Source organism: Thalassospiraceae bacterium LMO-JJ14 (genome assembly GCA_021555105.2).
Classification (GTDB): Bacteria; Pseudomonadota; Alphaproteobacteria; order Rhodospirillales; family Casp-alpha2; genus UBA4479.
On the sequence record CP134604.1, the window covers coordinates 1,784,017 to 1,840,066 of the forward strand.

Below are 56,050 nucleotides of genomic sequence, written 5' to 3' on the forward strand. Positions count from 1 at the left end.
TTCACGGTTCAGATCGCGGATCGTCACCGAGCCGTCGATCTGGAAGCTGCCATCGGCTTGTGCGGTGACCCCGGTGACTTCCACATCGTGCTCGTCATCGATATCGCCGACGATTTCCTCGATGATGTCCTCCAGCGTCACGACCCCCATGTTGGAGCCGTATTCATCGATGACCAGCGCGAAATGTTCGCGGCGGTGGCGAAACGCCTGTAACTGATCGAGCAAAAGGGTCTGTTCCGGAATGAACCAGGGCGGCGTGGAAATTGCCATGATGTCGACATCCTTGGCGTTGCCGCCGAGACGCATCATTTCGCGGAGCAGGGCCTTGGCATGCAGAACGGCGACGATGTTTTCAGGATCGTCCTTCCACAGCGGAATCCGCGTGTACGGGCTTTCGAGCACCTGAGAGACAATTTCCTCGGACGGCAATTCAACGTCGATCGCAACCACGTTGCGGCGGTGCGTCATGATCTCCTCGACCTGCACTTCGGTCAGTTCCAGAACCGAGCGCAGCATGTCGCGTTCCTGCTTCACCGACGGCTCGTCGCCGTCATGCAGTTCGATGGCGCCGCGCAGTTCCTCTTCCGCGGCTTCACGGCTTTCCGCTGCATTGGGGCCGGCGCCGACCAGGATCAGCACCTGGCGGACAATGGCGTTGATGCCCAGTGTGATCGGGGCCAGCACGGCGACCACCGGCTTGATGATCGGGGCAACCACCAGCGCCATGCTGTTGGCGTTGCGGATGGCATAGGTCTTCGGCAGGATTTCGGAAAAAATCAGAATCAGGGCGGTCATGACAATGGTTGCGAAGACAACGCCGTTGTCGCCGAACAATTGGATCAGAAGGCTGGTCGCCAGCGCCGAAGCGAGAATGTTGACCAGGTTATTTCCGAGAAGGATCGCACCGATCAGGCGTTCCTTGTCTTCGTGCAAGGCATTGACGATCGACGCGCGCTTGTCGCCGCTCTGCTCCATTTGATGCATCACATGCTTCGATACGGCTGTCAGCGCGGTTTCCGCGCCGGAGAAAAATCCCGACAGGATCAGAAGCACAAATATTGCGAGGCCGATTTCCAACATCGTAAATCCTTACATAAATCGAATAGGTTCCCCGGGCGCACCGCACCCGCTCACCAGTCTCATGCGTTGTATCATGACCTAACGGGCGTCGTTGATAAAAGTATCCAGTACTTCGCCGACGCTAACGGGATCGACGTCGTTTGCGACAAACGAATGACCGATGCCATGGGCCAGGATAAACGTCAGCTTCCCGTCATGGGTTTTCTTGTCGCGCCCCATGTGTTGCAGCAGGACATCCGATGTCCAGTTGCCGCCGGCCAGTCCCTTGATATCGGTCGGCAAGCCGACGCTGTCCAGATGATCCTTCAGCAGATCGCGCTCGGTCTCGTTGATCAGGGCAAGACGGACCGAAAGGTCGAGCGCCATGACCATGCCGATGGCGACGGCCTCGCCGTGTTTCAGCTTGTCTTCGAAGCCGACCTGCGCTTCGAGCGCATGCGCAAAGGTGTGGCCGAGGTTGAGCAAAGCGCGCAACCCGGCTTCGCGTTCGTCCGCGGCAACGATTTCCGCCTTGTTCGTGCACGACCGCAGGATCGCTTCGCGCCGCGCCACGGGATCGCCGTCGAGCACTTTTTGTCCGTTCTCCTGCAGCCAGTCGAAGAACCCGCGGTCATTGATGACGCCGTATTTGACGACTTCGGCATAGCCGCACAGGCGTTCGCGCATCGGCAGGGTATCCAGCGTCAGGGTATCGGCGATGACGGCGCGGGGCTGGTGAAAGGCGCCGATCAGATTCTTGCCGTAACGGGTATCGAGGCCGGTCTTGCCGCCGACGGAACTGTCGACCTGGGCCAGCAGGGACGTCGGCACCTGTACGAAATCGATGCCGCGCAGCACGACGGCGGCGGCAAACCCGGTCAGGTCGCCGACGACACCGCCGCCAAGCGCGATCAGCGTGGTTTTCCGGTCGATGTTGTGTTCAAGCAGATCATCGAGCAGTTGGCCCAGGTGCGTCATGCTTTTTGTGTGCTCTCCCGGCGGCAGCACGATGTCGCGGGTCTTGATGCCGGCTTTATTCAGCGATGTACGAAGCGGCGTCAGCCAGTCGCGGGCAACGTTCTCGTCGGTGACGATGACGGCGCGGGGTGCGCGCAGGATGTCCTTGAGGATATCGCCGGCCCGTGAAATACCGCCGTCACCGATAAAGATGTCGTAACTCCGCTCGCCCATGGGGACATGCAGGGTCTCGATGCCTTCGCTGGCCAGTGTCACAGCCGGGGTCATGGCGTATGTTCCGCTTCGCTGCCGTCGCGCAGCGCCGTGATGATTTTCTCCAAGGTGATTTCCAGACCTTCGTTTGCGGTATCGATGGTGATATCGGCTTCGGCATAGATCGGGTAGCGCTTGTCCGCAAGTTCCTTGAGGGTGGCGAGCGGATCGGCGTTGCTCAGAAGCGGCCGGTTTTTCGAGCGTTTCGTTCGTTGATGCAAGACTTCGGGATCGGCACGCAGCCAGATCGAGGTGGCGTTCGCTTTTATCTCTTCACGGGTTTCCGGGTCCATGAAAGCACCACCGCCGGTCGCGATGATGCACGGCTCGCCGTGCAGCAGCCGCTGGATCACGCGGCGCTCGCAATCGCGAAACGCCGGTTCGCCGTAAACCTCGAAAATGTCACGGACTTCACAGCCCGCAGCCTCCTCGACTTCACTGTCGGAATCGCGAAACGGCAAACGGAACGATTCGGCCATCCGGCGTCCGATGCAGGATTTCCCGGCGCCCATCAGTCCGACAAGCACGAGCGGACGATTGATCTCAGGCAGATCATCGTCGTTCGCGGCTTCGCTTGTTGGCTCTATAGCCATGAAATCATTCACTTTTCCGAACATTAGCGGCTAAATACAGTCGACACCGGCCGGGTCTGCCCGTTGAAAGGTCAGGGGCCTGCCGATAGACTGACGCAGCAATGGCAAAAATTTGCCACAGTCCTAGGCGAGCATCAATTGCAGTGTCGTTTGTTTCAATGTTTTCAAAATTCTTGCCGCGCATGCATAAACGGCGAGTTGGTAGAGCAGGTAACGGTTTTTCATGGGTAAACTGACGGTCTTCATTCTGATTTTGCTGTTACTCGGCGCGGGTGGCGGAGCGGCATTCCTGGCGACGTGGGAGATCCCGGCACCGGTCAGTAACGTCGAAAAGGTATTGCCGAATGACAAGTTCCCGCGTTGATCGCTGGGCTGTTCTGTGTGTGGCCCTGCTTGCAGCACCGCAGGCGCTGGCCGATGAGATCCCCCGGGAAACAGTCCCAGAACTGGTTCAGGAAATATCCCAGGCGCCGGTAACAGGGGCGCCGGTGGATCTGAGTAAGCCGCCCGCCGACACGCCGGTGCCGCTTGGCCAGATGGAAACCCAACCGGAAGTTCAGCCGCAGCCCGAGACCAGCACGCCTCGGCGTCTGGTGCCGTCCCGGCAGGCCGAACCGGCACCGGCGCAGATGCAAAAACCGCAAAACCTTCTCGGTGCATCGGGCAAATCCGGCATCGAAGTCGATGGGCTGGGGAAGATCGACAACGAATCCGCCGGTGTGCTCACCCGCCAGGACGGCGGGTTCGGGGGCGAAATGTGGAAGGGGCTGACACGGACCCAAGCCGTATCGCTCGTCAATGCCATCCCGCTGCGCAGCGGTTCGGCGGCATTGCGTGAAATTACATCCCTGCTGCTGTTGAGCCGGGCCAGGGCGCCGGTTGCCGTCGGTGAGGACGCGCCGAGCCTTCTGGCGGCGCGGGCAAAGGTGCTGATCGATATGGGCGATGTCGATAATGCCGAGCTACTTTTGGCCGCCGCCCCCCGTCAGGGCCGGCCGGCGGGCCTCGATGTGGTCGACGCCAAGGTGCAGATCATCCGCTACAACAACGCCCGGGCCTGTGGTCTTGCGCGTAACAGTCCCGGCGCCGCCAATGACGATTTCTGGCAGCGCCTGCTGGTCTATTGCGATGCGCTGGACGGCAAGGCGGACAGCGTCAATTTCGGCCTGTCGCTGCTCAGGGAAATTGCCGGTGACGATCCGTCGCTGGTTCTGCTGGCGGACTCGGTGATCAGCCAGAAACCGATCATTCTCGAAAGCATCGAGCGGCCGACGCCGGTGCATATCGCGCTCAGCCGTGCCGCCAAGGTCCAACTGCCGGCAAGCGTCGTTGAAACCGACGATCCGCTTGTCCTGCACAGTCTTGCCATGGCGCCGAACCTGATCATCGGCGGCAGGATCGAGGCGGCGGAACGCGCCGTGCCGATGGGCGCCTTGTCTTCAGCGGAACTGCGCCGGTTGTATCAGCAGGTCTCGTTTGTCGAACCCGACCTCGCCAATGCGCTAACCCGTGCCCAGGAAATCGGCGGCGCGGCGGCGCGTGCGCTTTTGTATCAGGCGGCGGCGAAACAGAACATTCCCTCGGCGCGCGCCGAAATCATCCTCAGCGCCCTGACGCTGGCGCGCGAGGAAGGACGCTATCAGGCGGCGGTGGAAGCGTTCCGCCCGCTGATGGACCGTCTGCCGCCGAGCCCGGAAATGGTCTGGTTCGCATTGACGGGCGTGCGGGCTTATCTGGTGCTGGGCGATGCGACCGGGACCGAGCGCTGGCTGGCGCTGCTTCGCGCCAGCGCCACGGTGCGCGAGGAATCTTCGCGGGCCCTGGCGCGGGTCCGGCCACTGGCGCGTCTTTTGGGTGTCGGCGACAAGTCGATACCGCTGGATAGCGTGATTTCCGCGTGGCGCAGCACGTTGGACGATACGCCGGAAGTCTCGTCTTACCGCGCGCTGGTCAACGGCATGTTCATGGCGCTCGGCGAGGACTTGCCGTCGACGTCATGGGACGGGATCGAGGCCGGTGTTGCGAAAAACCAGCTGATGCCGTCACCCGTGGTTTGGTTCATGTTCCGTGACAGTCTGCGGGCCTTGAAACCGAGCGCGGACAGGATGGACGCACCTGGGCTTGCCGGTGCCGCCGCCATGGCCAACCGGGGCAAGGCAAAGGTGGCCGATGTACCGCCGGGTGCGGCGAAGGCGGCGATCTATGCGCTGCAGTCCATGGGCAACGGCGTTCCCGGCGATCAGGGCATTGCCGTGGTTTATGAAGTCGTAGCGGCATTTCGTGCGCTCGGGTTCGAACGGACGGCCCGCAAGCTCGCGGTGGAAACGCTTCTGGCGGCCGGTCTCTGATCGTCCCTGAAAGGCGCGGCATGGCCGAACTCAGATTTCAGTGGATCGAGAACTTCCTCAACATGATGCGCTCGACGCGCAATGCGTCCGTGAACACGCTTTCGGCTTACCGGGGTGATTTGAGTGAGTTCGCGCATTTTGTCGGGCGGCGCCAGACAACGCCCGAGCGCGCCAGCGCCGATCACGTCCGGGCCTATCTGCGCGCCATCAATGAAAAGGGTCTGGCGGCATCGACGGCGGCGCGGCGGTTATCGGCGCTGAAACGGTTTTTCCGCTTCGTCATCGAAATGGGCTTTCGCGAGGACGATCCGACTTCGAGCCTGGACGGGCCGAAGCTCGGCCAGCGGTTGCCGAAATACCTGAGCGAGGCGGAAGTCGACGCGCTTCTGGAAGCCGCCCGGCGGCGCCCGGGCGCGGACGGGCTCAGGCTGCTGGCGCTGATGGAAGTGCTTTATGCGACCGGGCTTCGGGTCAGTGAGTTGGTGGGGCTGCCGGTATCCGCGTTTCTCAGGGAAAGCCCGGTGCTGATCGTCAGCGGCAAGGGCGGCAAGGAACGCATGGTGCCGCTGGGCGAGCCGGCGCAGGACGCGGTGCGCGATTATCTGGCCGTGCGCGACAGCTTCATGCCGAAAGGCCGGCTCAGGACGCGGGCCGAACGCTATCTTTTCGTCTCGCGCGGCAAGGAGGGTCACCTGACGCGGGCCCGCTTCGGCCAGCAGGTCAAGGAACTGGCGACGGAAGCCGGGCTCGACCGCAGGCGCGTCTCGCCGCACGTCTTGCGCCATTCGTTCGCCAGTCATTTGCTGGCCAACGGCGCGGATTTGCGGGCGCTTCAGCAGATGCTGGGGCACGCCGACATCTCGACGACGCAGATCTATACCCATGTTATGGAGGAGCGCCTGCGCCAACTGGTCGAAACCAGCCACCCGATGGCCGGATTGTGACAATATGACGCCGCTCAGCTAATACCGTCCGGCGCGTTGACAGGGGCCGGTCTGGACTCTATCTCTTTGGCAACCGTTTGAGGGCCGCTGCTCGTGCGGCCCACCTTATCAGCGCTCGGCGCACCCGGAGCCTATTTATGCTGCAAAATCTTGCCAAACGCCTGTTCGGCTCGGCCAATGACAGGTACGTCAAAACACTGCAAGGCACGGTCGATGCCGTCAATGCCGAAGAGCCCACCCTTGAAGCCCTTTCCGACGATGAGCTGAAGGCCCGCACCGATTGGTTACGCGGGCGTCTGGCAGATGGTGAAAGCCTCGACGATCTGCTGGTCGATGCCTTTGCAACGGTCCGCGAAGCGGCGAAAAGAAGCCTCGGCCAGCGCCATTTCGATGTGCAGCTGCTGGGCGGCATGGTCCTGCACAAGGGCATGATCTCGGAAATGAAGACGGGGGAAGGTAAAACCCTTGTCGCCACGCTTGCCGTGTATCTGAACGCGCTTTCCGGCGAGGGCGTGCATGTCGTCACGGTGAACGATTATCTGGCCGAGCGCGATGCCGGCTGGATGGGGCAGGTCTATACCTTCCTGGGCCTCAGCGTCGGCGTCATCAAGCACGGCATGAACGATGACGAGCGCCGCGCGGCTTATGCCTGCGACGTGACCTATGCGACCAACAACGAGCTCGGTTTCGATTATTTGCGCGACAACATGAAATTCACCCTCGACGACATGGTGCAGCGGCCGTTCAATTTCGCCATCGTCGATGAAGTCGACAGCATCCTGATCGACGAGGCGCGGACGCCGCTGATCATTTCCGGCCCGACGGAAGACCTCGGCGATCTGTACGCCACGGTCGACAAGCTGATCCCGAATCTTTCCGAAGACGATTTCGAAAAAGACGAGAAGGCCCGCTCGGCGACCTTTACCGAAAGCGGCATCGAAAATATGGAGACCCTGATGCGCGACGCCGGGCTTCTCGAGGAAGGCTCGCTGTTCGATATCCAGAACGTCAATCTGGTGCATCACGCCAACCAGGCGCTGCGCGCGCATGTTTTGTTCGAGCGCGATGTGGATTACATCGTCAAGGACAACCACGTCGTCATCATCGATGAATTCACGGGCCGCATGCAGGAAGGCCGGCGTTATTCCGAAGGGCTGCACCAGGCGCTCGAAGCCAAGGAAAACGTCACCATCCAGAACGAAAACCAGACCCTGGCCTCGATTACGTTCCAGAACTATTTCCGCGCCTATCCGAAGCTGGCCGGCATGACCGGTACGGCGATGACGGAAGCCGGCGAATTCGCCGAGATCTACAAGCTCGAGGTCGTTGAAATTCCGACCAACGTGACGGTCGCCCGCGTCGATCACGATGACGAGGTGTATCGCACCGTTGACGAGAAATACGCCGCCATCGTCGAGCAGATCAAGGATTGCCATGAACGCAAGCAGCCGGTGCTGGTGGGGACGGTTTCCATCGAAAAGTCGGAACAGCTCGCCGCTGCGCTGAAGAGCGCGAAAATTCCGCACCACGTGCTCAATGCCCGCTACCATGAACAGGAAGCGTTTATCATCGCCCAGGCCGGCCGGCCCGGCGGCGTGACGATCGCCACCAACATGGCGGGCCGCGGCACCGACATTCAGTTGGGCGGCAACCTGGAAATGCGCCTGGCGCAGGACATCGACGCCGAACCCGGCTCCGACAAATACGAAGCCGCGGCAACCAAGATCAAAGAAGAAATCCAGCGCGACCGCGACATCGTTCTGCAAGCCGGCGGGCTGTTCGTGCTCGGCACCGAACGCCATGAAAGCCGCCGCATCGATAACCAGTTGCGCGGCCGTTCCGGCCGTCAGGGCGACCCGGGGACGTCGAAGTTCTATCTGTCCCTGCAGGACGACCTGATGCGCATCTTCGGTTCCGAGCGGATCGACAGCATGCTGCAGAAACTCGGCCTCGAGCAGGGCGAGGCGATTGTCCACCCGTGGGTCAACAAGGCGCTCGAAAAGGCACAGTCGAAGGTCGAGGCCCGGAACTTCGAAATCCGCAAGAACCTGCTCAAATTCGATGACGTGATGAATGACCAGCGCAAGGTGATCTATGAACAGCGCCGCGAATTGATGGCTGCCGAACAGGTTGCCGACGACATCGTCGACATGCGCCAGCAGGTCGTCGCCGACATGGTTTCCGCGGCAATTCCCGAAAAAGCCTATACCGATCAGTGGAACGTCGATTTTCTGCACGAGGAAGTGCTGCGTGTCTTCGGCGTCAACCTGCCGGTCAAGGAATGGGCCAAGGAAGAAGGCATCGCCGATCAGGAAATCCGCGAACGCCTGACCGACATCACCGACCGGATGATGGCCGAAAAGGCCGCCAATATCGGCCCCGACGTCATGCGCATGGTGGAAAAGAGCCTTTTGCTGCAATTGCTGGATCAGAGCTGGAAAGAGCACCTGCTGACCCTCGACCATTTGCGTCAGGGGATCGGCCTCAGGGCTTATGCGCAGCGCGATCCGCTCAACGAATATAAGCGCGAAGCGTTCGACCTGTTCGAGGAAATGCTCGAAGGTCTGCGCGACCGCGTGACGACCGTGCTCGCCCAGGTGCAGTTCCAGACGGCCCCGGACGAAGATGACTTCCAGCGTCCGGATCAGGAAATGCACGAAACCCGTACCGATCCCGCCTTGCAGGCAGGCGAGGGCGGCGAGGCCGGTGAGCAGGCAGGTGAGGGGGATTCCGCTACCCCGCTCAACAGCCGTCAGGCCGCCAGCGAAGTCAATCCGGACGACCCGGACACCTGGGGCCGGGTGCCGCGCAACGCGCCGTGCCCGTGCGGATCGGGCAAGAAGTACAAGCACTGCCACGGCAAGGTGACCTGAGCGCCTGACGCTTCCGTCCCGTCCCGGACAATACCCCCGCGTCGTCGCCCTGAACTTGATTCAGGGCCCATGAAAACCGACACGTGTGTCGTGAGAGAGCATGGATCCTGAAACAAGTTCAGGATGACGGTTGGTGTGGAGCTTAAAGCCCCGTCGAGCCCATATCGATGAATTTCTTGCGCCGCCGGGTACGCAGTTCGGTACCGGAAACCTTGGTCAGCTCATCGAAATGCTTTTCAATGGCGTCCGCGGTGCGGGTCATCATGGCCAGCGGGTCGCGGTGTGCACCGCCGAGCGGTTCCGAGATCACCTGATCGATGACGCCCAGCTTCAGCAGATCCTGCGACGTCAGTTTGAGCGCCTCGGCGGCGTCCGCGGCCTTGTCGGAATCGCGCCACAGGATCGAGGCGCAGCCTTCCGGTGAAATCACCGAATAAATCGCATGTTCCAGCATCAAAACCTTGTCGGCGACGGCCAGTGCGATGGCGCCGCCGGAGCCGCCCTCGCCGATGATCACGCTGACGAACGGCGCGCGGACGGAAATGCAGGTTTCGATGGATCTGGCAATGGCTTCCGCCTGACCGCGGGCTTCGGCGTCAACGCCGGGATAGGCGCCGGGCGTGTCGACAAGGGTAATCAGCGGCAGATGGAAGCGGTCGGCGAGCTGCATCAGGCGCTGCGCCTTGCGATAGCCCTCGGGCCGGGCCATGCCGAAATTATGGCGGATACGGGATTCCGTGCTGTCACCCTTTTCGTTGCCGATGACGACCACGGAACGGCCCCTGAAACGGCCGATACCGCCGACGATGGCGTTGTCTTCGGCAAACGCGCGGTCGCCGGCAAGCGGCGTGAAGTCGTCGATCAGGGCGTCGATATAGGCCAGTGCGTGCGGGCGTTTCTGGTGGCGCGCGACCTGCGCTTTCTGCCACGGGGTGAGCTTGTTGTAGGTCTGCGTCAGCAGGCGCTGCACCTTGTCCTGCAGGCGGCTGACCTCGTCGGCAATATTTACCTCGCCCTCGCTCGACAGGTGGCGAAGCTCCTCGATCTTGCTTTCAAGATCGGCGATTGGTTTTTCGAAATCCAGATAAGCCTGCATGCCTACGTGAATACCATCTACAAACGCGCTTGGCGAGACACCCTAGCGAATTTTCATATTATAAGGATCGGCGGAAATTACTTGCCGGCCAGTTTCGCGGCCATATCGACCAGGACCTTGGCCTGCTTGATCGAGGCATAGTCGATCAGCTTGCCGTCCAGCGCCACCGCGCCGCGGCCTTCCTTCTCGGCAATAGCCATGGCTTCGAGAATCCGTTCGGCCTGCTGGACGTCCTCGGCCGACGGGCTGAAAACCGTATTCGCCAGCTCGATCTGCGACGGGTGGATCGCCCATTTGCCCTCGCAGCCGAGCACGGCGGCGCGTTTGGCCTGTGCGATATAGCCGTCCGGGTCCTTGAAATCGCCGAACGGACCGTCAATCGGGCGCAGACCGTTGGCGCGCGCGGCGACGACCATTTGCGTGATCGGATAATGCCACATGTCGCCCCAGTAAATCTCGCGCTCGCCGTTTTCCAGCGGATCGCTCAGCACATAGTAATCCTTGTTCGGGCCGCCGATGGCGGTGGTACGGGCCTTGGTCGAGGCGGCATAATCGGCGACGCCGAAGTGCAGGGATTCGTTGCGCGGCGAGGCGGCGGCGATCTCAAACACATTCTGCATGCCGAGCGCGGTTTCGATGATCATCTCGAAGCCGATGCGGTTCTTGAAGCCCTTGGCCGTTTCGATCTGCGTCACCAGCATGTCGATGGCATAGATATCGGCGGCGGTGCCGGCCTTGGGGATCATGATCAGGTCCAGCTTGTCGCCGGCGCCTTCGACCACTTCGATCACGTCGCGGTAGCAATAGTGCGTATCCAGTCCGTTGATGCGGAGCGACACGGTCTTGCCCGACCAGTCCTGATCGTTCAGGGCTTCGATGATGTTCTTGCGCGCCTGCGGCTTGTCATCGGGGGCCACGGCATCCTCGAGATCGAGAAAAACCATATCGGCAGCGCTTTCGCAGGCCTTTTGCAGGAATTTCGTGCTGGAACCCGGAACGGCAAGTTCGGAACGGTTAAGACGCGCCGGCGCCTGATCGACAATCGTGAAACTCATAATCACACCCTCTGGCAAATGTTAGCAGGTGCAACATGCCGGGGTGGCGGCGGCCTTGCAAGCATTAGCAGCCGCCATGTGTATAAAAAAGGCCGGTCCTTCTGACCGGCCAGTGGAGAGTGTACGGTGAGTTACACCACCTCAAGAGAACCTGGTGAATTCGGGCGCATGCAATCGCCTTTTGTTCAGGCGAAAGACTGATTGCCCGAGCGCTGCATCGTCGTCTGGGTTTGTATCTGGTCCTGCATTTGCGTGGAAACGCTGTCGTCCGCATCCTGGGTCTGGATTTTCGCCATAAGATGCTTCTTGCGGTTCAGTTCGCGCTGCACCTGATCTTGATAGATCAGTTTCTTGGCGCGCCTGCGGCGGTTTAGTTCGGCCGTTTCACGCAGGGCGACGTAGATGCAGACACTGACGCCAACAACAAACGCGCATCCGAGGGCGGTTAACTTGATGAATTCGGGATCAGCAAAGAATTCCATGACAGCTCCAAAAAATCCTGATTTGCACATTTCAACAACGATGACTGGAAGCCACTATCGGGGATCAACATTTCAGGGATTTTTCCGCAGGGATTCATTTGTTTTCACTTTGTTACAACGTGTTAAAAAGGGACCACGGCTTCGCCACGCTTGCCCCGCCGGGGCCGGGTGTGGTTTATCGCCGGAAACCGGCCCGCTTGCGGGCCTTGCATGCGCCATTAGCAGGAGAATGTTATGTCTATCCGAACCCTTGCCGCCGGTTTTCTGACGGGCCTGTTTCTTGTCTTGCCGTCATTGCCGGGCCAGGCGGCGGACGATCCCGTCATCGCCACCGTCAACGGTGCCAAAATTCTCCGCTCCGACATTGAAAAAGCGCATGAAAACCTGCCGCAGGAATACAAGGCAGTGCCGATGGCACAGATTTATCCGATGCTGTTGACGAGTCTGATCGATTCCAAGCTTGTCGCCACGGATGCGCTGGCCCGAAAATTGGACGAGGAAGCGGATTTCAAAAAGACCCTGGCGATCGTGCGCGAGCAGATTCTTGAACGTTATGCCGTGCGCAAGGAAATCGAAGCCGCCGTCAGCGATGAAAAACTGCGTGCCAGGTACGAAGCGTCGGTTGCCAAGGGTGCCGAGGAAGTCCGTGCCCGGCATATTCTTCTGAAAACTGCCGACGAGGCGGTTGCCGTGATCAAGACGCTGGACGACGGCGCCGATTTCGCGGAGGTCGCGAAGCAAAAATCGACCGGGCCTTCGGGGCCGCGCGGCGGCGATCTGGGGTTCTTCGGCAAGGGGCAGATGGTGCCTGAATTCGAAGCCGCCGCCTTTGCTCTGGACGCCGGCAGCCATTCGCGCGAGCCGGTGAAAACCCAGTTCGGGTTCCATGTCATCAAGGTCGAGGAAAAACGCGCTGCCGCGCCGCCGAGCTTTGAAGACAGCATCGAGGAACTGCGCGCCAGTGCCGCCCAGGAAGCGGGCTCGGCCTATGTCGAGCGCCTGCGCGCCAAGGCCAAGATCGAACGTTTCGCCATTGACGGCAGCAAACCCTGATTTCGGAGCATTGAACATGATCGCGCGTTCGCCATTGGCGCCCGATGCCTTTCCGGACCTGCCGGCCATCGACGGTGTGGAAATCGCAGCGGCTGAAACCGGATTGAAATACAAGGGTCGTCCCGACCTTTTGCTGATGAAATTCGCCGACGGCACACAGGTTGCCGGCGTTTTTACGCGTTCGCTGTGTCCGTCGGCGCCGGTCGACTGGTGCCGCCAGCATCTGGAGGGCGGCGAGGCCCGTGGCGTCGTCGTCAACGCCGGTAACGCCAACGCCTTCACCGGCAGTGCCGGGGCCGAGGCCTGCGAAGCCGTCGTCGCCGCCGCCGCCGATGTGCTGACGTGCCGCCCGAGCCGGGTGTTCGCGGCGTCCACCGGTGTCATCGGCGAGGTTCTGCCGGCGGAAAAACTAACACCGCATATCCTTGCCATGGCCGAGGAAATGTCGCCTGCGCGCTGGGCCGATGCGGCGCAGGCGATCATGACGACGGATACATTCCCCAAGGGGGCGACCAGGCGTGTCGATATTGACGGGACCACGGTCCGCATCAATGGCATCGCCAAGGGCTCGGGCATGATCGCGCCGGACATGGCGACGATGCTGGCGTTCATCGCCACCGATGCGGCATTGCCGTCGGCCGTGCTGCAGGCGTGTTTGTCGGAAGCGACGGAAAACAGCTTCAACCGCGCGACCGTCGATAGCGATACCTCAACCAGCGATACGGTGCTTGCGTTCGCGACCGGCGCCGCCGGCAACGCGGAAATCAGCGATGCCGATGATCCCGCCCTTGATGCCTTCCGCGTCGCGCTCGAAGACCTGTGTATCGATCTCGCCAAGCAGGTGGTCCGTGACGGCGAGGGGGCGTCGAAGTTCATCACCGTCAACGTTAAAGGCGCCGAGAACGATGCGGCGGCGAAGCGGATCGCGCTGTCGATCGCCAATTCACCGCTGGTCAAGACGGCCATCGCCGGCGAGGACGCGAACTGGGGCCGTGTCGTCATGGCGGTCGGCAAGGCCGGTGAAAAGGCCGAACGCGACAAGCTCGCGATCAGCATGGGCGGGACCGTCATCGCCCGCGACGGCGCCGCCGTCGACGGTTACGACGAAGCGCCGGTGGCGGCGCACATGAAGGGTCAGGAAATCGATATCGACGTCGATCTGGCGATCGGTGACGGGGCGGCGACGGTCTGGACCTGCGACCTCACGCACGGCTACATCTCGATCAATGCCGACTACAGGTCCTGACTCTGGCCATGACGGGGGCTGCTGGGGCGCGCCCTTTGCCGGCGCGGGCGGGGGGCTGAAAACCGTGCTGGTGGCGGCTGCGGCCCTGATCGACGCCGACGGGCGGGTGCTCATCGCCAAACGTCCGGAAGGCAAATCGATGGCCGGCTTGTGGGAGTTTCCGGGCGGCAAGGTCGCCGACGGCGAACTGCCGGAAACCGCCCTGGTCCGCGAACTGGCCGAAGAACTGGACCTCGACATTACCGAGTCCTGCCTGGCGCCGTTTACCTTCGCCAGCCACGTCTATGAGGATTTCCATCTGCTGATGCCGCTGTATCTGTGCCGCATCTGGAAAGGCCAGCCGAAACCCCTCGAAGGCCAGGAATTGAAGTGGGTGCAGCCGATCCGGCTGGGGGATTATCCGATGCCGCCGGCCGACAAGCCGCTGGTGGCGCTGCTCAGGGATTATCTCTGATCCGGCCCGCCGTTTCGCTCTGCATCTCTGCCGCCATCCCTGCCAGGGTCCAGAAAGCAATTAATGATGCCTGACGCTCTGGATTCCGGCTTTCGCCGGAATGACAAAGGGTAATGTTGTCCGTTACCCCGGCGCAGGCCGGGGGCCAGCGCATAAGCGCCGGTGGCCCATCCGGGAAAAGGGTATTGGAGGGGGCAGCTTAAAGCCCCGCCACAGCCTTTTTCATTTCATCGACCGCATCGTCGAAAAACGCATCCATTTGCGCGCGCATCTGCGGCGACAGGGCGATCAGCTTCGAGCGCGCGTCATTGGGGTTTTCCTTTTCGACGATCAGCCCGCGTGTCAGCGCGGTGTCGATGTACTTGGATGCCGTCAGCGGGCTTTTGACGCCGGTGATGGCGGCAATTGCGTCGGTCTTGCGGACCGGTTCACTGACGCGCCACAAGTGCGTCAGCAAATCCCAGTAAGCGGCCGAGTAAAATTCCGTGTCCCCCGCGAACAGATTGATCCAGCCGCTGCCGACCTTGTCGGTGAAGACCAGATAGGCACGCCGTTGCTGATCGCTATAGGTCAGGGGCACGGGATTCCTCCATGGGAAACAATGTTAAAAATTACAGTTATATATATAGCTTCTTTGCTGCAAATGTCCATTCCCATTATCATATTGAAAATAAAAGATAAAAAGTTTGATACATTTAAATACATTTATTTTTAACAACAATATTGACTATAAAAATAAAGATAATTAAGCTCCTCTCATCGCCGCGGAGGAAACGGCGGCGACGTAACAGGAGGACGAATGATGAAAACCGAATTGATGACGACCAATACCAAGAAGACCACGAAATTGCGCCGGCCGATGGCCATGGCCATGGCGGCGGTGCTGAGCCTCGGCCTGCTGAGCGGCTGTGTCACCGACCAGGGCAACAAGCAGACCATGGGCACCTTGCTCGGTGCGGGCCTCGGTGGTTTCGCCGGATCCAAGGTCGGCGGCGGCAAGGGCCAGCTTGCGGCAACCGCGGCGGGCGTATTGCTCGGCGGGTTCCTCGGCAACTCGATGGGTCAATCCCTCGACCGTGCCGACCAGGCGTACCTGAACCGGGCGCAGACCCAGGCCATGGAGGCCCCGGTCGGGCAGACGATTTCCTGGTCGAACCCGGAAAGCGGCAATTCCGGCCATGTCACGCCGACCCGTGTCGGCCGCGACACGCAGACCGGCGCTTATTGCCGGGAATACCAGACCGAAGTCATCGTCGGTGGCGAATCCCAGGTCGGGTACGGCACCGCGTGCCGGATGCCGGACGGCGACTGGAAAATCTCCAGCTAACGTCTGCACTGCGTCGCGCCCGGGGGTACTCCTCCGGCCCTGCGGCGCGCGATGCGAGACGGGCGGCACCGGAACCCCTCTCCGGGCCGCCCGATCCGCGTGTGTGTTTGTGCTTTTAAAGCATACGCGCGCTTCCTACATTTCCACCATGACAGACAACGAAACCACGACATCGAATCCCGGCGCAGCCGGCCCGGTTAGTGCCGGACTGGTGATTATCGGCAACGAAATCCTTTCCGGTCGCACGCGCGACGCCAACCTGCAGCATCTGGGCGCAGAACTGAACAAGCTCGGCATCCGCATGACCGAAGTGCGCATCGTTTCAGATGAGCCGGACGCCATCGTCGAGGCCGTGAACACGCTCCGCGCACGCTATGATTACGTCTTCACCACCGGCGGCATCGGCCCGACCCACGACGACATCACGTCGGAATGCATCGCCAAGGCCTTCGGCATCGACTTCGGACCGAACCCGGAGGCGGTCAAGTTGCTGGAAGATCATTATCCGCCGGGCGAGCTGACCGCAGCCAGGCTGCGCATGGCGAACACACCGGTCGATGCGGTGCTGATCGACAACCCGGTGTCCAAGGCGCCGGGTTTTCAGGTCGAGAACGTGTTCGTTTTACCGGGTGTGCCGCGCATCATGCAGGCGATGTTCATCGGGATCCGTCACCGCCTGACTGGCGGCAAGCCGATGCTCAGCCGCACCGTCTCTTCGCATGTTCCCGAAGGCCGGGCCGGCGGTCCGCTCTCGGAACTGCAGGCGCGTCACCCGGATACCGAGATCGGCTCGTATCCGTTCTATCGCAACGACCGCCCGGGCGCGAACATCGTCATCCGTGCCGAGGATGCGGACAAAGCCGACGCGGCGGTACGCGATGTGATAGAGATGCTGAAGGACCTCGGCGGCGAGCCGGTCCTCGAAGACCCGGAGACGTCCGAAAACACGGAGGCGCCGACATGAAAACGAAAAGCCCTGACCTGGTCCGTAGCCAGCGGGCTTTTTTCAGTTTTCTGGTTTATCGCGCAATCCTCGGCACGGCGATTTCGCTGGCGATTGCGGCGCTGTTGCTGTGGCTGGATGTCGGCGGCATTGCGTCGCTGATCGCGCGCGCCGGCCAGTCGTGGATGTGGATCGGTCTTTTCTGTTTCGATATCTGGGTGACCGTTACCGGCATGACCATTGCCATCGGCATCTGGGGGCTCGGCGAATGGCGCGACCCGCCGGACTAGCGTTCAGCGCTTGACGATAAAATTCGCAATGTCGACCCGGTCCTGCCATCCGGCGCGGACCAGTTCGGGGTCGTCATGTTCTTCGACGGGATAACCGAGGCACAGATAGCCGATCAGGGTCCATGTTTCCGGCACGTCGAGGGTGCGGCGCACCTGTTCGGGGTCGAGAATCGACACCCAGCCCAGCCCGACACCGTTGGCGCGCGCCGCCAGCCACAGCGTGGTGATGGCGCCGACCACGGAATAGGCGAGCATCTCCGGCATGGTCTTGCGGCCGAGCCCGTGTCCGGTTTCGCTTTCATCGTCGCAATAGACCGCCAGGTGCACCGGCGCTTCCTTCAGCCCGGCAAGCTTGAGCCCGGCATACAGTTCCGCCCGCGCGCCGTCGTAATCGTCCAGCGCATCGGCGTTGGCGCGTTCGAAATTGGCGATGATGTCCTGGCGGCGTGCGGCATCGTCGACGGTGACGAAGCGCCATGGCTGCGCATTGCCGACGCTTGGCGACAGCGCCGCCAGTCTCAGCAACTGTTCGATCAAGCCGTCCGGCAGCGGATCGGTTCTGAAACGGCGCACATCGCGGCGCCACACCAGAAGACTTTCCAGCGTGTCACGGAACCGCCGGTCGAAACCGGGGGCGGTTTCGCCGATCAGGGGCTTTGGGTTGGGTGCGTCCATGACTGGACATTGGCACGCACCCGGACCCGGGCGCAAGCGTGCCGGCGCCCCTTGCCGCGCTGCCGGCGACGATGCTTCGCCTCTTGCCCAGCGCGGCGGCGGCGGTTACTTTCCCTGCCGATGCGGGCGTGGTGAAATTGGTAGACACAAGGGACTTAAAATCCCTCGGCTTCGGCCTTGCCGGTTCAAGTCCGGCCGCCCGCACCATCCGCTTTCGCGGGCGCAGGCTCCTGCCGGAGTCCAGCGGCGCCGTTCGAAGCTCTGGACCTTGGCCTTCGCCGGGGTGACGACAGCAGAATTTACCCCGCGCTGCGCGCGACCCTCTCCCCAGGGAGAGGGGGGGATTGCCATGTTTCCCGCGCCATGCCCTCGGGCGAGGCCGCCGGGATGCAGCTACTGAATATCGGCTAGGCCGCGCCGGGAGCCGTCGCATCGGCAAAGCGCAAATGACCTTCCTTGGTCAACAGGCGGCAGCCGTTCGGGCCGGCCATCGCGGTGAAGTCCGTGCCGATCGGCAGGCGCAGCCATGACCACGGCCGGAACGCCTCCACACCCTGCATGAAGTCGCCGTCGAGCACGAACACCTCGTAGCCGCCGACCGGCTGCACCGAAATTGCCGTGCCGGGCCGGCAGGTCAAAAGCCGCACCGTTTCGCGCGTGTCGCGGAACAGCGCCCGGCTGTCGATGCCCGCTGTATCATCCGCCGCGCTGGCTTCCGAAGCCGCCCGCGTATCGATGCGTACCGGCGTCCGGTCATCGGGGTCGAACTGCCACAGCTTGACGAAGATGGTGCAGCCCGGTGCCGAGGCCGGGGTGTGGCGTGAGCGTGGTGGATTGCGCACGTAGGTACCCGCCGGGTGATCGCCGCCTTCGTCCTGAAACACACCGTCGAGCACGAAGTATTCCTCGCCGCCGCCGTGCACGTGCGCGGGGAAGGCACTGCCGGGTGCGTAACGGACGATGGAGGTCGCGCGCGCCACTTCATCGCCGATCCGGTCCAGCATCTTGCGCTCGACACCGGCCGTGGGCGAGGGGACCCAGTCCATGTCGCGGCCGTGCATGACGGCCCGCTTGGCGAAATCGCTATTGATTTCCATCGTCGCTGTTCTCCGTCACGGTGTGTCGTTCGTATTTAGTGCTTCAAGATCGAAATGAAAGACCTTGGATATGATCTGCCATGCACCGTCCACTTTAACGAACGTCAGGAAGTCGGTGAAGTAACGTTCGCCGACGGCGCAATGGGCATGCACGAAGGCGGTCCTGGGTCCGGCGAATTCAATGCCGACGATGCTGTCGCGGCGTGGCTCGCCCCGCGCGGCGGGGGCCTGCCGGGCGGCGACGATGGGCAGGTATTCATCCATTCCCAGATTGGTCAGCGCGTCTTCGGTTGCGCACACATACCGGGCATCCGGGTGCAGCACGCCGGCCAGCTTCGCCGGGTCGCTGAAATACAGACCGTCGAAATAGATCTGCATCTGCCGGGTCACGGCCTGAAGGTCTTCCTGTAGGTCATCATGCATGGTGTCTCTCTCCGCGCGCTCCCGGTGGCGGCCAGACGACCGCCCCGGGTGCCCGCCTGTAGGGGGATCAGGCGGCTTCGCGCGCGAGGGTGGTCTGCACGTGCGGACGATTTCGGACGCGATCGACATAGGCGGTGACATGCGGCCAGGGAGAGAGGTCCAGCTCGATGATCGGCGCCCACGACGCAACGACGAAGGCATACGCATCGGCAACGGTGAAGGCGTCGCCCATCAGGTAGCTGCGGCCGTCGGCAAGCTGTGCCTCCAGCGCGTCGAAACGCGAGCGCAGTTTGGTCATCGCCTGATCACGCAGTGCGCCTTCGGGCTTGATGGGGGCAAAGAACGGGCCGAACGACTTGTGCAGTTCGCTGGCGACGAAGTTCAGCCGTTCCTGCAACCGCACACGCTCGATCGTACCGGCCGTGGGGGCAAGGCCCGTTTCCGGTTTCAGATCGGCGAGGTATTGCAGGATTGCCGGCGCTTCCAGCAACAGCGTGCCGTCGTCGAGTTCGAGCGCCGGCACGTAGCCGAGCGGATTGACGCTGCGAAAATCGCTGCCGGTCTCGGTTTCCTTGCTGGCGCCGTCGACCTTTGCCAGTTCGTAGTCGGCGCCGATTTCGTTCAGCGCGATGTGCACCGCCTGCGAACAGACGCCGGGCATGTAGTAAAGTTTCATCGTTGTGTCTCCCTTCGTGGGTCAAAGTTGTTGTCGCCCCGACAGGTAGAATTCCGAGTTACCAAAGTAAAGTTGATTTCCTTTGGTAACTGCATTATCAAGTTACCATCCGGTAACCAGGTTTCCCCGAAAGGTGCGCCATGGCCTTGAAAATGCGTAAGAATCGATCTCCCGCGGTGCCGTATAGCTGCCCGCTTCTGGAATGCATGCAGATCCTCGGCGGCGCGTGGACGCCTAACATCATCTGGAACTTGCGCGCCGGCCCAAGGCGATTCAGCGAACTGCGCAGCGATATTCCGCTGGTCTCGCCGAAGGTGTTGACCACAAGGCTGCGCGAACTGGAATCGTGGGGCGTTTTGGAACGCAACGTCATGCCGACGTCACCGCCGTCGGTCGAATACAGCCTCAGCGATCTCGGCCAGCGGCTGGTGCCTGCCATCGACGCCATCGCCGAGGTCGGCGAGGAACTGAAGAAGCGGAAAGTCGTAAGCGACGATGCCAAGAAGCCATCCGGCCGCCCGCGTCACCTCGGCCGCCGCCGCCCCGGGAACAAGGCGGCGGGGTAAGAGGCGGGAGCATCAACTTCGTCATGCCGATGAAGGCCGAAATCCGGTTACGGCGCCGCCACCGGCTTTAGTCCCGAAGCGCCATGTCGACGGCGGCGCGGCAGTGCAGATCGGTGGTCGAGAACGCCGGAATGTCGATATCTTCGGGGGCGATCAGCAGCGGTATTTCCGTGCAGCCGAGCACGATGCCCGCCGCGCCGCGTTTGTGCAGCGTGTGCATCAGTTCAAGGTACTTCGCCCGCGTTTCCGTCAGGAAGCGGTCCTTGACCATTTCCTCCATGATCGATGCATCGACGAAATCCCGTTCCGCAACGTCCGGCACGATCGTCTCGATCCCGAAGGTTTTGAGCACATCCTGATAGAATGTGCCTTCCATGGTCTTGCGCACGCCGAGCAGTGCGACGGAAGAAAGTCCGTGGGCTTGGATGGCCTTGCCGGTAGCCTCGGCGATATGCAGGAACGGAATGCTCAGATGCGGCTGAATTTCCGGCACGAAACGATGCACGTCGTTGCAGGTGATGACCATGAAGTCGGCGCCGCCGGCTTCGACCGATTTCGCGGCTTTCAGGATCATCTCGCACGCCGCCGCTTCATCTTTGTCGCGGATGACGTGGTCGACATAGCGCTGCCGGTCGACGCTTTCGAGGATCAGATGCGCCGAATGCACACCGCCCAGGGTCTCGTTCATCATGGTGTTGAGCAGGCGGTAGTACGCCTGCGTCGATACCCAGCTCAAGCCGCCGATCAGACCGATTTTCTTCATCGCATTTCCCTATAAAACCGTGCTGCGGGATTCCTGCACATCCCGTGCCGATGAGCAAGAGAGCGCCAAGAGCGGATGTATCAGGATAATTCAATCTTAGGCGGTGGACTCTCGCTTCGCCCGGGGCAATGATGAGGGTGCTCAAGGGGGACAGGCAGTGCGGCAGAATCTCGCGCAGAAAACCTACGATGTGTATATTTTCGAGGATGAGCGATGGCTCGTCGATTCGCACCATGACGTTCGTTCCGATGCCCTTGAACGCGCCGAAGTCCTGATCGCTGAAAAACGCTTCGAGGGCGTTCGCGTCGTTGCCGAAAGCCAGCGCACCGGCGAGGAAGAAACCGTCCTCGAGGAAATGCTCGATTTCGGCGACAAGCCAGTCAAGATCGTGCCGATCGAGGACGCACCCGTCTGCGACGCTATTGCCGACTATTACCTGTTTCCGGCACGCAAGGCGGCGGGGCGGCTGCTGCGCGAACTGCTGGAACAGCGGGGTCAGACGGCGCTCGAACTGGCGTTCGATTACGGCGCGCTTCGCATGCTGGAGCGCAACGACAAATTATTCCCCGCCGCGATCAGCCGGATCGGGACCATTCAGGCGAAAAAAACCGGCGCCAAACCGGCGGACCGTAACGACGTCCTTTATGCCGCCTTCGCCGAGATCAGGGAAAACGCCCGCGTCTGCGGCGAGGACACGACGCGGCCCGGCTTTGTCGACAGCCTTGGTTTGCAGGGGCTGGCCGACAAGGCACCTGGCGATGCCGGCGGGCGGCGCATCTATGTGCTGGGCGGGCTGGCACTGGCGCTGTCGAAGCAGGGCGACTGGTCGGACAAGCTGTCGCTGCTGATCGAGCTCGGCGAGAAATCATCCGATGCCCTGGTGGTTGAATTCATCGACGGAATCGCCGCGGAAATCCTCGATAGCTCGACGGCGCTGACGGACCTGTTCGGCGGCTTCGCCGATCCCATGACGGCGCTCAGGGATATCATTCATCTGACGCAGGGGCGCTGTAAGACAAAAAATGCCCGTTCCTGTATCGAGGCCTTCAATGCCTTCATGGCGGCGCGTCCGATGCCGCTGTCAAAGGCGATCCTGCTCGGCCGTGTCGCCAAGACCATGAGCGGCATTCGCCCGTTGACGCGTGAAGGGGTGAAGGCAGATCAGGATGCGTTTCGCGGACTTGTGCGCGAACTGACCGAAGAAGCTGGCGTCACCGGCGGGCCGGAAATGGCCGGCGCCATTGTCGAACGGGGACGGATCGCCTTTGCCGATCCGGATGATCTGTCGGCGGAAGATGCCATCAATCATGTGCTGGCCCTGCTGCCGTACCGTGCCGTGCGGCTCGGGTTTCTGCTGGATCTGATCGGCGCGCCGATTGGCCAGAAGAACGAGCAGGCAGTGCTCAACGTGATGGCCAGGCTGGTGCAGCAATTGACGTCATTGGCATCGCTGATGCCGGCCGACATGCCGCGCGATCAGGCGCATTCGGTGATGGAAGCGCTGAAATTGAAGCTGGCATCGGATGCCCTGCCGGAAAAATGGCGCGCGCTTTTCTCGGATACGCTGGACCGGCTGGTAAAGCGCGATGAGAAGTCGAAGGACGATCCCGCGGCCAACGAAGGGACGGCCGTGGTTTTTACAATGGAGGATGCGACCGTGACGAACCAGAAGATCGAGCGGCGCGAAGTCGATGATGGGGAAATTCTGTTCGAAGAAGGGGATGCCGCCGATAAGGCCTATCTCGTGATTGACGGCAAGGTGCAGATTTTCCGCAAGAACGGCAACGAAGAAATTGTGCTGGCGACGCTTGGCAAGGGCGACATTCTTGGCGAGATGTCGCTGATCGACAATCAGCCGCGCATGGCGTCGGCGCGGGTTGTCGGCAAGGCCAAGCTGACGGTGATCACGCAGGGCGATCTCGCCAGCCGTCTTGGTAAACTCGGCGATAACGACAAGGTTTTGCGCCGGCTGATCGATGTCTTCGTCGACCGGCTGCGCGGCCAGGGGCGTCTGCACGAATAATCCCTGGTTAGCCCGCGTTCCTGTCCGTATCGAAACCGGGCAGATCGTCGGCAATTTTCGACCACGACACCCGTGAACGGGTCCAGCTCTGATACGCCGGGCGGACGACGCCGGGATCATCCAGAGCCCCCGCTTTGACATACACCGTTTCTGGGTGCGATGGCGACGAGGTGAACAGCGGCGCGCCGCAATCGCCACAGAAATGCCGTGTCAGTTGCTGCCCGCTGTCGGCTGTCATGGTGTAGTCGCGCGGCGTTCCCTTGCTGATCGTGAACAGATCCGCCTGCAGCCCGATGGAGATGTTAAAGGCGCTGCCGGTGGTCTTGCGGCAATCGCTGCAATGGCAATAGGCGGCGTCGGCGATTTCGCCCGTGTACGTGAAAGCCACGTTACCGCACAGGCAGGATCCGGTGATTTTTCTAGGGGGCATGATCCGGTTTTCCTCCCGCTCGTCCCTTGCGTGGTCCCATAAGGACAGTGCCGGCAACGCCGATCATGATCAGGACCATGCCGGCGCCGCGCAACGGTCCGAAACCTTCGTCAAAAATAAGATACGACGCAAGGACACCGGCGCAGGGCGCAAAAAGTGCGAACGGTGTCACCATGACGGCGGGGTAGGTGTTCAGCAACCGGCCCCAGACCGCAAATGCGACGGTCGTCGACACGATGGCCAGATATCCAAGCGACAACAGGCTCACGGTGGAAGCGTTTTGGAACTGCGCGATCAGGTCGAAGCTGTCACCGATGGCATACGAGAAAAGAAAAGCGGGGATCGGCGGGACCAGGCTGAGCCAGATCATCAGCGCCAGCATGTCGACGTTGCCGAGACGTTTCAGGATGGTGTTGCCGATCGACCAGCTAACCGCGCCCGAGAGCGTCAGGCACAGGCCGAGATACGTCAGCTCGCCGTCGACACTGGCGAACACGAAGCCGAGACCGATGAAAGCGATGGCGACGGCGGAAATCTGGCGGGGCAGGGGGATTTCGCGCAATACGAAGGCGGCAATGAGGATGGTGAACAGCGCCTGCGTATGCGTGGCGACCGAGGCCAGCCCCGGCGGCATGCCGGCCTTGTAGGAAAAGAACAGGAACATGAACTGGCCGGTGAACAGAAAAAGCCCGAGCGCGATCAGCAAAAGCCAAGAAATGTCAGGCTTTTTGACGAAGAATACCGGGAGCGCGGCGAGTAAGAAGCGGAAGCCGGTCAACTGTGCCGGGGTGAAGCTTTCAAGCGCGAATTCCGTGGCGACGAAGGCCAGTCCCCATATCACGGCGACGGAAACCGCCAGCATGACATCGGTGGCTTTCATGGCTTGCGCACTCAGCGCCAGTGAAACGCGGATTTGGGCGGCAGCGGTCCGTCCCTGTCGGCCAGCGTGTCGGCGATGCGGATGCCTTCGTTCCATTTCACCATGCGTTCCGATCGGGCGAACGAGCCGACCTTGAGCTGCGGCGCGCCCCAGCCGACAGCCATATGCACGATGGTGCTGTCTTCGGTTTCGCCGGAGCGGGCCGAGACGATGCGCCCCATGCCAGCCTTGGCGGCGGCATCGAAGGCCGCCTTGGCTTCGCTCAGCGTGCCTGCCTGATTGGGTTTGCACAGCAAGGAGTTACACAGTCTGTCCTTGGCCGCCGCCTTGACCCGCGCGGCATTGGTGACGAACACGTCGTCGCCGACGACCTGCGCATTGTCGCCGACCGCCCAGGTGAACTTCATCAGCCCATCCGGGTCGTCCTCGCCCAGCGGGTCCTCGATGGAGACGATGGGATAACGCTCCATCCAGTCGACGAGCATGGCGCACAGTTCCTCGCTGCTCAGCGTCCTGTCGTCCTTGGCGAGGGTGTATTTGCCGTTTTCACCGAATTCCGAAGCGGCGATATCAAGCGAGATGGAAACTTCGTTACCCGGCGTGAAACCGGCGCCCTCGATGGCGCGGACCAGGGTCTCCAGTGCTTCCTCGTTGGTGTCGAAGTCCGGCCAGAATCCGCCTTCGTCGGCGACGCCTGAGAGCTTGCCGGCGTCGGCCATGATCTTGCCGGCGCTGAGATAGACCTCGGCCGTCCAGTCCAGCGCTTCGCGGAAGCTCGCGGCGCCGGTGGCGATAACCATGAAGTCCTGTACATCGACGCGCCTCGATGCATGTGCGCCACCGCCGAAGATCTGGATTTCCGGCAACGGCAGCACGACATCGCCCCCTTTATCATCCCCGGCATCGCCGCGCAGGTACTGCCACAACGGCACGCCTTCGTGCGCCGCCGCGGCGTGCGCGATGGCCATGCTGGCGGCGACCGTGGCGTTACCGCCCAGACGTTTCTTGTTGGGCGTGCCGTCCAGCTCGATCATGAACTTGTCGAGCCGCGCCTGCTCGCGGACGTCCTGACCTTTCAGGACCTCGGCGATTTCCACATCGACGGCCTTTACGGCGTTGGTGACGTCCCAGCCGCCAAAGGATTTGCCGCCGTCGCGCAGATCGACGGCTTCGAAGCGGCCGCGTGAAGCACCGGCCGGGGCGATGGCGATGCCCTTTGTACCGCTCTCGAGTTCGACTTCGACCTCGACCGTCGGACGGCCGCGGGAATCCCATACCCGGCGGGCGTGAAGGTTCTTGATGTTGTGTTTGGCCATGTGCCGGTTCCCCCCGTCCGAACGGACGTTCTAGTTCTTGGTCAGATACGCATGCCATGCGTTATTGATGTCTATCGGATGATCGGCGGGATTTGTCAAAAACTGGCGCGCGACGGTACGGACATGATTTCTTTGGGCATCGTCGGTGATGTATTCGACCGGGGACTTGCCGTCGACCCGGGCCAGGAACAGACCGGGCAGCAAATGCGCGGTGCGCTGCATGATGTGGCGGTCGGCCATGGCCGCCGTCGCATCCTCGTAAGCGGCACAAAGCGCCTCGAAACATGCCCCGAACCCCGGTCGCGCGCCAGGTGTCCAAAGGCATTTCAACAACAGATGGTTGAGGCAGAATGCGAGATCGAACGCCGGGTCGCCGTACCAGGCGCACTCGGCATCGAGAAATACCGGGCCTTTTGGGCCGATCAGGATGTTCTTGGGGCTGACATCGCCGTGTACCAGGGCGACTTTATGCGAAGCCGTGATCTCGGCCAGTTCGTTCAGGCGTGGGGCGACGTCGGGGCAGCGCGCGGCGGTCGCCAGCAGGTACGGCTCCAGCCGGATCGCATGGAAAATATCGTCGGTATCGAAGCGGGCGGATATTTCCGGGTGGTCCGACGTGCAGGCGTGAATGCAACCGAGCGTACTGCCGACGGCGGTGGCGCTTGCCGGTTCGGCAATGCCGTCGCGGAGTTGCGCTTTCCACAGCGGCGCCGTCTCCGGCGGCAGAAAGGACATGGCGAAAAGACCGGCGCCCGGGTCGTGATACAGAACCTCGGGGACGGCTTCGGGGACGATGTCATGCACGGTTTTCATCCAGGCGACTTCATAGGCATTGCGCGAAACCGGTGCCTGCCAGTCGTCGGCCACCTTGAGCTTGGCGAGCGCGCGCTTGACGCATATCGGGCCCGACGGCAGGTCGATGCGCCAGATATCGGAACTGACGCCGCCGGTCAGCGCGGTGCAGGGCGGATCGTTATCCGATGTCAGCAGGCCACCGGCCCGCAAGGCGTTCAGGATATCCGTGGGTGCAGGCATGTTATCCGTCTGCATGTTATTCGAACGAGGCCGAGAGTTCGGCTGCGGCGCGCTGCAATCTGGGCACGTGGCCCATGGCCTGATCGAAGGTCATCCGCACGACAGGGCCGTGTGTTGCAAGGGTAGCCAGAAGCTTGCCTTTCTTGTCCGTCACCGGAACGGCGACCGCGACCATGCCGGGGATGAATTCCTCGTTATCCGTGCCGATCTTGGTCTTGGCGATCTGGTCCGTGGCCTTCAACAGTTCATCGGCATCGGTAATCGAGTTGCTGGATTTCTTGTCGAGAGGCAGTTTCTCAATCAGCCTCTGGCGGCGCGATTTCGCAAGGCTGGAAAGGTACAGTTTGCCGCTGGCCGTGCAATGAAGCGGAACGTTTGAGCCGGTCGGCAACTGAATCCTGAGCGGCCATTCCGACTCGACGCGATCCAGATACTGCATCGACGTCGAGAGCGGCAGGGCGATGTTGCAGGTCTCGCCGATGTCGCGGGTTACGGATTCAAGAATGGCATGGCGCTCGCCACGGCCGCTCTGGTTTGATAACAGTTGAATGGCAAGCTTTGAAAAACGTTCCCCGGCCTCGTATCCGCGGCCATTGATGTCGCGGCGGAGGTAGCCTTCCTCGAGCAGGAGATTGCACAACCGGTGCACGGTCGCTTTCGGCAGTCCCGACGCCATTTCGATATCGATGGCGCTGGCGGGCCGGTCCATGGCGCAGATGACTTCCAGAAGTTCAAGAACCCGGATCGAGCGCGATCCCGCGTTAGACTCGTCCTTCAATGTAAGCTCCTTAAAAATAGAAAAGTTGTACAAATTCTCATTTATGGAACGTAGAGTTTCATTGTTGCAACATTTTTGCAAGATGGTTAGTCTCGGGCATGCAAAATGAAGATGATTTTTACGACTATATCATTGTCGGCGCCGGTTCCGCAGGCTGCGTTCTGGCGAATCGGCTAAGCGCTGACCGTTCACTCCGGGTCCTGCTTCTGGAAGCCGGTGGTCGCGACAGTAATCCGTGGATTCATGTCCCCGTCGGCTATTTCAAAACCCTGCACAATCCGAAAACCGACTGGTGTTACAAGACCGATCCCGAGCCGGGGCTTGGCGGCCGGCGTCTTGACTGGCCGCGCGGCAAGGTGCTCGGCGGCTCCAGTTCCATCAACGGGCTTTTGTATATCCGCGGTCAGGCCGAGGACTACGATCACTGGCGCCAACTTGGAAACCCCGGCTGGTCGCATACCGACATTCTGCCGTATTTCAAACGCGCCGAAGCTCAGGAACGCGGCGGCGACGACTATCATGGCGCCGACGGGCCGCTCAAGGTTTCCGACATGCGCGCCAAGCGCGATGTCTGCGAAGCACTGATTGCCGCCGCCGAAGCGAACGGCATCCCGCGCAGCAATGATTTCAACGGTGCGACGCAGGAAGGGGCCGGATACTTCCAGATGACGGCGCACCACGGCCGGCGCTGGTCGACGGCGGTCGGCTATCTGCGCCCCATCGAACACCGCGATAATCTGCAGATCACCACGCATGCCACGGCCATCGAAATCATCTTTGCCGATGACGACCCGAAGCAGATCAGTGGCTTTGCCTACAGGAAAAACGGCACCCGGCACGAGGCGTACCTGCGTCCCGGCGGTGAAGTGATCCTGTCGGCCGGCGCCATCGGTTCGCCGCAGATATTGCAGGTATCGGGGATCGGCCCGGGCAAGCTGTTGAACAATCTGGGTGTCACGGTCCGCCATGAGCTCCGCGATGTCGGCGAGAACCTGCAGGACCACCTGCAGATCCGGATGATCTATGAAGTCAACGTGCCGACCCTGAATGACGAGATCAATAACCCGATCCGCCGTACCATGATGGGGATTGAGTACATCCTCAAGCGGACCGGACCGATGAGCATGGGTGCCAGTCAGGTCTGCATTTTCGCCAAGACCCGTCCGGACATGGAAACGCCCGATATCCAGTTCCATTTCCAGCCTCTGAGTGCCGACAAGCCGGGCATCAAGATGCATCCGTTTTCCGGCGTCACGTCGTCGATCTGTCAGTTGCGCCCGGAAAGCCGCGGCACGATTTCGATCACCTCACCCGACCCCGACGCCTATCCGTCGATCAAGCCGAATTACCTGTCGGCGGTGAAGGACCAGGAAACGGTCATCGACTCGATCAAGACGTCCAGGCGTATTTTCAACACCGCACCCCTGAAGGACTACATCGTCCGCGAACGCCTGCCGGGGCCGGATGTGCTCAAGGACGAGGATATCCTCGAAAGCGCACGCCAGATTGCGCAGACCATCTATCATCCGACCAGCACCTGCCGCATGGGTGTCGACGACCATGCCGTGGTCGACCCCCGGCTTCGGGTTAACGGCGTCAAGGGGCTGCGCGTCGTCGACGCCTCGGTCATGCCGACGATCGTATCGGGCAACACCAACGCGCCGACGATCATGATCGCCGAAAAGGCGTCTGACATGATTCTCGACGACCGGCGCGCCTGATCCTTTTCCGCAAAGAAAAAGCCGGGTCCCGAAGGACCCGGCGAGTTAGACAGGGAGAGAAGTCTCGGGGAGAGACTAGAAGCATTCTCAACATACCCTGTCCCCCTGTCATCAACAGTGACGGGGGTCACTCGGGATAATTTTTTCTAAAAATTTTTCCCGTCCTCCGGGTCGGTATGCAGGCCCCGATAAATGGCGGATTTCCAGGCGTTTCATTGCCTCTTGGGGGGCGTCGGGTTTTCCGGCATAATCTGGGCGTGCAGGAAAATTTCCACTGGAACGCAAAAATATTTGCAGTACCGCAGGGCGTCGTGGAACCTGCCGGGGCTGAGTCTCCGTATGCGTTTTCTCAGCCATTTGATGCCCCGTGTTCCTTCATGGATTGTGAGAGCAGATGGTTTTCACCATAAGCGCCGATATGCAGATGTGGGTGACGTTTGCGATTATTCTGATCGCGCTCGCCGCCTATGTTGCCGAGAAATGGCCGATGGAGCTGACGTCGCTCGGCACCATCTGTGCGGTGCTGCTGTTTTTCCAGTTCTTCCAGACCGCGCCGGATGAAGGCGGTAACGCCGGCTTGTCGCCGTCGCGCATCCTCGAAGGGTTCGCCAACACCGCCCTGATTGCCGTGCTGTCGCTTCTGGTCATGGGGCAGGGACTGATCCGCACCGGCATTCTTGACCGCGCCGCGCAATGGCTGCTCGATCACATGCGTGCGCGAATTCCGGCAACGGCGGCGATTTTCGTCGTCCTGTTCATCGTCGGTGCGATCAGCGGCTTTCTCAACAACACCCCCGTGGTGGTGATCTTCATTCCGCTGATGCAGGCGCTGGCGCAGCGCTATCACATCTCGCCTAGCCGCGTCATGATTCCGCTCAGCTTCGCCGCCATATTGGGCGGCATGACGACGCTGATCGGTTCCTCGACCAACCTTCTGGTCAATACGGCGCTGATTGAAATCGGCGAACGACCGCTGGGCTTTTTCGACTTCACGGTGCCGGGGGTGATTCTGGCGCTGGCCGGGCTAGGCTATGCGGTGTTCGTGGTGCCGCGTATTCTGCCGGACCGTGCCGGGATGGCGGACAGGGTCACGACCGAGGGCGCGGGCAAGCAGTTCATCGTGCAGATCGAAACGCCGCCGAACTCGGAGCTGATCGGCGAAAGCGCGCCGGGCGGTTACTTCAAGGCGCTGCCGAACATGACCGTGCGTATGATCCAACGCGGCGAGCGTGCGATTTTGCCGCCGTTCGAGGATCTTAGCGTTGTCGAAGGCGATGTGATTGTCGTCGCGGCGACTCGGCCGGTGCTCAAGGAAGCGATTGCCGAACACGGCGAGCTTTTCCATCCCGACCTCAGAGACGGCAAGGCGCTGGACGACGATAACGATGATGCGCCATGGCGTCAGGCCGATCAGGTCCTCGCCGAAGTGATGATTGCACCGGCATCGCGGTTTGTCGGGCAGACGCTCAGGCTTGCCGGGTTCCGCTACAAGACCGGTTGCATCGTGCTCGGCATCCAGCGTCGCGCCCGCATGATCCGCGCCCGGATCACCGAGATCCGGCTCGAACCCGGCGACGTGCTTCTGGTGCAGGGACAGCGCGATCACATTCGCCAACTCAGGGGCGGGCGCGATGCGATCCTGATCGAATCGTCGCGTGAAGACCTGCCGAGCCTGGATCACGTCAAGCGCGCCAGCCTGATCTTTCTAGGCGCCGTTTTCTGCGCCGCGACCGGATTGATGCCGATCGTCGTCGCCGCCTTTGCCGGGGCCATTGCCATGGTCGCGACCGGTGTCCTCAATCTGCGCCAGGCATTCCGCGCCATCGATCCGAAAATCGCCACCGCGATTGCCGCCGCGCTGGCGATGAGTATCGCGCTCAGGGAAACCGGCGGCGCCGCCTTTCTGGCGCATGGTATGGTTTCCGTCTTCGCCGGACAGGGCGCGATCGTCATTCTGTCGTTGCTGTTCCTGATCGCGGCCTTGATGACCAACGTGATCTCAAACAATGCGGTTGCGGTGCTGTTTACGCCGATTGCCATCGACCTTGCCTACGAGGTCGGCGCGGAGCCCATGCTGTTCGCCATCGCCATGGTGTTCGCCGCGAACTGTTCGTTCGCCTCGCCGATGGGCTATCAGACCAATCTGCTGGTCATGGGGCCGGGGCATTACAAGTTTCAGGATTTCGCCCGCGCCGGGTTGCCGCTGATCATCCTCATGTGGATCGCCTTCACGTTGGTCGCCAAGTTCTTCTGGGGGCTTTAGGCGGCCAAGCTCACGGCGACCCGTCGCCGAAGAACGTCATGAAATGGCCCAGCACTTCCTCGGGGGCTTCCTCGGCCAGATAGTGGCCACTGTTTACGGCCGCGCCGGTGACGGGGGCGTCGCAATACTGCCGCCAGATCTGCAGCGGTTCATACCACGCACCGATTTTTCCCTTCGCCCCCCATAGCACCAGCATCGGGCAGCGGACTTTGTCGCCGTTTTCCCGGCTTTCGCGGTCATCAAACATGTCGATACCGGCGGCGGCGCGGTAATCCTCGCACATGCCGGCGATCATCGCCGGGTCGCGCGCGCAGTCCAGGTAATCGGCCAGCGCGTCGGGATGAAAGAACCCGTCATCCTTCGGCTCGCGCGACGTGTGGGCACGAAACCAGACCTCGGGGGCGGCGTTGATCACGTTCTCCGGCAGGGGATGACGCTGCGCGAACCAGAACCAGTGATAGTAGCCCATGGCGAAGCGCATGTCGGTGCGCTCGAAGTGCTCAATGGTCGGGACGATGTCGAGCACGGCCAGCTTTTCAACGCGCTCAGGATAATCGATGGCGAGCCGGTGCGCGACCCGGGCGCCGCGGTCGTGGCTGGCGACCAGGAACGTCTCGTGACCGAAGTGCGTCATCAACTCGGCGAAGTCGCGGGCCATCTGTTTCTTTGCATAGGCGGCGTGATCGTCGCTCGGCGCCGGCTTGAACGATTTTCCGTAACCCCTGAGATCGGGGCAGATGACGGTGAACTTTTCCGCCAGCTTTGGTGCCACAAAGTGCCACATGGCATGGGTCTGCGGGTTGCCGTGCAGCAATAAAAGCGGCGGCCCGGAACCGGCGCGGCGCAAGCGGATCGGCCCGTCCGTCACCTGGACCGTTTCAAGCGTGAAGTCGTCGAAGAAGCTGCGCATGGACGAAGCCTAGAATGCTCTGCCCCCAAAACACAATACGATTGCGCTCAGCGTGGAATCAAAATCCCGCTTGATTTATCCGGGTCCGGCGCTACTTTCGCCGTGGGCCAGGCCTCCCCAACGAGGCTCATTTCTTTCTGAGAGGAAAGCACATCATGAATACGCTACAGAAGCCGGACGTCCGTCCGGCGAACCCCAATTTTTCATCAGGTCCCTGTTCCAAACGCCCCGGCTGGCGCCCCGACGTGCTGGCGGATGCGTTTCTTGGACGCTCGCACCGTCACGCCACCGGCAAGAAGCTGTTGCACGAAGTGATTGAGCGGACCCGCGCCATCCTCGGCATTCCCGACGATTACCGCATCGGCATCGTGCCGGGTTCTGACACCGGGGCCATCGAAATGGCGCTGTGGTCCGTGCTGGGCGCGCGCGGCGTCGAGGTGCTGTCGTGGGAAAGCTTCGGCAAGCAGTGGGCCGCCGACATCACCAAGCACCTGAAGCTGGACGACGTCAAACTGTCGGATGCCGCTTATGGCGATATCCCCGATCTCAGCCAGGCCGACTTCACGCGCGATGTGGTCTTTACGTGGAACGGCACGACCGGCGGCGTCAAGGTGCCGAACGGCGAGTGGATTCCGGCTGAGCGCGAAGGTCTGAGCATCGTCGATGGTACATCGGCCGTGTTCGCCATGGATATCCCCTGGGACAAGGTCGATATCTGCACATGGTCGTGGCAGAAGGCGATGGGCGGCGAGGCCGCGCACGGCATGCTGGTGTTGAGCCCCCGCGCCGTCGAACGTATCGAAAGCTACAACCCGCCGTGGCCGATGCCGAAGGTGTTCCGCCTCAAGAAAGGCGACAAGCTGAACGAGGACGTGTTCGCCGGCCTGACCATCAACACGCCGTCGATGCTGTGCGTCGAGGACGCGCTGGACGGCCTCAAGTGGGCCGAGAGTATCGGCGGTCTGCCGACACTGCTGGGCCGGGTCGAGGCCAGCTTCAAGGCGCTGAGTGCCTGGGTCGAGCAGGCGGACTGGATCGATTTCATCTGCAAGGATCCGGCATCGCGTTCCGATACCTCTGTCGTGCTGGTCGTCACCGATCCGTGGTTCCAGGCGATGGACGAGGACGGGCAGCGTGACCTCATCAAGAAGCTGACGAGCCTTCTGGAGGCGGAAGGCGCGGCCTTCGATATCGGTTCGCACCGCGATGCCCCCCCGGGGCTTCGTATCTGGTGCGGCGCCACGGTTGAGGCGACGGACATCGCCGAACTCGGGCCATGGCTCGACTGGGCGTATCACACCGTCAAATCAAACCTGCAGGAGGCCTGAGCCATGCCAAAGGTTCTGATTTCCGACAAAATGTCGCCACTGGCTGCCGAGGTCTTTGCGAACCGCGGCGTCGAGGTTGATGTGATCACCGATCTCGACAAGGATCAGCTTGCCGAAAAGATCGGCGAATACGACGGCATCGCCATTCGCTCGGCGACCAAGATCACGCCGAAGACGCTGGCCAATCCCGGCAAGTTGAAAGTCATCGGCCGCGCCGGCATCGGTGTCGACAATGTCGACGTCAAGGCCGCGACGGGGGCCGGGATCGTCGTCATGAACACGCCGTTTGGCAACGCGATTACGACAGCCGAACACGCCATCACGATGATGTTGTCGCTGGCCCGGCAAATCCCGGCGGCGAATGCCTCGACCCATGCCGGCAAGTGGGAGAAATCCCGCTTCATGGGCGTCGAGCTAATGGGCAAGACGCTCGGCATCATCGGCTGCGGCAACATCGGCGCCATCGTCGCCGACCGCGCGCAGGGCCTGAAGATGAAGGTCATCGCCTTCGACCCGTTCCTGTCCGAGGAACGCGCCGAAAATCTCGGCGTGGAAAAAGTTGAGCTGGACGAATTGCTGCCGCGTGCGGATTTCATCAGCCTGCACACGCCGCTGACCGACCAGACGCGCAACATCATCGATGCGACTGCGCTGAACAAGACTAAGGCAGGTGTGCGGATCGTCAACTGCGCGCGCGGCGGTCTCGTCGACGAGGTTGCCCTGAAGGCCGCGCTCGAGAGCGGTCACGTTGCGGGGGCCGCGCTCGACGTTTATGCCGAGGAACCGGCCAAGGAGAACGCTCTGTTCGGCATGGAGCAGGTGGTCTGCACGCCGCATCTGGGCGCATCGACATCGGAAGCGCAGGAAAAGGTTGCCGTTCAGGTCGCCGAACAGATGGCGGATTATCTGCTGTCGGGCGCCGTCACCAACGCACTCAACATGGCGTCGGTGACCGCTGAGGAGGCACCGAAACTCAAACCTTACATGGTGCTGGCCGAGCAGCTGGGCGGGTTTGCCGGGCAGGCGACGCAAAGCGCCATCAAGGGGATCGAGATTTGTTATGAAGGCGATGTTTCAACGCTCAACACCAAGCCGCTGACGGCAATCGTGCTCAAAGGATTGCTCGGTCCGCTATTGGAAGGCGTCAACATGGTCAACGCGCCGGTCATAGCCGAGGATCGCAACATAAAGATTCTCGAGGCGAGGTCGGAAACGGCGGGGAACTATCACACCCTGATCACCGTCAACGTGACGACCGAAAACCAGGAACGCTCCGTCAAGGGGACGTTGTTCAATCACGAACCGCGGCTTGTTGAGATCAAGGGCATTCACATCGATGCCAAGCTCGGCCCGAACATGCTGTATCTGGCCAACCACGACAAACCGGGGCTGATCGGGGCACTTGGAAGTGTGCTGGGCGAGGCCGGGGTGAACATCGCGACCTTCAACCTGGGCCGCGCCGATCAGGGCGGCGACGCGATTGCCCTGATCGAGATCGACGGTCAGCCGCCGGCGGACGTCGTGACGCGGGTCAAGGCGCTTGAGCATGTCGTGCATGCGATTCCAATGAGCTTCTGAGCGGAAAAAACGCGCAAGCCGATAAATGAGCCCCGGCCAGGTCACTGGTCCGGGGCTCGTGCGGTTTTTCACCGTGGTCCGCGCCAAGCGCGGCTCTGTATCTGCTCCCTGCCATAACGCAGGTGAGCGCATTTAACGTTTATTCGGTTTTTCAAGTCGATTTACGATCCGCGCCGTCCCGGCCGGAAGACGTTTAAACTCAGGCGGAACGTGACCCCGGGCGTCGCCGGGGCCAAGGACTATGGTCCGGTGGAGCCTCCATGCGATCTTCTCCTGTTTTTCCATGCAGACGTCGATGACCGACGTCATGCAGAACCGAATCCTACGCCTATTTGATTTTTGAGTCGAATCGGGCGGCTTCAGGCCGCGTCGTCGGCCTTCGGCACGGCGGGGCGGTCGTCGCCAATTTTCGACATGTCATACGGCGTCGACTGATAGAGCGTGTTGATCCAGTTGCCGAACAGGATATGTGCGTTCGCGCGCCATGTGTTGACCGGCGCTTTTTCCGGATCGTCCCCGGGATAATAGTTGCGCGGGAACTGGATGGCCTGTCCCTTGGCGACATCGCGGGAATACTCGTCGCCCAACGTGGTCGAGTCGTATTCCAGGTGATTGAACATGTGCACGTGATTGAGTACCGGGTCCAGCACGAGCGCCATGCCGACGTCATCGGACTCCGCCAGGATCTGCAGATGTGCATGTTTTTCGATATCGTCGCGATGGTTCTCCGTGTGGCGCGACACGGGGATCGGGATCGCGTCGTTAAGTCCGCGCATCAGCGGTGATGTTGAATCAAGGACGCTGTGCCAGAACACGCCGAAAGCCTTGTGCGGCAACTGGTATTTCGGAATGCCGTAAAGATGATAGAGCGCCGCCTGCGCGCCCCAGCATAAATTGAAGCAGCCGTGGACGTTGCCGAGCGACCAATCGAAAATCTCGCACAGCTCCGGCCAATAGCGGACATCCTCGAACGGCAACTTCTCAATCGGTGCACCGGTCACGATCAGGCCGTCGAATTTCTGATCCTTGACCTCCGTCCAGGGATGATAGAAATCGAGCAGATGTTGCTCCGGCGTGGTTTTCGGCTTGTGACTGGTCAGCGCCAACAGCGTCACTTCGACCTGCAACGGAGTCGCCCCCAAAACCCGTGCAAGCTGCGTCTCGGTTTTTATTTTTTCCGGCATCAGATTGAGGATCGCGACCTTGAGCGGACGGATATCCTGGCGGATCGCGTCCTCGTCCTTGATTATCGGGACGCCTTCGGCCTCTAGCACTTTACGCGCCGGCAGTTTGGATGGAATTTTTATCGGCATCTCTCGTGTTTCCTCAGACGCTCAGACCGCGATTGCGGGCCCGTTCCCGGCATACCTTCAGATAGCGACTGGCATTCGCTCGTGCAACCTCGCTGCCTGCCGACTGCTGCTCTATCAGGTCGTACAGAAGCCGGATGAAGGCATCGCTGTCCAGTGTCATGCCGTTTTCGCCGTTACCCGGAAAAAGACGGTCGACATCGATGGAAAAACCGTACTTCTCGGCAAACGCCTCGTATCTTGGCTTGCGGTCATCCAAAAGCAGAGGGAACAGCCGGCGCGCGAAATCCTCGCGGTCGACACCCTTGCCGTCGTCGGGTGCGCCGGACAAGTGCCTGTCGATAAACGCCGGATGATAAAACAGCGGCTTCGGGTCGCTTTTTGCCCGGCGTTTCAGGGTTTCCTCGCCGGCGGCATTGGCGCGGATGTACATGATCAGCGTGTTGTCGCGCAGCGATGCAATGACCGGGTCTTCGGGATCGTCGATATCCGCGATCTCACACAGACTGCCGGAGGCGTCGTTGATGAAGTCCTTGCAGGAATAAATCTTCCAGGCTTTTTCGAGAAACCGTCCGACATCGCACATGGAATTGATTTCAGCGTCCTGATACTGGCGCTGGCGTTCAAGAAACGTCTTCTTGTCGAGGCCGCCCAGGTCCGGGTCGCCGAACATGCCGAGATACGTCGATACCGGCTCCAGGTTGTCGACCGAGATGTTGTGGTTGATATAGATCGAATCCGAGCGCAGCAGAGCGGCGACAAACGGGTCGGTGCGCATAATGCGGAATTTGATGTTGTCGATAATGTATTCGGCCAGATACGCCGTACCGATCCGGTAATCTGCGGAATAGTGAAACCAGTTGGCACTGCGCCGAAGACCGGTCGAAAGCGTGGTTTTGCCGACACCTGACATGCCGAGCAGCGAGATGGCATGCGGCAGCTTCTTGAAAACCTCGAACGATGGCAACGGCGACGTCATGGCGCACCTTTCTGCATAAAATATCCGGATAAAATGTCTATGTAATCCTTCCGGCCGTCAAACCCGCTCTGGATAAGCGGATTTTCCGCACACTTAAATCAAAAAATGTCTCTCGAAAGCGCGCCGCAAGATGTTAGAGTGTCCATAACGAGCGTAAAACGCTCGATGACTGGTGATAAAGCCACTTCAAGGGAGAAGATAATATGCAAAAATCACTAAATATAGATCCGGATAAATGCACCGGATGTCTGCAATGCGAACTGGCATGTTCGTACGACAACGAGAATGCGTTCAATCCGGCGAAATCCCGCATTAAAGTTTTTTCCTTCCATGAAAAGGGTCGCTTCGTGCCGTACACCTGCACGCAGTGTGATGAAGCCTGGTGCATGCACGCCTGTCCTGTCGATGCGATCAGTCTCGACAAGGCGACGGGTGCCAAAATTGTCAGCGATACGCTCTGTGTCGGCTGCAAGGTCTGCACCATTGCCTGCCCGTTCGGCACCGTGAATTACAACGCCGACACAGGCAAAGTCATCAAATGCGACCTCTGCGAGGGCGAGCCGGAATGCGCCAAGGCGTGTCCGACCGACGCCATCACGTATGTTGACGCAAACTGGACCGGGCTCGACAAGATGCGCGCCTGGGCTGAAAAAACCGACGCCGGTCAGGCGACGGCTTAAAAAGGGAGGGAAACATCATGGCATGGGCAAGAAAAATCCTCCGCGTTAATCTGACGGATGGAACCTGCAACAGCGAGCCGCTCAACATGGATTGGGCGAACAACTACCTGGGCCAGCGTGGGTTGGCGACAAAGTACTTCGTTGAAGAGGTCGACCCGAAAGTTGATCCGCTGGATGCGAAAAACAAGCTGATCATGGCGACGGGGCCGCTAACCGGCACCTCGGCGTCGACGGCGGGCCGTTACTCGGTGATCACCAAGGGTGCGCTGACGGGCGCTATTGCATGCTCGAATTCGGGCGGGTTCTTCGGTAACGAAATGAAGAACGCCGGCTACGACATGATCATCTTCGAAGGCAAATCGAAAAACCCGGTTTACCTGTTCATCGATAACGACGACGCCAAGTTGATTGATGCCTCCGACATGTGGGGGACCAGCGTCTGGGATACCGAGGATGCGATCAAGCAAAAGCATCAGGATCCGCAGATCCGCGTTGCTTCGATCGGTGTGTCCGGTGAAAAGGGCGTCAAGTACGCCTGTGTCGTCAACGATTATCACCGCGCCGCCGGACGTTCCGGGGTCGGTACGGTGATGGGCTCGAAGAACCTCAAGGCCGTGGCGATCCGCGGCACCAAGGGCGTCGGCGTCAAGGATCCGAAACGCTTCTTCGAGGCGGCTGCCGCCGGCAAGGCGGTTCTGGCCGGCAATGCCGTCACCGGTGAGGGGCTGCCAGCTTTCGGCACCCAGGTGCTGATGAACGTGATCAACGAAACCGGGGCCTTGCCGACCCGCAACCACCGCGACATCCAGTTCGAGGGCGCGCATGCGATCTCGGCGGAAGCGATGGCGGAACCACGCGAGTCCGACGGTAAGCCGAACCTGGTCCGCAATGCGGCCTGCTTCGGCTGCACGATTGCCTGCGGGCGCATTTCGACCATCGACCGGACCCACTATACGGTCGCGGAACGTCCGCAGTACCAGATCGCTTCGGGCGGCCTTGAATACGAAGCCGCCTGGGCGTTGGGCGCGGCGACGGGTGTCGACGATCTTGATGCACTGACGTTCGCCAACTTCATCTGCAACGAGCAGGGCTATGATCCGATTTCGTTCGGCGCCACGGTCGGCGCGGCGATGGAACTCTATGAAACGGGGGTCATCACCGATAAGGAAACCGGCGGGATCGAGCTTAAATTCGGCAGCGCTAAAGCGCTGACGGATATTGCCGAGCTGACCGGCAAGGGCGAGGGCTTCGGCGCGGAAATCGGCCTTGGGTCCAAGTTGCTGTGCGAAAAATACGGTCATCCGGAACTTTCGATGTCGGTCAAGGGCCAGGAGTTCCCGGCCTACGATTCCCGGGGCATTCAGGGCATGGGGCTGACCTATGCGACATCGAACCGGGGTGCGTGCCATCTGCGGTCCTACACCGTGGCGTCGGAAGTTCTCGGTATCCCCGAGAAAACCGATCCGCTGGTCTCTGAAGGCAAGGCCGGTCTCGTCAAGGCGTTCCAGGATGCAACGGCTGTCTTCGACAGTGCGGGTATCTGCGTCTTCACGTCGTTCGCCTGGTCGCTCGAGGACGTTGCGCCTCAGATCGATGCGGCATGCGAGGGGGACTGGTCCGTCGACAAGCTTCTGGAAGTCGGCGAGCGTATCTGGAACCTGGAGCGGAACTTCAATAACGCCGCCGGGTTCACTGCCGCCGATGACAAGCTGCCCGACCGCCTGCTCAAGGACGCGGCGAAAACCGGACCCGCCAAGGGGCTCACCAATCAGCTCGATAAGATGCTGCCGGAGTACTATCAACTCCGCGGGTGGACCACCGACGGCATTCCGACAAACGAGACGCTGAGCCGTCTCGGACTTTGATGGTGATGGGGGGACGCCCGGGCGTTCCGGCGCTTCCCCCCAGCCGTCTTTCGGAGGAAAGAATATGACTTACGTGATTATTGGCGCCGGTCCCGCCGGCGTCACTGCCGCCGATACGCTGCGCAAGGCCGACCCCGGCACGGACGTGGTGATGATCGGCTCCGAACCCGAGCCGCCGTATTCGCGCATGGCCATTCCTTATGTCCTGACCGGGCTGATCAAGGAAGAGGGGACATACCTGCGCAAGGACGAGGGGCATTACGATACCCTCGCGATCCAGTATCGCCAGGGGGTTGCCGTTGCCATCGACCCGGCGAAAAAGACCGTAAAACTCGAAGACGGCAGCGAGCAGGCCTATTCGAAACTTTTGATCGCCACCGGGGCGAGTCCGGTGAAGCCGCCGATCGAAGGGCTTGATCTGCCGGCCGTGCACCATTGCTGGACGCTCGAAGACTGCCGCAACATCATCAAGTATGCCGACAAGGGTGCGGATGTCGTCCTCATGGGCGCCGGCTTTATCGGCTGCATCATCATGGAGGCCCTGGCCGAGCGGGGCGTCAACCTGACGGTCGTCGAAGCCCTGGACCGCATGGTGCCGCGCATGATGAACGAAGCGGCGGGCAACATGGTCAAGGCCTGGTGCGAGCATAAAGGGGTGCATGTTCACACCTCGACGAAAGTCACCAAGCTCGAAGCCAACGACGACAAGACCGACACGCTGAAAGTCGATCTCGATAACGGCAAAAGCATTCCGGCGCATCTGGTTGTGGTCGCCACCGGGGTCAAATCGAATATCGGCTTCGTTGAAGGTTCCGGCATGAAAACCGATCAGGGCATCCTGGTCGACGAATACATGCGCACCAGCGTTGACGATATATACGCCGTCGGCGATTGCGCACAGGGACCGGATTTTTCGACCGGCGGTTGGGCCGTGCATGCAGTGCAGCCGACGGCGGTCGATCACGGGCGCATTGCCGGGCTGAACATAGCCGGCAAGAAGGCCGCCTTCAAAGGCAGCCTGAACATGAACGTTCTCGATACCGTCGGCCTGATTTCGGCCAGCTTCGGTAAATGGGACGGGATCAAGGGCGGCGATCATGCGGAATCCGTCGATCCGGAAAATTTCCGCTATATGCGTCTTGAATTCGACGGTGACAAAATCATCGGCGCGCTGTCGCTGGGGCGGACCGATCACATCGGCGTGCTGCGCGGTCTGATCCAGACCGAAGTGCCGCTGGGACCGTGGAAGGACAAGCTTATGGCCGATCCGCACCTGATTGCCGACGCCTACGTGGCGTGTTCGCATTAACCGGGGCCCGTAAAGGCGCATGAACATACGCATCAAGCTTTATGCCTCGTTGGGCGAATACCTGCCCGACGATGCCGTCAAGAATGAGGCGGATCTGAACGTGAAGGACGGGACCACGCCGACACAGGTGATCATGCGTCTTGGGCTACCCGAAAAGATGTGCCACATGGTGCTGATCAACGGCGTTTATATCAGCCCGGACGAGCGCTCCAGCAAAGCCCTCGAAGCCGGCGATCATCTGGCGATCTGGCCGCCTGTGGCGGGCGGCTGACCGCGGCCCCGATGACGCTCGATCCTATCACCGTGACCAAACAGATGGGGATCACGCATGCGGAATTCGTCCGGCTTCTGCCACGCGCCGTGAAAACCCATCACTTCTGGGTTCACGACACCAAAGTCCGGATCGAAGAGGGACACGGCAAGCATATCGAAATCGAGCTTGGGCCTGAATCCATGCGCCAGATCGCCCTGATGCGGATTGCGGCGACCGATGTGACGCTTTCTTTCACCGGCTATTCCGAGGAAGAACGGATAGCTTTTCTGGCGCAGTTCGACCGCGCCTATCATCGCGGCGGGGGGTGAGAAACGGAATCTATTCCGCCGCGTCGGACTTTGCGCCGCCCACCACCGCCGCATAATCATCCTTCATCCGGGCAATCCCCGATTTCAGGAAAGACTCCCGCATGGCGTGGCCGTTACCGGGGCGCGCCGTCATTTCGGACGGCAGTGTCGGTTTGCTGACATCCGGCCAGTGGCCGGGCTGCGCCTGCGCACCCTCTGCGGCGATGGTGATCGGATCGTCATCCTCAATCGCCGGGGGGGTAAGGATTTCAAGGCAGTCCCAGGTGATCTCCAGCGGGATATTGTTCGGATCGAAGAAATAAATCGACCACAGCGTTCCGTGGTCGATGGCGCCGGTGACCTCAAGGCCTGCTGCTTCCAGCTTGTCCTTGAAGGCGAAAAGTTCTTCGCGCGAGGCCACGGTGAAGGAAACGTGATCGAAGCCCAGCGGCTTTGCGGTCGGGCTGCCGTGGAATTTTTCTTCCATGACGCTGGCGCCGTCGTATTCGAAGAACGCGACCTGGGTGTTGCCGCACTGGAAGAAATAATGCCGGTAGCCGTCGTGCCCGATACCGGCCTGCAGTTCCATGCCGAGCAGATCGCGGTAAAAGCGGATGGTCCCGGTCATGTCCGGTGTGATGAAGGCTAAGTGGTTGATGCCTGTCAGTTTCATCAGGACCTCCCGTTCGTTGATACCGTCGCGGAGTATAACGATAAGCTGGAAATCCCGAAACCCGGGCGCTCAGGCGTACGGGTTCTTGCCCGAGCGGGTGTGAATGCGGATCGGTATGCCGTCGAGACCGAAGTCGTCGCGCAGCCCGTTTGCCAGATAGCGCAGATAGCTGTCCGGCAGCTTCCCCGCGGTCGACGAAAACAGATAGAACGTCGGCGGACGCGATTTCGCCTGCGTGACATAGCGGATCGTCAGGCGCCGTCCGTGCGAGCCCATCGGCGGCGGGTGCGCTTCCAGCATACGAGACAGCCAGCGGTTCAGTGCCCCCGTGGGGACGCGCGTGTTCCAGAGATCGAACACCTCGAACACGGTGGGTAAAAGCTTGTCGACACCGCGCCCGGTCTTGGCCGACATGGTGACGACCCGCACGCCTCTGACCTGCTGCAAAGACGTCTGCAGGCGGTCATTGATCTGCGCCATCGCTTCGCTGCGGTTCTTGACGGTATCCCATTTGTTGACGGCAATGATCAGCGCACGTCCTTCTTCGACCACCTTGCGGGCGATGGTCAGGTCCTGTTTCTCAAGCGACTGCTCCGCATCGATCACCAGCACCACCACCTGTGCGTACTGAATCGCCCGGAAGGTGTCGTTGACGGCGAGGTATTCCAGTTTTTCCTCGACCCGCGCCTGCTTGCGCAGACCGGCCGTGTCGACGAGACGGATTTCCCGGTCCTGCCAGGTCCACGAAGTGGCGATGGCATCGCGCGTAATGCCGGCCTCGGGGCCGGTCAGCATACGTTCCTCGCCCAGAAGGCGATTGACCAGCGTCGACTTGCCGGCATTCGGGCGGCCGACGATGGCCAGTTGCAGGGGCGATGAAAGAACGGCTTCGTCGTCGTCTTCTTCGCCGCTGTCCGATAGAGGCGCGTCTTCATCCACGGCGGCGCGCAGGGCTTCGGCTTTTGCCTGTTCGCGGAACGGCACCAGTGCGTCGTAAAGTTCGTCCAGACCGAGCCCGTGCTCTGCTGAAAGCGGGATGGGGTCGCCCAGTCCAAGCCTGTAAGCCTCATACAGCCCTGCTTCGGCCTGTTTGCCCTCGCACTTGTTGACGGCAAGGATGACCGGTGTGTTCTGGCTCCTGAGCCACTGCGCGAAATGGCTGTCGGTCGGCGTTACGCCGGCGCGGCCGTCGATCAGCAACAGGGCGGCATCGGCCGAGGCCACGGCCTGCTCGGTCTGCATGCGCATCCGGCTTTCGATGCTGTCGTCCGTGGCTTCTTCAAGACCTGCGGTATCGATCAGGTGGAATTTCAGATCGGAAATCGAGGCTTCGCCTTCGCGTCTGTCGCGGGTGACACCGGGCGTGTCATCGACAATAGCCAGACGTTTGCCGACCAGACGATTGAACAGCGTCGACTTTCCGACGTTGGGTCGGCCAATGATGGCGAGCGTAAAGGTCATGTTTTTAGATCCGGCCCGATGCCTGTGTCACCGATAGGCAACAAGGTCAGCATCGTCGGCCAGGAAAATCACGGAGCCGTTGGCGACGATCGGCGGCACGGCAACACTGTCCGGCATCTCCACGATGCCAAGCAGACGCCCGTCATAAGGCGAAATAGCCAACGCTTCGCCGTTCGATCCGGCGACGATCAGACGGTCGCTGGCCAAAATCGGCCCGGTCCATACAATCGGGTCCTCTTTGTGTTCCGGGTCCTCGAAGCGAGGCATGCCGGTCACCCATAGAACCTTGCCTTCATCGCGCGAAACGCAAATCAGTTCGTTCTCGTTGGTGATCGTGAAAATGTAATCGCCGGCAATCCATGGGCTTTCGGTGCCGCCGATTTCACGGGCCCAGACGCGCCGGCCCGTCCGTAAATCGATGGCCGCCATCACGCCGGCATGGCTGATGGCAATGACCCGGCCCCGATCGATGACCGGCCGGCCGCGAATTTGCGCCAGCGACGCGACGGCATCGGTACGGCGGATCGAAACCAGATTGTCCTGCCACAGCACGCGGCCGGTATCGGCGCGCAGCGCGTAGATCTCTCCCGAGGAATAGGGGACGACGACAATGCCGCTATCGATGGCCGGGCTCGCTCCGCCCAAAAGCGAAGCGGTTTCCTGGCTGCCGGCGTGTGTCCAGATTGTCTGGCCGTCGCGTGCATCGAGCACGATCAGGTTATTGTCCACGGTGACGACGAAGACGCGGCCGCCTCGAACCGCCGGGGCAACACGCATCGGGATACCGACTTTTTCCTGCCAGATCGTTTCGCCGGTTTTCGCATCGACGGCGAAAACCACCCCGAAGCCGGTCGCCACGAAGACCCGGCCGCGCTCATAGGCGATACCACCGCCGATATGGCCTTCGTCATCGATGTCGGGTTCCAGATCGGCGCTCCACAGGGTGTCGCCGTCCTGCAGGGTATAGGCCGAAAGCTGCGATTCCGTATCCAGGGCGAAAACCACGCCGTCCCCGACGATCGGTGTCGCAACGAAACGCAGTTCATCGTCGGCACCGGCGCCGATGTCCCGGCTCCAGGCTTCGCTCAGATTGTCACGGACGGTAATGTGATGCATCGCGTGATTGGCGTAACCGCCGGCCATCGGCCAGCTGTCATTCGGGCTTGGCGCCGGCAGCACAATATTCGCTTCGCCGGGCGCGACATCCGCACGCAGACTCCGTTCGTTGGTAAGCACGGCAATGCGCTCACCCGGCAGCGGCTTTTCGCGTTGGCTGAACGGGTCCCAGTCTCTCAGCGAACCGCAGCCGCCGAGCGCCACCACGGTCATCAACATGAGAACATGAATGCCGGTTCTGGAAGCAACCCGAAGCTGTCGCGCGGTGAATGTCATTGGCCGATCGCTTGTAACAGTTCCTGAGCCCTTGAGCGTACGCCGCCCGGGGCTTTCGGGTCCAGTGCGTTCGCTTCGAGCCATTCCCTGGCTTTATCCGTCTGACCGATGCTGAGGGCGGCAATGGCGGAAACTTCACGTGCCGAATTGCGCCAGTCGTTGTTGGCGGATGTCAGCGGCTGCAGCTTGTCGATAACCGCCTGGGCATTGTCCTTGCTGATGTCGAGCATCTGCACGGCTCCGAGGATCGTCGCCAGATCGCGGAAAGAGGACGCAACGTTGTTGTCGGCGGCAATCCCTGCATACAGATCGGCGGCTTTCTGAGCGTCACCGCTTTTGGCAATCAGCGCGGCATGGCGCAGTTTGACCAGAACCTCGATCTTGCCGAGGCCGTCTTTTTCAAGCTTCGCCAGGCTGTCGATGGCGCTTTCCGTCTGGCCTTCCTGTGCCAGCGTCGCCGCGCCGATCAGGCGGTCGGTGGATTCCTGGCGGACGCTGCGGTCATATGCGCGCCAGCCCTGATAGCCGGCCACGACAACAACCACGGCGACAGCGACACCGATCACATACTTGCCGTATGCCTGCCAAAGTTTGTGCGCCTGTTCCTGACGCAGTTCATCGTCGATTTCGCGAATTAGGGCGTCGTCTTCCGGCTCGGCCAAGGTCGTCTCCGTTCGTTCGGCCCTGCTGATGCGGAAGGCCATATTGAAAGCGCCCAAACATATCGGGGCGGCACTTGAAAGGCAAACGATTGCAGCCGCTTAAGCAGGACTTTCCTGGAAGGCCAGAAGAGCGTTTATTAACATCGAATTAACCATTTTCAGGCAACAATGCGCAGTGTTAACAGGAGCCCCATAGCCATGAAAAAGACAGCCAAGCTGCTTGTCGCTGCCTTTGTTTTGATGTCCAGCCTCTTTGTAACGGCTTGTGATCCGGTCACTTTAGGCTCCGTAGAAGGCGTTTCCCTTATGGGTTCGGACAAAACCGTCGTCGATCATATTGTCTCGCTCAGCAGCGGCAAGAACTGCTCGACCCTCAGACGGGATCAGGGGCTGACGTATTGCGTCGAGGATATGCCGCAAATCCGCCAGGATATATACTGTTACCGTGATCTCGGCGGGGTGACCTGTTATGACCGTGCCAATCCGCATGGCCCCAATCAGAACCAGCAGCGGGTTGACCGCAACGAACACAACCTGGCGAAATGAACCTGTTCAGCCCGGACCCGGTTCCGGGCTCAAGCTGAGGGCGCATGACGTTCCGATTCATATTCTGGACCGTGCTGGTATGCCTGATTTTCTCCGGCACCGCCGGTTGGATATTCCATGGCGATCGCACGCCGGATCCTGAAGAACAGGCGATTGAAGCCTATAAACTGACCCTGGAATCCGAAAAACGCGCTGCCGAAGGCGGCGGTGTCGCGGACTGGACGCGTTATGCCCGCTCGCTCGTCAGCGGCCCCGAACAGTTCCGGGACCCCAAACAAGCCATGATCTGGTACCGCAAGGCGGCCGATAAGGGCTATGCCCCGGCGCAGGTCGGGATCGGCGATCTGTATGCCAAGGGATACGGCGTCCGTCAGGACCATTACCGGGCGCAGGAATGGTATAGCGTCGCTTCGCGCCTGTCGCGCAACGCCGATGCTTACTTCAAGGTCGGCGAAGGGTTTTTCCGCGGGCTCGGCGCACCGCAGGATTACGGAACGGCGCTGAGCTATTACCGGACAGCGGCCGAACAGGGTCATCCCGTCGCGCAGTATCTGCTGGGGTCCATGTACGAAGCCGGCTGGGGGGTGGAGCGCGACCTGGTCGAAGCCTGGGTCTGGTATAAACGCGCACTTCCGAAAGCGTCGGCCATCACCGCGCACGAGGACACCTACGATGTGAAGTATGCGCTGGCGCGTGTCACGAAACAGATGAACGCAAGCCAGCTTGATTTGGCCGCCAAACGGTTGGCGGCGGTGGCGCGCTGAGCAAATATCCGGCGCATGCTTATTGACGTCTGCCATTCGCGCCGCCAACATCCCGCACATGAGCATCAAGGCCGTCACGTTCGATCTTTGGGATACTGTTTTCGACGACGAATCGGATGAAGTCCGGCGCGCCGCCGAAGGGCTTCAAAGCAAGCCGGAAACCCGTCACAGGCTTCTGCTGGACGCGCTGCAACGCCGTTACGAAACGAGCCGCGCGGAAGTCGATATCGCCTACGCCACCGCCAATGCGGCCTTCTACAAGGTTTGGCAGGAAGCGGGCATAACCTGGACCAATCGCGAGCGTCTGGAAGTTGTGCTGAAGGGGCTCGCTCGCCCTTTACCGGAAGACGAACTGGACTCGTTGTCCGCGGCGATGGAACGGCTCGAGGTCGATATGCCGCCCGATATCCTGCCGGGCGTGCGCGATGCCATTCGCGAGCTCAGCACCCGATACAAGCTTTGCGTGATTTCAGACACCATCGTGACGCCGGGAACGGGCCTCAGGGAGATTCTCGCGCATCATGATTTATTGCAATATTTCAATGGCTTCGCCTTTTCCGACGAAGTCGGCCGCTCGAAGCCCGATGCCGCCATGTTCGAAGCCGCGCAACGGCAGATGGATGTCCCGTTCGAGCAGATGGTGCATCTCGGCGACCGCGACAACAAGGATATCAAGGGCGCGCAGGCGCTCGGCATGAAGGCGATTTTATATACGGCGAAACGCGATGCCGACCGCTATTCGACGTCCGCCGACGCGGTTTGTACAACGCACGACGATCTGTGCGGCATCATTGACGCGTTAAGCGAGGCATAAGAAATGAAGCGCGCACCGAAAATTCTCATTGCCGACGGCAATACCAAAGACCGCAACGATGCCATGCTGGCGGTCGGCGGCGAGTTGGGGGCGGTGCTGTACGCCAATGAAATTCGCCGCATGTTCCCAGACGCGGACCTGGTGACGGTGTATCCGGCGGATACGGACGATTATCTGCCCAAGGGCGTCGCGCTCGGCGATTTCGACGGCATGGTGATGGGCGGCTCGGGTCTGCACGCTTTCGATCCCGAGCCCGAGGTCACGCGTCAGGTCGATCTGATGCGCGCAGCGCTGGACGCGGGATTGCCCGTGCTCGGCAGTTGCTGGGGGCTGCAGATCGCCGCTGCGGCGACGGGTGGCGCCGTCAACAAGAGCCCGCGCGGCCGGGAAGTCGGGGTCGCGCGCAAGATTTCACTGACTCCTGCAGGGCGCGGACATGCGCTTTATTGCGACAAACCCAGCGTCTTCGACAGCCCGTGCATTCATTATGACGAGGTCACGCACCTGCCGAGCGGCGCCGTGGTGCTGGCCGAAAACGCGCATTCCGCCGTGCAGGCCGCCGTCATCCGCAAGGGGGCGGGGGTTTTCTGGGGGGTGCAGTACCATCCGGAATTCAACGTGCCGCATCTGGCGAACCTCTATCGCCGCTACAAGGACGATATGCTGAGCCAGGGGTATTTCGTCGACGCCGATGATCTGGAGCGCTACTGCAACGAGTTATCCGCGCTGCATCAGGATCCGACCCGCCTCGACCTCAGGTGGCGGCTCGGGATCGACGATGACATCCTGGATGCCGATCAGCGCTGCCGCGAGATTCGCAACTGGGTCGAAAGCCTGACGCTCAACTGATCCCCTGCAACAGATTGCTGCCGCGAATGCCGTCGAAGATGAACTGCACGGCGAGCGCCGTCAGTAAAACCCCGACCACGCGCGAAATCACATTCAGCCCGGTGACGCCGAGCAGTTTCTGTATCTGCGTCGCCATCAGCAGGAAAATCATCGAAAGGCACAGATTGGCGAGCAGTGCGCCAAGTACGGCTGCGGTCCTCAACGTGTCGCCATGTGCGTCGGCCATCAAAAGCACCACGGCGCCCATGGTCCCGGCCCCGGCAATCAGGGGCGTTGCCAGCGGAAACACCGATATGTCGGTGCGGTGCGCGGCCTCCTCGGCTTCGTCATCGGTGGTCGAGCTGATGCCCGACGAATGCGCCAGCACCATGTTGATGCCGACCAGCAGCAGCAAAATCCCCCCGGCGGTCTTCAGGGACGCCAGCGTGATGCCGAGATATCCCAGTACCGACTTGCCGAAAAAGGCGAACGCCAGAAGGATCCCGGTCGCGACAAGGACGCCCTTGATCGCGGTGCGGCGGCGGTGCGCCGCCGGCATCCCCGCCGTCAGCCCGGCATAGATCGCGGCGACGTCAATCGGCCCGATGACGGCGAAGAACGTGGTGAAGGCGACGAGCCCGGTTTCGATGACTTTCGGCGAAATATCCATCATTACCCCTGTCGGCCTTAAGTTCAGCGGATGTGCCCTGGCCGGTCAATAGGAGTGTCAGGCTACCCACGTTCTTCGCATTCTCCCAGGTTGACCAAGAAATTGATTCAGCCGAAGATTGCAAGGAAATCAGACAAGAAAGCTGACGCTCATGGAAACGGCAAGCCGAATAATGCCCACCGGGAAAACGGCGACAACCTCTGGCGGATGGACATGATCGCGCCGTTCGGCGGTCAGGAAGAGGCGATGAAGGAACTGCGCGAGAAAGTCTTCGCCGGGCGCAAGATCAAGACCCTGCAACCCGCGCCGTCCGGCGAAGGCATGGTGGTGGTGGAGTGGTGATAGCTTCTTAAAGTATGTTTTGGATTAGAAGTGCGCACATTGCTGTACACATATATTTACGTGTTAATGCCTCTAATTATTTCAGTTTTTCTTTTTAGAAAAACAATAAAGAGATTTTATTATTCATTATTTGATGGAAAATCAAATAAGCATGCAGTAATTATCTTCATATCGGTTTTATTAATAATTATTATTATTATATTGCTTGCATCTAATGTTATTTCTGGAGCATAGAGTGGATGGCTAACGGAAGAATAGTCAGAACATACTCACCTATTGAATACGATCCGGCTGAGCAAAGGTATGTTCGGTATGTCACCTATACGACATACAATGGTGACGGCTCGATCCGATTTCAGGATTACGGTGACAGTGCATGAAATTGTCACCGTTCCCGTTGCTTTCCTGTTCCGCTTTTGGGCTTCGGCCCGCGTTTGGCCGGCTTCAAAGCGCGGCCGGTCCGCTTTTCCGCCGCGCGGATGAAATCGTCATCCCCAACGGGACGCCCGATACTTTCCGAACGGCGCAAGGACATGAAGCGCGCATCCTCCTCGCCGGTCGCGATGATCCGCATCGCGGCTTCAATATAGGGCGCGACCGCATGGCAGTCGGTCACGCCGTCGCTCGTGCCCGGGCGGCGGTAGGCATGGATCGAGGACCAGCGCCAGTCCTCGGCCCGCCCGACCAGCCTTGCCCGAACCGGATTCAAGGCCACGTAGGCCATGGCCGCGACGAGGTGCGTCTCGTCTAAATGCACTGTCACTGTAATCTTCACTGTTATCCCAGATACCCCAGTACCGACTTACCGAAAAAGGCGAACGCCAGAAGGATCCCGGTCGCGACAAGGACGCCCTTGACCGCGGTGCGGCGGCGGTGCTGCGCCGGCATGCCCGCCGTCAGCCCGGCATAGATCGCGGCAACATCAATCGGGCCGATGACGGCGAAGAATGTCGTAAAGGCGACCAGCCCGGTTTCGCTTCAAGGAACACCGGATCGTCCTTACGGTCAATAAGGCAGTGCCGTTTACGATGTTTGCGAACCGCTGCCGAGCGGCTAGGTTTGCGCATGACTGACGGCAATCCCGGTTTCATTTTTTTGCACGGTTTTCTCGGGCGCGCGGAAACGCGGATCGCAGGGATGAGGTTTGAGTACTTCCGTGGGCTGAGTGAGGTGCTCAGTGAGACGGGGGCTACGGCCATCATACCGCACATGCCGGGACGCGCCGGGATCGAGGCCCGGGCCGCCTGCGCGGCCGCCGAGATGTCACGTATGCCGATGCCGGAACTGGCGGTCGTCGGGGTCAGCATGGGCGGTCTGGTGGCGCGTGCCCTGGCGGCGCATCACGACCCCGACAGACGCATCCGGACGGTTGTGAGCATCGCCACCCCGCACCGTGGCTCGCCCCTGGCCGAGCGTGCGCTGTCCGCCGAGACCCGGCTGCCGGGCTGGCTCGTCGATCAGTTCGCCCCGGCCTTTCACGACCTGACGTCCGCCGGGGCCAGGGCCTTCAATGCACGCACGCCGGACCGCGCCGATGTGCGCTACCTGTCGTGGGGCTTTTCGCGCGAAAGGGCGGAAATGCCGCTGATCCTGAAGCGCCGCCAGAAACGCATATTCGATCTCGAAGGCCCCAACGACGGCATGGTGTCGGTGGCGTCATCGCGTTGGGGCGAAACGTTTACGGAGGGCCGCGCCGATCACTTCGAGACCATCGGCTGGTCGCCCAAACGCGCCGACCCGAAAACCGGGCGCCCGTTCGACCAGCAACAGTTATGGCGCGACGTGATCCGTGCGTGCCGCGAAGGCGCGCAGGACGCCTAGAGCGTTCCCGCCATGGCCGCGTCGTACATCTGGCGCATTTCCTTCTCGCCGACGAAAATCGGGTTACCGCCCGCCGTCGGGTCTTCGGCGGCCATTTTAGACAGCTCATCGAGACGGTCCGAATCGACGCCCAGTTCCGCCGCGCTATGCGGGATGTCGAACTCTTTTCTGAGTTCGAGCACCCATGCCTGCACGTCGTCGAAGCTATCGCCGATACCAAGCCAGCGGGCAAGGCGGGCCAATTTCTCATCGATGGCGTCGCGGTTGAACGCCAGGACATAGGGCATGAACACGGCGTTTGTCAGACCGTGGTGCGAGTTGTAGACAGACCCCACCGGATGCGAAAGCGAATGGATCGCGCCGAGGCCTTTCTGGAACGCGACCGCGCCCATGGCGGCGGCGGACATCATGTGTGCGCGTGCCGTCAGGTTGGAGCCGTCCTTGACCGCCACCGGCAGCCATTCCTTGACGAGGCGCATGCCTTCGACGGCGATACCTTCACCCATCGGGTGATAGAACGGCGCACAATAGGCTTCCAGGCAGTGCGCCAGCGCGTCCATGCCGGTCCACGCCGTGATGTTCGCCGGTAGGCCCTGTACCAGTTCCGGGTCGCAGATCACGACGGCGGGCATCAGTTTCGGGTGGAAGATAATTTTCTTGGTGTGCGTGCGCTCGTCGGTGATGACCCCGGCACGTCCGACTTCGGACCCCGTTCCGGAGGTGGTCGGTACCGCGACGATCGGCGCGATGCCGTCCTCGTCGGCCAGCTTCCAGTTGCTGCCGATGTCCTCGAAGTCCCACATCGGACGGGTTTGCCCGACCATCAGCGCGATCACCTTGGCGCAATCCATGGCGCTGCCGCCACCCCACGCGATAATGCCGTCGTGGCCGCCGTTGCGATAGACTTCAAGACCGGCGTCGACGTTGGCGCTGACCGGGTTGCCCTGAACCTCGGAAAAGATGGCGCCGTTGACGCCGGCGGCTTCGAGTTCGGACAATGCCGCAGGGATCATCGGCAATCCGGCCAGGCCCGGGTCGGTGACCAGCAGCGGGCGGGTCATCCCCTGTGCCTTGCAGACCTTGCCGATCTCGGAAATGCGCCCGTTACCGAAACGGATAGAGGTCGGATAGCTCCAGTTCCCGGAAAGGGCGATGGCATTGCTCATATAAGATAACTCCTGGTTGCCATTGAGGTTTTAGTTTCTGAAGGATGTCGTTGCGGCGGCGCGGCTGAGTTTCTGCGACCCCCAATCCACGGGCGCCGTCGGCGCCGTGTTGAAATCGGCGATCAGGGTGCCGGAGCCGATATCCGTCAATTCCACGCGTCCGCCCTTGTTTTCGACATAGACTCCCTTGCCGTCGAGCAGGGCGATTTCCATGTCGCCGTCGAGCCGTCCGCCCCAGAACCGGGTGCCGCGAATACCGATCGTCGCGGTTTCCGTCTGCACCACCATCGAGGAGTCGGCGAGTTTAAGCAGTGAGCCGCTGCTCATCTCGAACGCCCCCTTCATCAGGCGCATGACTGCATTGCCGCCGTTCTGCTCGACGACGAATTCGACGACGGAAAATTGCGTCCGCTCGCCGAGTTTGACGGTCGTGCCATCGGAAAACGTCAGTTCAAGGCGCGCCTCCTTGCCGGTCGAGACGATATCGCCGAGCTGAACTTCGCTGCCAAGCTCAAGCGGACGCGGGAAGGCATCCTGCATGGCGACGGCGGCTTTTTCGATGCGGCTGACCGTGGCCACGACGTCGGAATTCTGCTGCTGCGCGCTGAGCGGCACAGCAAGGATGAGCATAAAAACAAAAAGGACGGCAAAACGCATGGCGTGTCCTCCGATGGTTGTTTTGATTACGCGGGCTGCCGCCAAGCGGTCAGCCGGAGATGCACTCTTATATGATTTCGAAGTAGCGTTCCATCTCCCAATCGGTGATGTGGCGCCTGAATTCGCGTTCTTCCCATTCACGCGTCGCCGCATAATGGTCGACGAACACGTCGCCGAACATGTCGCGGGCGACCTTTGACGCTTTCAGCCGTCCTGCGGCTTCGAAAAGCGTCGTCGGCAGGGCAAGACGTTTCGGGAATTTCTGATCGTAGGCATTGCCTTCGATCTTGGGCTCCGGCGTCAGGCCCGCTTCGATACCATGCAGTCCCGATGCAATCGCCGCGGCCAGCGCCAGATAAGGGTTACAGTCGGCAGCCGCGACACGGTATTCGACGCGCTGCGACTTTTCCGACCCCTTGATGACGCGCAGCGCCGTGGTGCGGTTATCGACCCCCCACGTTGCATCCGTCGGCGCCCAGAAGCCGGGGATCAGCCGGGTATAGCTGTTGACCGTCGGCGCGATCATGGACAGGAACTCGGGCATCAGTTTCTGCTGCCCGGCGACGAACTGGGTCATGGTCTTGCTCATGCCGTCCGGGTTCTTGGCGTCGTAAAACACCGGCTTTCCGGCCGCTTTTCCGGCGCCTTTTTTGGCCAGCGAGATATGGATGTGGCCTGACTGACCGGGCCAGTCCGCAGACCACTTGGCCATGAACGTCGCCATCAGCCCGTGCTTTTGCGCCATGATCTTGGCGAAGGTCTTGAACAGCGCGGCCTTGTCGGCGGCGGCGAGGGCATCATCGACCGTGATCGCAGCCTCGAGGACGCCGGGGCCGGTTTCCTCGTGCAGGCCTTCCAAAGGCATGTCCATGGCCAGGCAGCCGTCGAGCAGTTCGCGGTACAGATCGCTTTCGACCGTGTTGCGCAACACCGAATAACCGAAATAACCGGGCTGTATCGGTTTCAGATCGCGGTAGTTCTTTTCGCGGACGCTGTGCGGGGTTTCCTCGAAGACGAAGAACTCGAACTCGAAACCGGCCTTCACCGTGTAGCCGAGTTTCTCGGCGCGGGCCAGTACGCGGCGCAGCGTGCCGCGCGGGCAGACGTCCTCGTACCTGCCGGAAAATTCACCGAGGAAAAACAGCATGCCGTCTTCCCAGGCGATGTCGCGGCAGGACTCCGGTAGTAGCCGCACCTCCGCATCGGGATAGCCGGTGTGCCAGCCGGTGATCTGCGCATTGTCATACAACTGGTCATAGGAATCCCAGCCGACGACCACGTCACAGAAGCCGAAGCCTTTTTCGAGCGAGGACAGGAACTTGTCCTTGCTCATGTACTTGCCGCGCATGATGCCGTCGATATCGAAGACACCGACCTTGACGTACTCCAGCTTGCGCTGCTGGATGATGGCCTTGGCATCGGCGACGGATTTTACTTTGCGCGCATTCATTACGGCCCCCTTTTAACGAAAACTGTGACGCAGATAACTGTCGACCCCTGCAACCGAAGGTATTGTGGTTTATGCTATTTTAAGGTCGCCAAGGCCCTTGCGCCAAGCGCAGGTTTGCTGCCAGAGCTATATCCGGTCAATAAATTGCCGCTTTGATGAGGATTTCCACCGCAATATGAAAATCGACCTCACCGAAACGCTGAAACGCGGCATCGCTCTGCATCAGGCGGGGAATCTCGGGCAGGCGGCGGCGGCATATCAAACGATTCTGGACGTGGCGCCCGGGCACGCCGATGCGCTGCATCTGTCCGGGCTGATCGCGCATCAGCAAGGCGACAATGACCGTGCCGTCGCGCTGATTTCGCAGGCGATCGGGTTCGATGGCAAGGTGGTTCTGTATCACGCCAATCTGGGCCGGGTCCTGAAAGCTTCCGGCAATGACGAAGCCGCGGTCGAGGCCTTCCGGCATGCCGTGCAGCTGGAACCGGACAGCGCCGCCCTGCATGCCGATCTGTCGTCCGCGTTGCTTGGTGCCGGCGAAGCCGATGCGGCGCGGGCGCGGGCCAATCTTGCGCTCGAACTCGATCCCGCGTCGGCGGAAGCCTGGGTCAATCTGGGGCTTGCGTTGCAGGACCTGTACGGCCC

General features: G+C 61.0%; 58 protein-coding genes and 1 tRNA gene (2 of these 59 running past the window's edge). 29 read left to right on the forward strand and 30 right to left on the reverse strand.

The features are described 5' to 3' along the window. From L2D14_08560 to L2D14_08570, 3 genes are all read right to left on the reverse strand, one after another. Positions 1-1,080, reverse strand: partial view of an HlyC/CorC family transporter gene (locus L2D14_08560; GenBank protein WNK01473.1) — the 5' portion only. 198 nt of this gene lie to the left of the window's left edge; only the first 1,080 of its 1,278 coding nucleotides appear in the window; the start codon lies at positions 1,078-1,080; the stop codon falls past the left edge of the window. A 78-nt stretch (positions 1,081-1,158) separates the two neighbouring features. Next, entirely contained in the window at positions 1,159-2,304 is a 1,146-nt protein-coding gene (gene aroB, locus L2D14_08565; protein ID WNK01474.1) for a 3-dehydroquinate synthase, read from the reverse strand. Beyond that, the gene (locus L2D14_08570) at positions 2,301-2,882 is read right to left on the reverse strand and encodes a shikimate kinase (GenBank protein ID WNK01475.1); all 582 of its coding nucleotides are present in this window, start codon (positions 2,880-2,882) and stop codon (positions 2,301-2,303) included. The genes aroB and L2D14_08570 overlap by 4 nt, the downstream gene beginning before the upstream one ends. A gap of 223 nt (positions 2,883-3,105) precedes the next feature. Here L2D14_08570 and L2D14_08575 point away from each other — a divergent pair, with 223 nt between their 5' ends. The 4 genes from L2D14_08575 to secA all read left to right on the forward strand — a co-directional run bounded on the left by L2D14_08575 (position 3,106) and on the right by secA (position 9,047). Further along, on the forward strand, positions 3,106-3,246 hold the full coding sequence (locus tag L2D14_08575; protein WNK01476.1) for a hypothetical protein: 141 nt from the start codon (positions 3,106-3,108) through the stop codon (positions 3,244-3,246). Beyond that, complete coding sequence (locus L2D14_08580; protein ID WNK01477.1) at positions 3,227-5,230, forward strand: hypothetical protein; 2,004 nt, start codon at positions 3,227-3,229, stop codon at positions 5,228-5,230. The genes L2D14_08575 and L2D14_08580 overlap by 20 nt, the downstream gene beginning before the upstream one ends. A 20-nt stretch (positions 5,231-5,250) precedes the next feature. Next, positions 5,251-6,174, forward strand: a complete 924-nt coding sequence (gene xerD, locus L2D14_08585) for a site-specific tyrosine recombinase XerD (GenBank protein ID WNK01478.1) — start codon at positions 5,251-5,253, stop codon at positions 6,172-6,174. Positions 6,175-6,311: 137 nt separating this feature from the next. After that, complete coding sequence (secA, locus tag L2D14_08590) at positions 6,312-9,047, forward strand: preprotein translocase subunit SecA (GenBank protein WNK01479.1); 2,736 nt, start codon at positions 6,312-6,314, stop codon at positions 9,045-9,047. 142 nt (positions 9,048-9,189) lie between these two features. Here secA and L2D14_08595 read toward each other — a convergent pair whose 3' ends face one another. From L2D14_08595 to L2D14_08605, 3 genes are all read right to left on the reverse strand, one after another. Then, on the reverse strand, positions 9,190-10,143 hold the full coding sequence (locus tag L2D14_08595; protein ID WNK01480.1) for an acetyl-CoA carboxylase carboxyltransferase subunit alpha: 954 nt from the start codon (positions 10,141-10,143) through the stop codon (positions 9,190-9,192). A 77-nt stretch (positions 10,144-10,220) separates the two neighbouring features. After that, entirely contained in the window at positions 10,221-11,198 is a 978-nt protein-coding gene (locus L2D14_08600; protein ID WNK01481.1) for a CoA ester lyase, read from the reverse strand. A 185-nt stretch (positions 11,199-11,383) separates the two neighbouring features. Continuing rightward, positions 11,384-11,680: a hypothetical protein gene (locus tag L2D14_08605; protein ID WNK01482.1), complete on the reverse strand. Its 297-nt coding sequence runs from the start codon at positions 11,678-11,680 to the stop codon at positions 11,384-11,386. Between the two features lie 234 nt (positions 11,681-11,914). Between L2D14_08605 and L2D14_08610 the strand changes: the two genes are divergently transcribed. Genes L2D14_08610 through L2D14_08620 form a run of 3 tightly spaced genes read left to right on the forward strand, consistent with a single transcriptional unit; the run spans position 11,915 to position 14,433 of the window. Then, entirely contained in the window at positions 11,915-12,733 is an 819-nt protein-coding gene (locus L2D14_08610; GenBank protein WNK01483.1) for a peptidylprolyl isomerase, read from the forward strand. Positions 12,734-12,749: 16 nt separating this feature from the next. Then, positions 12,750-13,979, forward strand: a complete 1,230-nt coding sequence (gene argJ, locus L2D14_08615; GenBank protein ID WNK01484.1) for a bifunctional glutamate N-acetyltransferase/amino-acid acetyltransferase ArgJ — start codon at positions 12,750-12,752, stop codon at positions 13,977-13,979. Beyond that, positions 13,960-14,433, forward strand: a complete 474-nt coding sequence (locus L2D14_08620; protein ID WNK01485.1) for a (deoxy)nucleoside triphosphate pyrophosphohydrolase — start codon at positions 13,960-13,962, stop codon at positions 14,431-14,433. Before argJ ends, L2D14_08620 begins: the two co-directional genes overlap by 20 nt. 199 nt (positions 14,434-14,632) lie before the next feature. On the opposite strand, the gene L2D14_08625 is transcribed toward L2D14_08620, so the two are convergent. Next, positions 14,633-15,013, reverse strand: a complete 381-nt coding sequence (locus L2D14_08625) for a MarR family winged helix-turn-helix transcriptional regulator (GenBank protein WNK01486.1) — start codon at positions 15,011-15,013, stop codon at positions 14,633-14,635. Between the two features lie 219 nt (positions 15,014-15,232). On the opposite strand from L2D14_08625, the gene L2D14_08630 reads away from it, so the two are divergent. The 3 genes from L2D14_08630 (at position 15,233) to L2D14_08640 (ending at position 16,993) form a co-directional block, all read left to right on the forward strand. Then, positions 15,233-15,760, forward strand: coding sequence for an RT0821/Lpp0805 family surface protein (locus tag L2D14_08630; GenBank protein WNK01487.1), 528 nt, complete (start codon positions 15,233-15,235; stop codon positions 15,758-15,760). Between the two features lie 148 nt (positions 15,761-15,908). Then, entirely contained in the window at positions 15,909-16,724 is an 816-nt protein-coding gene (locus L2D14_08635; GenBank protein ID WNK01488.1) for a molybdopterin-binding protein, read from the forward strand. After that, positions 16,721-16,993, forward strand: a complete 273-nt coding sequence (locus L2D14_08640) for a hypothetical protein (protein ID WNK01489.1) — start codon at positions 16,721-16,723, stop codon at positions 16,991-16,993. Before L2D14_08635 ends, L2D14_08640 begins: the two co-directional genes overlap by 4 nt. A gap of 3 nt (positions 16,994-16,996) precedes the next feature. Here L2D14_08640 and bluB read toward each other — a convergent pair whose 3' ends face one another. Next, the gene (gene bluB / locus L2D14_08645; protein WNK01490.1) at positions 16,997-17,668 is read right to left on the reverse strand and encodes a 5,6-dimethylbenzimidazole synthase; all 672 of its coding nucleotides are present in this window, start codon (positions 17,666-17,668) and stop codon (positions 16,997-16,999) included. A gap of 122 nt (positions 17,669-17,790) precedes the next feature. On the opposite strand from bluB, the gene L2D14_08650 reads away from it, so the two are divergent. Then, positions 17,791-17,875 (forward strand) — tRNA-Leu (locus L2D14_08650). 200 nt (positions 17,876-18,075) lie between these two features. On the opposite strand, the gene L2D14_08655 is transcribed toward L2D14_08650, so the two are convergent. The 3 genes from L2D14_08655 to gstA form a co-directional block, all read right to left on the reverse strand. Beyond that, entirely contained in the window at positions 18,076-18,765 is a 690-nt protein-coding gene (locus L2D14_08655; protein ID WNK01491.1) for a cupin domain-containing protein, read from the reverse strand. A gap of 15 nt (positions 18,766-18,780) precedes the next feature. Further along, positions 18,781-19,188 carry a nuclear transport factor 2 family protein gene (locus L2D14_08660; GenBank protein ID WNK01492.1) on the reverse strand — a complete coding sequence of 136 codons (408 nt, stop codon included), beginning with the start codon at positions 19,186-19,188 and terminating at the stop codon, positions 18,781-18,783. A gap of 67 nt (positions 19,189-19,255) precedes the next feature. Then, entirely contained in the window at positions 19,256-19,864 is a 609-nt protein-coding gene (gene gstA / locus L2D14_08665) for a glutathione transferase GstA (protein WNK01493.1), read from the reverse strand. A 152-nt stretch (positions 19,865-20,016) separates the two neighbouring features. Here gstA and L2D14_08670 point away from each other — a divergent pair, with 152 nt between their 5' ends. Further along, the gene (locus L2D14_08670) at positions 20,017-20,430 is read left to right on the forward strand and encodes a helix-turn-helix domain-containing protein (GenBank protein ID WNK01494.1); all 414 of its coding nucleotides are present in this window, start codon (positions 20,017-20,019) and stop codon (positions 20,428-20,430) included. Between the two features lie 67 nt (positions 20,431-20,497). Here L2D14_08670 and L2D14_08675 read toward each other — a convergent pair whose 3' ends face one another. After that, complete coding sequence (locus L2D14_08675) at positions 20,498-21,193, reverse strand: amino acid racemase (protein WNK01495.1); 696 nt, start codon at positions 21,191-21,193, stop codon at positions 20,498-20,500. A gap of 157 nt (positions 21,194-21,350) precedes the next feature. Here L2D14_08675 and L2D14_08680 point away from each other — a divergent pair, with 157 nt between their 5' ends. Then, positions 21,351-23,216: a cyclic nucleotide-binding domain-containing protein gene (locus L2D14_08680; protein WNK01496.1), complete on the forward strand. Its 1,866-nt coding sequence runs from the start codon at positions 21,351-21,353 to the stop codon at positions 23,214-23,216. Positions 23,217-23,223: 7 nt separating this feature from the next. Here the strand turns inward: L2D14_08680 and L2D14_08685 are convergent, their stop codons facing one another. The 5 genes from L2D14_08685 to L2D14_08705 are packed head-to-tail and all read right to left on the reverse strand — an operon-like array spanning position 23,224 to position 27,655. Next, positions 23,224-23,646, reverse strand: coding sequence for a GFA family protein (locus L2D14_08685; protein ID WNK01497.1), 423 nt, complete (start codon positions 23,644-23,646; stop codon positions 23,224-23,226). Further along, positions 23,636-24,526: an EamA family transporter gene (locus tag L2D14_08690; GenBank protein ID WNK01498.1), complete on the reverse strand. Its 891-nt coding sequence runs from the start codon at positions 24,524-24,526 to the stop codon at positions 23,636-23,638. Before L2D14_08690 ends, L2D14_08685 begins: the two co-directional genes overlap by 11 nt. An 11-nt stretch (positions 24,527-24,537) precedes the next feature. Beyond that, the gene (gene eno / locus L2D14_08695; GenBank protein WNK01499.1) at positions 24,538-25,842 is read right to left on the reverse strand and encodes a phosphopyruvate hydratase; all 1,305 of its coding nucleotides are present in this window, start codon (positions 25,840-25,842) and stop codon (positions 24,538-24,540) included. A gap of 30 nt (positions 25,843-25,872) precedes the next feature. Then, entirely contained in the window at positions 25,873-26,877 is a 1,005-nt protein-coding gene (locus tag L2D14_08700) for an aminoglycoside phosphotransferase family protein (protein ID WNK01500.1), read from the reverse strand. A 16-nt stretch (positions 26,878-26,893) separates the two neighbouring features. Further along, the gene (locus L2D14_08705; protein WNK01501.1) at positions 26,894-27,655 is read right to left on the reverse strand and encodes an IclR family transcriptional regulator; all 762 of its coding nucleotides are present in this window, start codon (positions 27,653-27,655) and stop codon (positions 26,894-26,896) included. Between the two features lie 98 nt (positions 27,656-27,753). On the opposite strand from L2D14_08705, the gene L2D14_08710 reads away from it, so the two are divergent. Together L2D14_08710 and L2D14_08715 are read left to right on the forward strand one after the other, a co-directional pair. Continuing rightward, on the forward strand, positions 27,754-29,376 hold the full coding sequence (locus tag L2D14_08710; GenBank protein ID WNK01502.1) for a choline dehydrogenase: 1,623 nt from the start codon (positions 27,754-27,756) through the stop codon (positions 29,374-29,376). Between the two features lie 394 nt (positions 29,377-29,770). Then, positions 29,771-31,639 (forward strand): SLC13 family permease, encoded by a 1,869-nt coding sequence (locus tag L2D14_08715; protein ID WNK01503.1) that lies wholly within the window; start codon positions 29,771-29,773, stop codon positions 31,637-31,639. Between the two features lie 10 nt (positions 31,640-31,649). Here L2D14_08715 and L2D14_08720 read toward each other — a convergent pair whose 3' ends face one another. After that, positions 31,650-32,549, reverse strand: coding sequence for an alpha/beta hydrolase (locus L2D14_08720; protein WNK01504.1), 900 nt, complete (start codon positions 32,547-32,549; stop codon positions 31,650-31,652). Positions 32,550-32,704: 155 nt separating this feature from the next. On the opposite strand from L2D14_08720, the gene L2D14_08725 reads away from it, so the two are divergent. Then, positions 32,705-33,877 carry a phosphoserine transaminase gene (locus L2D14_08725; GenBank protein WNK01505.1) on the forward strand — a complete coding sequence of 391 codons (1,173 nt, stop codon included), beginning with the start codon at positions 32,705-32,707 and terminating at the stop codon, positions 33,875-33,877. Between the two features lie 3 nt (positions 33,878-33,880). Continuing rightward, positions 33,881-35,455 (forward strand): phosphoglycerate dehydrogenase, encoded by a 1,575-nt coding sequence (gene serA / locus L2D14_08730; protein ID WNK01506.1) that lies wholly within the window; start codon positions 33,881-33,883, stop codon positions 35,453-35,455. 359 nt (positions 35,456-35,814) lie between these two features. On the opposite strand, the gene metA is transcribed toward serA, so the two are convergent. After that, positions 35,815-36,768, reverse strand: a complete 954-nt coding sequence (gene metA, locus L2D14_08735) for a homoserine O-succinyltransferase (protein ID WNK01507.1) — start codon at positions 36,766-36,768, stop codon at positions 35,815-35,817. A 13-nt stretch (positions 36,769-36,781) separates the two neighbouring features. Continuing rightward, positions 36,782-37,744: a hypothetical protein gene (locus tag L2D14_08740; GenBank protein WNK01508.1), complete on the reverse strand. Its 963-nt coding sequence runs from the start codon at positions 37,742-37,744 to the stop codon at positions 36,782-36,784. A gap of 203 nt (positions 37,745-37,947) precedes the next feature. Between L2D14_08740 and L2D14_08745 the strand changes: the two genes are divergently transcribed. From L2D14_08745 to L2D14_08765, 5 genes are all read left to right on the forward strand, one after another. Continuing rightward, positions 37,948-38,424 (forward strand): 4Fe-4S dicluster domain-containing protein, encoded by a 477-nt coding sequence (locus L2D14_08745; protein WNK01509.1) that lies wholly within the window; start codon positions 37,948-37,950, stop codon positions 38,422-38,424. Between the two features lie 17 nt (positions 38,425-38,441). Beyond that, entirely contained in the window at positions 38,442-40,289 is a 1,848-nt protein-coding gene (locus L2D14_08750) for an aldehyde ferredoxin oxidoreductase family protein (GenBank protein ID WNK01510.1), read from the forward strand. 64 nt (positions 40,290-40,353) lie between these two features. Continuing rightward, a complete protein-coding gene (locus L2D14_08755; protein WNK01511.1) occupies positions 40,354-41,598 on the forward strand; it encodes an FAD-dependent oxidoreductase in 1,245 nt (414 codons plus the stop codon). A 19-nt stretch (positions 41,599-41,617) separates the two neighbouring features. Then, entirely contained in the window at positions 41,618-41,869 is a 252-nt protein-coding gene (locus tag L2D14_08760) for a MoaD/ThiS family protein (GenBank protein ID WNK01512.1), read from the forward strand. Positions 41,870-41,880: 11 nt separating this feature from the next. Further along, on the forward strand, positions 41,881-42,180 hold the full coding sequence (locus L2D14_08765) for a hypothetical protein (GenBank protein ID WNK01513.1): 300 nt from the start codon (positions 41,881-41,883) through the stop codon (positions 42,178-42,180). A gap of 10 nt (positions 42,181-42,190) precedes the next feature. Here the strand turns inward: L2D14_08765 and L2D14_08770 are convergent, their stop codons facing one another. From L2D14_08770 to L2D14_08785, 4 genes are all read right to left on the reverse strand, one after another. Continuing rightward, positions 42,191-42,832 carry a VOC family protein gene (locus L2D14_08770; protein ID WNK01514.1) on the reverse strand — a complete coding sequence of 214 codons (642 nt, stop codon included), beginning with the start codon at positions 42,830-42,832 and terminating at the stop codon, positions 42,191-42,193. A gap of 69 nt (positions 42,833-42,901) precedes the next feature. Further along, positions 42,902-44,293, reverse strand: coding sequence for a ribosome biogenesis GTPase Der (gene der, locus L2D14_08775; protein ID WNK01515.1), 1,392 nt, complete (start codon positions 44,291-44,293; stop codon positions 42,902-42,904). A 27-nt stretch (positions 44,294-44,320) separates the two neighbouring features. Beyond that, positions 44,321-45,685 carry a PQQ-binding-like beta-propeller repeat protein gene (locus tag L2D14_08780; GenBank protein ID WNK01516.1) on the reverse strand — a complete coding sequence of 455 codons (1,365 nt, stop codon included), beginning with the start codon at positions 45,683-45,685 and terminating at the stop codon, positions 44,321-44,323. Next, positions 45,682-46,347, reverse strand: a complete 666-nt coding sequence (locus L2D14_08785) for a tetratricopeptide repeat protein (GenBank protein ID WNK01517.1) — start codon at positions 46,345-46,347, stop codon at positions 45,682-45,684. The genes L2D14_08780 and L2D14_08785 overlap by 4 nt, the downstream gene beginning before the upstream one ends. A gap of 306 nt (positions 46,348-46,653) precedes the next feature. Between L2D14_08785 and L2D14_08790 the strand changes: the two genes are divergently transcribed. Genes L2D14_08790 through L2D14_08805 form a run of 4 tightly spaced genes read left to right on the forward strand, consistent with a single transcriptional unit; the run spans position 46,654 to position 49,320 of the window. Then, positions 46,654-46,893, forward strand: coding sequence for a hypothetical protein (locus L2D14_08790; GenBank protein WNK01518.1), 240 nt, complete (start codon positions 46,654-46,656; stop codon positions 46,891-46,893). A gap of 44 nt (positions 46,894-46,937) precedes the next feature. Further along, positions 46,938-47,657, forward strand: coding sequence for a tetratricopeptide repeat protein (locus tag L2D14_08795; GenBank protein WNK01519.1), 720 nt, complete (start codon positions 46,938-46,940; stop codon positions 47,655-47,657). Between the two features lie 22 nt (positions 47,658-47,679). Continuing rightward, positions 47,680-48,471, forward strand: a complete 792-nt coding sequence (locus L2D14_08800) for an HAD family hydrolase (GenBank protein ID WNK01520.1) — start codon at positions 47,680-47,682, stop codon at positions 48,469-48,471. 3 nt (positions 48,472-48,474) lie between these two features. Next, positions 48,475-49,320 carry a type 1 glutamine amidotransferase gene (locus tag L2D14_08805; protein ID WNK01521.1) on the forward strand — a complete coding sequence of 282 codons (846 nt, stop codon included), beginning with the start codon at positions 48,475-48,477 and terminating at the stop codon, positions 49,318-49,320. On the opposite strand, the gene L2D14_08810 is transcribed toward L2D14_08805, so the two are convergent. Next, positions 49,313-49,969 carry a MarC family protein gene (locus L2D14_08810; GenBank protein WNK01522.1) on the reverse strand — a complete coding sequence of 219 codons (657 nt, stop codon included), beginning with the start codon at positions 49,967-49,969 and terminating at the stop codon, positions 49,313-49,315. The two genes, L2D14_08805 and L2D14_08810, sit on opposite strands and share 8 nt — an antisense overlap. A gap of 90 nt (positions 49,970-50,059) precedes the next feature. Here L2D14_08810 and L2D14_08815 point away from each other — a divergent pair, with 90 nt between their 5' ends. Continuing rightward, positions 50,060-50,311 (forward strand): toxin-activating lysine-acyltransferase, encoded by a 252-nt coding sequence (locus L2D14_08815; GenBank protein WNK01523.1) that lies wholly within the window; start codon positions 50,060-50,062, stop codon positions 50,309-50,311. Between the two features lie 385 nt (positions 50,312-50,696). Here L2D14_08815 and L2D14_08820 read toward each other — a convergent pair whose 3' ends face one another. Both L2D14_08820 and L2D14_08825 read right to left on the reverse strand, forming a co-directional pair. Then, entirely contained in the window at positions 50,697-51,074 is a 378-nt protein-coding gene (locus tag L2D14_08820) for a hypothetical protein (protein ID WNK01524.1), read from the reverse strand. 14 nt (positions 51,075-51,088) lie between these two features. Next, entirely contained in the window at positions 51,089-51,277 is a 189-nt protein-coding gene (locus L2D14_08825) for a MarC family protein (GenBank protein WNK01664.1), read from the reverse strand. A gap of 99 nt (positions 51,278-51,376) precedes the next feature. On the opposite strand from L2D14_08825, the gene L2D14_08830 reads away from it, so the two are divergent. Continuing rightward, positions 51,377-52,132, forward strand: a complete 756-nt coding sequence (locus L2D14_08830; GenBank protein WNK01525.1) for an alpha/beta fold hydrolase — start codon at positions 51,377-51,379, stop codon at positions 52,130-52,132. Here L2D14_08830 and L2D14_08835 read toward each other — a convergent pair. The 3 genes from L2D14_08835 to L2D14_08845 all read right to left on the reverse strand — a co-directional run bounded on the left by L2D14_08835 (position 52,129) and on the right by L2D14_08845 (position 55,405). After that, positions 52,129-53,298, reverse strand: a complete 1,170-nt coding sequence (locus L2D14_08835; GenBank protein ID WNK01526.1) for an iron-containing alcohol dehydrogenase — start codon at positions 53,296-53,298, stop codon at positions 52,129-52,131. The two genes, L2D14_08830 and L2D14_08835, sit on opposite strands and share 4 nt — an antisense overlap. Before the next feature lie 30 nt (positions 53,299-53,328). Continuing rightward, positions 53,329-53,955, reverse strand: a complete 627-nt coding sequence (locus tag L2D14_08840; GenBank protein ID WNK01527.1) for a FecR family protein — start codon at positions 53,953-53,955, stop codon at positions 53,329-53,331. A 67-nt stretch (positions 53,956-54,022) separates the two neighbouring features. After that, on the reverse strand, positions 54,023-55,405 hold the full coding sequence (locus tag L2D14_08845) for a glutamine synthetase (protein ID WNK01528.1): 1,383 nt from the start codon (positions 55,403-55,405) through the stop codon (positions 54,023-54,025). A gap of 175 nt (positions 55,406-55,580) precedes the next feature. Between L2D14_08845 and L2D14_08850 the strand changes: the two genes are divergently transcribed. Continuing rightward, positions 55,581-56,050, forward strand: partial view of a tetratricopeptide repeat protein gene (locus L2D14_08850; GenBank protein WNK01529.1) — the start only. 1,291 nt of this gene lie beyond the right edge of the window; 470 of the gene's 1,761 nt are visible here — the first part of the coding sequence; the start codon lies at positions 55,581-55,583; its stop codon lies off the right edge, out of view.

What these genes read in the sequence shown, in the direction of transcription:
- aroB (WNK01474.1), bottom strand. Translation starts at nt 2,304, where the DNA reads ATGACCCCGGCTGTGACACTGGCCAGCGAAGGCATCGAGACCCTGCAT.
- L2D14_08570 (WNK01475.1), bottom strand. Translation starts at nt 2,882, where the DNA reads ATGGCTATAGAGCCAACAAGCGAAGCCGCGAACGACGATGATCTGCCT.
- L2D14_08575 (WNK01476.1), top strand. Translation starts at nt 3,106, where the DNA reads ATGGGTAAACTGACGGTCTTCATTCTGATTTTGCTGTTACTCGGCGCG.
- L2D14_08580 (WNK01477.1), top strand. Translation starts at nt 3,227, where the DNA reads ATGACAAGTTCCCGCGTTGATCGCTGGGCTGTTCTGTGTGTGGCCCTG.
- xerD (WNK01478.1), top strand. Translation starts at nt 5,251, where the DNA reads ATGGCCGAACTCAGATTTCAGTGGATCGAGAACTTCCTCAACATGATG.
- secA (WNK01479.1), top strand. Translation starts at nt 6,312, where the DNA reads ATGCTGCAAAATCTTGCCAAACGCCTGTTCGGCTCGGCCAATGACAGG.
- L2D14_08595 (WNK01480.1), bottom strand. Translation starts at nt 10,143, where the DNA reads ATGCAGGCTTATCTGGATTTCGAAAAACCAATCGCCGATCTTGAAAGC.
- L2D14_08600 (WNK01481.1), bottom strand. Translation starts at nt 11,198, where the DNA reads ATGAGTTTCACGATTGTCGATCAGGCGCCGGCGCGTCTTAACCGTTCC.
- L2D14_08605 (WNK01482.1), bottom strand. Translation starts at nt 11,680, where the DNA reads ATGGAATTCTTTGCTGATCCCGAATTCATCAAGTTAACCGCCCTCGGA.
- L2D14_08610 (WNK01483.1), top strand. Translation starts at nt 11,915, where the DNA reads ATGTCTATCCGAACCCTTGCCGCCGGTTTTCTGACGGGCCTGTTTCTT.
- argJ (WNK01484.1), top strand. Translation starts at nt 12,750, where the DNA reads ATGATCGCGCGTTCGCCATTGGCGCCCGATGCCTTTCCGGACCTGCCG.
- L2D14_08620 (WNK01485.1), top strand. Translation starts at nt 13,960, where the DNA reads ATGCCGACTACAGGTCCTGACTCTGGCCATGACGGGGGCTGCTGGGGC.
- L2D14_08630 (WNK01487.1), top strand. Translation starts at nt 15,233, where the DNA reads ATGATGAAAACCGAATTGATGACGACCAATACCAAGAAGACCACGAAA.
- L2D14_08635 (WNK01488.1), top strand. Translation starts at nt 15,909, where the DNA reads ATGACAGACAACGAAACCACGACATCGAATCCCGGCGCAGCCGGCCCG.
- L2D14_08640 (WNK01489.1), top strand. Translation starts at nt 16,721, where the DNA reads ATGAAAACGAAAAGCCCTGACCTGGTCCGTAGCCAGCGGGCTTTTTTC.
- bluB (WNK01490.1), bottom strand. Translation starts at nt 17,668, where the DNA reads ATGGACGCACCCAACCCAAAGCCCCTGATCGGCGAAACCGCCCCCGGT.
- L2D14_08655 (WNK01491.1), bottom strand. Translation starts at nt 18,765, where the DNA reads ATGGAAATCAATAGCGATTTCGCCAAGCGGGCCGTCATGCACGGCCGC.
- L2D14_08660 (WNK01492.1), bottom strand. Translation starts at nt 19,188, where the DNA reads ATGCATGATGACCTACAGGAAGACCTTCAGGCCGTGACCCGGCAGATG.
- gstA (WNK01493.1), bottom strand. Translation starts at nt 19,864, where the DNA reads ATGAAACTTTACTACATGCCCGGCGTCTGTTCGCAGGCGGTGCACATC.
- L2D14_08670 (WNK01494.1), top strand. Translation starts at nt 20,017, where the DNA reads ATGCGTAAGAATCGATCTCCCGCGGTGCCGTATAGCTGCCCGCTTCTG.
- L2D14_08675 (WNK01495.1), bottom strand. Translation starts at nt 21,193, where the DNA reads ATGAAGAAAATCGGTCTGATCGGCGGCTTGAGCTGGGTATCGACGCAG.
- L2D14_08685 (WNK01497.1), bottom strand. Translation starts at nt 23,646, where the DNA reads ATGCCCCCTAGAAAAATCACCGGATCCTGCCTGTGCGGTAACGTGGCT.
- L2D14_08690 (WNK01498.1), bottom strand. Translation starts at nt 24,526, where the DNA reads ATGAAAGCCACCGATGTCATGCTGGCGGTTTCCGTCGCCGTGATATGG.
- eno (WNK01499.1), bottom strand. Translation starts at nt 25,842, where the DNA reads ATGGCCAAACACAACATCAAGAACCTTCACGCCCGCCGGGTATGGGAT.
- L2D14_08700 (WNK01500.1), bottom strand. Translation starts at nt 26,877, where the DNA reads ATGCCTGCACCCACGGATATCCTGAACGCCTTGCGGGCCGGTGGCCTG.
- L2D14_08710 (WNK01502.1), top strand. Translation starts at nt 27,754, where the DNA reads ATGCAAAATGAAGATGATTTTTACGACTATATCATTGTCGGCGCCGGT.
- L2D14_08715 (WNK01503.1), top strand. Translation starts at nt 29,771, where the DNA reads ATGGTTTTCACCATAAGCGCCGATATGCAGATGTGGGTGACGTTTGCG.
- L2D14_08720 (WNK01504.1), bottom strand. Translation starts at nt 32,549, where the DNA reads ATGCGCAGCTTCTTCGACGACTTCACGCTTGAAACGGTCCAGGTGACG.
- L2D14_08725 (WNK01505.1), top strand. Translation starts at nt 32,705, where the DNA reads ATGAATACGCTACAGAAGCCGGACGTCCGTCCGGCGAACCCCAATTTT.
- serA (WNK01506.1), top strand. Translation starts at nt 33,881, where the DNA reads ATGCCAAAGGTTCTGATTTCCGACAAAATGTCGCCACTGGCTGCCGAG.
- metA (WNK01507.1), bottom strand. Translation starts at nt 36,768, where the DNA reads ATGCCGATAAAAATTCCATCCAAACTGCCGGCGCGTAAAGTGCTAGAG.
- L2D14_08740 (WNK01508.1), bottom strand. Translation starts at nt 37,744, where the DNA reads ATGACGTCGCCGTTGCCATCGTTCGAGGTTTTCAAGAAGCTGCCGCAT.
- L2D14_08745 (WNK01509.1), top strand. Translation starts at nt 37,948, where the DNA reads ATGCAAAAATCACTAAATATAGATCCGGATAAATGCACCGGATGTCTG.
- L2D14_08750 (WNK01510.1), top strand. Translation starts at nt 38,442, where the DNA reads ATGGCATGGGCAAGAAAAATCCTCCGCGTTAATCTGACGGATGGAACC.
- L2D14_08755 (WNK01511.1), top strand. Translation starts at nt 40,354, where the DNA reads ATGACTTACGTGATTATTGGCGCCGGTCCCGCCGGCGTCACTGCCGCC.
- L2D14_08760 (WNK01512.1), top strand. Translation starts at nt 41,618, where the DNA reads ATGAACATACGCATCAAGCTTTATGCCTCGTTGGGCGAATACCTGCCC.
- L2D14_08765 (WNK01513.1), top strand. Translation starts at nt 41,881, where the DNA reads ATGACGCTCGATCCTATCACCGTGACCAAACAGATGGGGATCACGCAT.
- L2D14_08770 (WNK01514.1), bottom strand. Translation starts at nt 42,832, where the DNA reads ATGAAACTGACAGGCATCAACCACTTAGCCTTCATCACACCGGACATG.
- der (WNK01515.1), bottom strand. Translation starts at nt 44,293, where the DNA reads ATGACCTTTACGCTCGCCATCATTGGCCGACCCAACGTCGGAAAGTCG.
- L2D14_08780 (WNK01516.1), bottom strand. Translation starts at nt 45,685, where the DNA reads ATGACATTCACCGCGCGACAGCTTCGGGTTGCTTCCAGAACCGGCATT.
- L2D14_08790 (WNK01518.1), top strand. Translation starts at nt 46,654, where the DNA reads ATGGGTTCGGACAAAACCGTCGTCGATCATATTGTCTCGCTCAGCAGC.
- L2D14_08795 (WNK01519.1), top strand. Translation starts at nt 46,938, where the DNA reads ATGACGTTCCGATTCATATTCTGGACCGTGCTGGTATGCCTGATTTTC.
- L2D14_08805 (WNK01521.1), top strand. Translation starts at nt 48,475, where the DNA reads ATGAAGCGCGCACCGAAAATTCTCATTGCCGACGGCAATACCAAAGAC.
- L2D14_08810 (WNK01522.1), bottom strand. Translation starts at nt 49,969, where the DNA reads ATGGATATTTCGCCGAAAGTCATCGAAACCGGGCTCGTCGCCTTCACC.
- L2D14_08830 (WNK01525.1), top strand. Translation starts at nt 51,377, where the DNA reads ATGACTGACGGCAATCCCGGTTTCATTTTTTTGCACGGTTTTCTCGGG.
- L2D14_08835 (WNK01526.1), bottom strand. Translation starts at nt 53,298, where the DNA reads ATGAGCAATGCCATCGCCCTTTCCGGGAACTGGAGCTATCCGACCTCT.
- L2D14_08840 (WNK01527.1), bottom strand. Translation starts at nt 53,955, where the DNA reads ATGCGTTTTGCCGTCCTTTTTGTTTTTATGCTCATCCTTGCTGTGCCG.
- L2D14_08845 (WNK01528.1), bottom strand. Translation starts at nt 55,405, where the DNA reads ATGAATGCGCGCAAAGTAAAATCCGTCGCCGATGCCAAGGCCATCATC.